The organism is Paenibacillus sp. IITD108 (assembly GCF_036541265.1).
Lineage (GTDB): Bacteria > Bacillota > Bacilli > Paenibacillales > Paenibacillaceae > Pristimantibacillus.
Genome location: NZ_JAZHCT010000042.1, coordinates 1 through 43,590, shown reverse-complemented (window position 1 = coordinate 43,590; position 43,590 = coordinate 1). Strand labels below are relative to the sequence as shown.

Here is a 43,590-nt window from a genome sequence, read left to right as displayed (position 1 = left end):
CCTCAATTAAGGACGATTGTGTTGTTCTTTCTTATTTGCTCCAATATTTTTCGATAATAGCATCCCGGCCTGAATAAACGCGAGATTCCTTATAGTATTCAGGGTCTTTGCGGTGAAAATCTTGATGATATTCCTCCGCCGGGTAAAACACAACCGCTTCTTTAATTTGAGTGACGATCGGCTGCTCGAAACGGCCGCTCTCGCCAAGCGCTTTTTTGGACGCTTCTGCAAGCATGCGCTGTTCTTCATCATGATAAAAAATAGCTGCGATGTATTGGCTAGACCGATCGTTGCCTTGGCCTGTCGCATCTGTAGGGTCGATTTGCGGCCAGTAAAGCTCAAGCAGCTTTTCGTAAGGGAAAATATCAGGATCATAAGTGATTTGTACAACTTCGTGATGACCTGTCTCGCCTGTTAGCACTTGCTCATAAGTCGGATTTTCTAGGGTACCGCCCATATAACCTGAAATAATACCATGAATGCCTGGCTGTTCCTCGAATGGCGTTACCATACACCAGAAGCAACCGCCGGCAAAAGTAGCTTTTTTTAACATTTTGTTCACCTTCCATGCAGCAAAAGAAATCATTTCGTATGCTTTATTATTTTAGACCTAATTTTCCAATAAGTCTACTGAAAACGTTGGATATGCTTTCTCCAGCTTAATTAATCTAGTATAATTATGATATAGAGGAAATTATTTCACCAAAGGAGCACGATGCGTCGATGACTCAGCATAGAAAACCGCGAGTTTTTATAGGCAGCTCAAGGGAAGCAATCGATTTTGCCAGAGCGGTCGGTACTGCTCTTGAGTACGTTGCTGAAGTAAATCCTTGGTATGCTGCAGCGTTTAATGGCAATGATTATACGATGGAAGCGTTGGAGCGTGAGCTTTCCACGAACGATTTTGCAGTTTTTTTGTTTGCAGCAGATGATGTAGCGCTTATTCGCGGCAAGCCCGTATTTATTACAAGAGATAATACAATATTTGAAATGGGCATGTTTTGGGGCAGGCTGGGCAGAAGACGCGTGTATGGAATTATTCCTCATAATTTGGCAAGCAGAGATGATCTGATTCATAAAACGACCGTCTCGGAATATCATCTTTTATCCGATTTGACAGGTTTAACGATGCTTCGCTACAATGCCAATCGAACCGATTTAAAGCATGCAGCAGCTGTGGATACCGCCTGTGGTGAAATTATGGCAGCAATCGCTAAGGAAGGCTTGTTTGTAGATCCTAACGTTCTGCTCGTCCGCAAGCAAAGTATTTTACATTTTTTTTGGGAGTATATTCGCAATTCCGGTGCAGCCAATCAAGCGCAGCAGTACGCGTCCTATGCAGAGGCTATCCGATTCTCGTTCCTGGCGCCCAGAGATTTTCGAGTATTAGGGGCTGCCATATGGAAGAGAGAGCAAGATCGGATATACCAGGCTGGCGGCAATGTTGGCCGCGAGCGTTCGTTCCACATGGATGAAAATGCGGGAAAAAAAGAAGGCGAACAAAGAATATACATGCTGGATACGTTTTTAAGCGGAGAATGGTCATTTTTTAAGCGTCGTGAGATTGCAGAGGTATGTGTATTATGCTATCCTTTGGGTAAGAAGCATGCATTATCGGTGCATATTTCTGGAAATCGGACATTGACAGATGTACAATTAGCTGAAATTGTTGAACATAATGACGAGTTGTTAAATACAATGAATTACTTGATAGGAGGGGATTCCTTATGAACAAGCGTTCGTCGATTAGAAGAATGAAGCGCAAATCCGGATTGGGCAAGCATGCTCAAAGGAAGGTCATTCCTTTGCCGACACAAGCACAAGCGGCTTTTCTAATGCAGTCCTCGGAAGCAGACGTCTATATTGGCCCATCCGTAGAAGGTGGAGACAAAGAATATGTTAAAGTTGTAAGCGGGAAAGTAATTGAACGCAGGCCATCATTCGCATAATAACAGAATTGATATTTTCCTGAAGCTGCCTTGCTTCATCTTATGATGAAGCAGACAGCTTCTTTTTTTGTGCTGAAGAAGCGTTGAGGAGAGCGATGCCTCCCACGATGAGAAGGATGCCAGCCGCCGAAAATAAAGTAAAAACTTCCTGCCATACGATAATGCCTATTATTGCTGTCAGAACAGTGCCTGCTCCTGACCAAATCGCATAAGCCAAGCTTAGCGATACACGCTTCAAGCTGACGGATAAAAAATAAAAAGCGGTCAGGAAGCCCGCGCCAAATGCGATGGATGGGAGGAGATTCGTGAAGCCTTCTGATAATTTCAGCATCGTTGTGCCAAATACTTCACAAATAATGGCGAGCGTTAATGCGTAGTAGCCTTTCATACTGAAGCCCCCGATGTTAGTTATTAATCATTGTTAAGATGCTCCATTGCTTAATTTCATTAAAACTACTCCGCAAATTATTAATAGTAAACCGAGCAGCTTTTTCACATTGAATGTTTCTTTAAAAATCATAACACCGACCATAGCTGTCAATGCTGTCCCTACGCCAGACCAAATCGCATACGCAGTACCTAGAGTTAAAGATTGCAGGGCTAAGGATAAACAATAAAATGATACACCCATGCCAATTACAACGCCCGCTGAAGGCAGCAGCTTCTTAAAGCCGTTGGAAACTTTCAGCATCGTGCTGCCGAAAACTTCGCTTATAATCGCTGTTGCCAGAAGTAGAAATGGATTCAAGTAAATTTCTCCTTATTTTGTCAACTGAATTGCTTTTTCTAGTATTTGATTTCGTAATGCTTCATCAATCTTTCCCAGTCCGAATACTTCTGAAAACCAAAGTCCGTCAGCAATTAAGCGAACCATTGTCGCTTGTACAGGATCGATCCCATCCTGAACGAAATATTGCTGCCACTGCGCATAATGGGTTTGCATTTCCAAAAGCAGCTCCGGATTCGCGAACATAGCCACGATTAGAGCTTCGCTAATGCCATTATCCTTATTAATATCCTCGACAGTTTGCTGAATATAGGCGCGGCTCCATTTTCCCCTATCATGTGAGCTGCTGTTAATTCTTTCTTGAAGACTATGGACAAAATCACCCGTCATATATTTAACCATACCTTCTAGCAGTAGTTCTTTGTTAGGGAAGTGGTAGAGCAGCCCTCCTTTGCTTATACCAGCCTTTTTGGCGACGGCCTCTAGTGTTAAACGCTCAACGCCTTGTTTCTTCACGATGCTTGCTGCGGAAAGGAGCACCCGATTGTATTTGGAATTACGATTCATATGCTTCACCTCAGATTTACTATACCGTCTGGACGGTTCAGTGTCAATTTTGAAAGGAGGTTTTTAAAAATCAATCAACTTAACAGCAGGGTTGACAAATGATATTTCAGTTGCTATATTCTTATACGTAATGATTACGATTAAGTAAAAAGCTAGGAGGAAACATATGTCTTTGAATAAAATTCCTGTAACAGTGCTTAGCGGTTATTTAGGAGCTGGAAAAACAACGGTGCTTAACCATGTGCTGAACAATCGCAAGGGCATGAAGGTAGCTGTCATTGTAAATGATCTCAGCGAAGTTAATATCGATGCTGATCTGGTTAAAAATGGGGGAGGGCTTTCACGAACCAATGAGCAGCTTGTGGAAATGTCCAATGGCTGCATCTGCTGCACGCTTCGGGAGGATTTGCTGCGGGAGGTAGAACGGCTTGTGCAGCAAAATCGTTTTGATTACATATTGATCGAATCGACAGGGGTGGGGGAGCCAATACCGGTTGCTCATACCTTTACGTATGTGGATGAGCAGCAGGGAATAGATTTGTCTCGTTACTGCAAGCTGGACTGCATGGTGACGGTCGTTGATGCTTACCGCTTCTGGCATGACTTTTCCTCTGGCGAATCACTGCTGGAGCGCAATCAAGGCGTAGCTCAAAACGACTCGCGGGATGTCGTTGATCTGCTGATCGATCAAATTGAATTTTGCGATGTTCTTATTCTGAACAAATGCGATATGATCAAGCCTGAAGAGCTAGCTGAACTGGAAAGCTTACTAAAGAAGCTGCAGCCGCGCGCCAAGCTTATCCGCACGAATTATGGCCAAATTGACCCTTCTGAAATATTGGATACTGGATTATTTAATTTTGATGAGGCAAGTGTATCGGCTGGCTGGATCAAAGAGCTGGAGCTGGAAGAGCATACGCCGGAAACAGAGGAATACGGCATTACTTCCTTCGTCTATGAGAGAGTTCGGCCATTCCATCCTGCCAGATTGAAGCAGTGGATGTCCTATTGGCCATCCGAAATAGTCAGGGCAAAGGGAATAATGTGGCTGGCCAGCCGCAATCATATGGCGCAAAGCATCAGTCAGGCAGGGCCTTCCGTACAATTTGGCCCAATGGGATACTGGGTAGCTGCGCTGACTAAAGCAGAGCAAAATGAAATGCTAATGCAGGATTCAGAGCTGCGAAAACAGTGGGATCCGGTGTATGGCGATCGCATTAATAAAGTCGTTTTTATCGGCATTGATATGGACAGGGAAGCTATTGTTACAAGCCTTGACCTATGCTTGCTGACGGATGATGAGATGGAGCAAAGCTGGAGCAGGCTCGATGGCGATTTTCCAAATGTGAGCGAGGAAGAGCTTCAGCATCAATAATTGCACAACGAAGGGCCTTTATGAAAATAATTCATAGAGGCCCTAGTATTAATAAGCCGTTATGCTTGAATCATATTCATCCGCATACCCGTCATTGGGATATACGTAAGGCGTGCTTGGCGTTTCGATGTATTCAACCTTGCTGACATCCAGGTCCATAATTTCATATTCGCGGTAAGCAGTTGTCGTTAATACGCCAGTTATACGCACCCAAGTATCCTCTGCCAAATGATTGCCGTGGCTATAGGTTGCTAGAATGCCATAGGGTTCCGTATCTGCAGAGCAGCACATCATAGCTAATCTGGCAACAACAAATTGGTTTTGTGTCATATCGTCCTCGCGATAAACAAAGCCGCTTATAACGATTTCTTTACCGAGAAAATTTTCTTTGTACAGATCAAGTGTCGTTAGCGTTTCAATGAAACCTGCTTCTTGCACATAGACCGTATCCTGCTCATATAGTTTTTTTCCAAGGGTGGCATGCATTTCTGTGTATTCATCGAAAGGGAACAGCGTGTCCAAACTGTCTTTTGCTGCAGTTGGCACTTCAGCAGGGGCAGGGGCATTGCTGGAAGATACCGTGCTTGGTGGTGCTGATGATTCAGCTGTTACTGCAGCCGAAGCAGTGCTGTTAGCCGTAACATTATTGCTAGTGGCAAGATTGACCCCTTTAAGAGAAGTAATATTGCTCCCGAGCAGTGTATCCGAGGTGAAAAGTCCGAGCAATAATGGCAGCAGAAACATGCTGTAAATGATGATATTTTTCGCTTTAGATTTTGAAGGCTGATGGCTGCACCCACAATCAGGTTTCTGTTTATGAGTAACATTGTGCAAGGCGATATAGACGAATACAACCGCTAGTATAAACATAGCCAGAGCAGATAGCTTAACTAATAATTCCGTACGGGGCGCTATATAGTAATTAAGGCGTTCATCCTTGACGAGCTTGACGATCAGATAGGAGAAACCGCCCATCAGCAGAGCACGCAGAACATAATGAAAGGTGTGCATAATATAATTGCAAATCTCCTTTCAAATTAATTAATACAATTAAATATTAATATTGATAATTAAAACTGTTTTATTTACTAATTGCTTGGAAAGTATCAATAACCTAATAATAAAGCGCCAGCAAATACGGTTATAAATATAAGAACAGAGAGAAGCAGCACAAAACGTTTTTTAAATACAGACATAAGCATTAAAGTACTCTTGAAATCCAGCATAGGTCCAAAGACAAGAAAAGCGAGCAAGGAGCTGCTGGAAAAGATCGATGCAAATGATGAAGCGACGAAAGCATCTGACGTTGAGCAAATAGAAAGAATGTATGCAAAGCCCATCATAAAGAAAATAGAGCTGAATTCAGCTTGTCCAATATCAACTAAATTCGTTCTCGGCAGAAAAGTTTGAATGGCTGCTGTAAGAATGGAGCCCAGCATAACATATTTACCCATATCAAAAAACTCATTGCCGGCATGATCGACCATAGTAAGGAGCTTATTTGGCTTGTTTGTATGTATGGTATGCGGGTTCGCATGGATTTCTGCATGCTCCTTCTCCAAGCCGCAGCTGTGGCTATGCTGGCGCTCGTCTGCTGCTGATTGCTTATTTTCTAATGGGTTTCCTTTTATAAAAAAGTATATAATTAACCCTATTAACAATCCGGCTGCAAGCGCTAATCCCATTCGGGAGTAAATTAAATCAGGGCGAGAGCGAAAAGCAGTATAGGTTGCTGCAATTACGACTGGATTAACAATTGGACCAACAACTATAAATACAATTCCGATATATAAGGGCATGCCTTTGGCAAGTAGACGCCTAACGATCGGGATTAATCCGCATTCGCAAACCGGGAACAAAAATCCTAGCACTAAGGCAAACGGTACCCCAAGCAGCGGGTTGCGTGGAATACATTTTCGTATAAACCTTTCAGACACAAACTGCTGCATGAGTGAGGAGACGATGACACCCAACAGAAGAAAGGGGAGAGTCTCTAACAAAATGCCTAGCAAAATTGTCTTGAACATCGTAAATGAAGACAACTCCCAGAGCTTTCCTTGCACTAAAAATCTCACAGACTCAGGAAAAAAAGCGAACCAAACGATTAGACCGCACAGGAATATATAAAAAAGATGAATGTGTTGACGGTTAGAGGCAATGCGCAATATCTTTCCTCCTTTCCCTAAAAATAGATAAACGTAATCATTACGCATAAATAATATCGCGATAAAGGAAATGTGTCAAATTAACTTTTTTAATAGAATTGACTAAAAAAACTTGACTTTTCTAAAGCAAGTTTAGTAAGCTGAGTCAAAGTCATTCATATAGAGCATTGATCAAAGACATGATATCGTGTACGAATTGCCCAGAGAGAGGAGCGTTTGCTGAAAGCTTCTTCAATTACGGCGCGAATATTACCCCTTTGTAGCTGTGGCGTTGAACCTGTCTGATGGCAGCATTATGCGGCACCGTTTTATCCCCGTTACTGGATACTAATAAGGACCTTGCTGCAGTTATTACCTGCATCAGGTCGAATTAGGGTGGAACCACGAGCTGAACGCACTCGTCCCTTCGAGGAGAGCTGCGTTTTTTTGCATTCATATAAACTTAATCTTGAAGATTGGAGGAGAGCATGTTATGGAAATTATGCTGCAGGATGGAATAAAACGGAGGTATGAACTTGGAACAACTGTTGGGCAAATTGCTGAATCAATTAGCGCAGGACTTAAGAAAAATGCGATTGCAGGCAAGCTTGACGGTAAACTTGTAGACATGAACTATCAGATTGAGCATGATGCTCAGCTGGACATTATTACACTCGACAGCAAGGATGGTCTAGATATATATCGCCACAGCACAGCCCATTTGATGGCTCAAGCTATAAAAAGACTGTATAGCGGCAGCAAAATACAGCTTGGTATCGGCCCTGTCATTGAAGATGGCTTTTATTATGATATTAATATTGACAAAACATTCTCTACAGACGATTTGGCGGAAATTGAGAGAGAGATGGCCCGCATCGTCCAAGAGAACCTGCCGATAACTCGACAGATTGTCAGCCGCTCGGAAGCGATTAATCTGTTTGAGGGGTTAGACGATTCACTTAAGCTGGAATTAATTCGCGATCTGCCTCAGGAAGCAGAAATTTCCCTGTATCGTCAAGGTGAATTTGTTGACCTGTGCCGCGGACCTCATTTGCCGACTACTGGAAAAATTAAAGCGTTCAAGCTGATGAGCGTAGCTGGCGCTTATTGGCGCGGCGACTCCAACAATAAAATGCTGCAGCGAATTTACGGCACTGCTTTTCCAAAAAAAGCGCAGCTGGATGAGCATTTGCATATGCTTGAGGAAGCGAAGAAACGTGATCATCGCAAGCTTGGCAAGGAGCTGGAGCTGTTTATGTTTTCTGAGGAGGCGCCTGGCATGCCGTTTTTCCTGCCTAAAGGAATGACGATTCGCAATGAGCTGGAAAGCTTCGCTAGAGAACTGCAGCGGGAACGGGAATATGAAGAGGTTCGGACACCGTTGATGATGAATAATCGCATTTGGGAGCAATCGGGGCACTGGGATCACTATAAAGATAATATGTATTTTACTAATGTTGATGATACGAAGTTCGCACTCAAGCCAATGAATTGCCCCGGACATATGTTGATTTACAAAAACAGCCTGCACTCGTATCGCGAGCTGCCCATTCGGATTGCTGAATTCGGCCAAGTGCATCGCCATGAATTTTCTGGAGCATTGAACGGCATGATGCGGGTTCGTACGTTTTGTCAGGATGATGCTCATTTATTCGTGCTTCCTGAGCAAATCGAGGAGGAAATCAGCCGTGTCATTGCATTGATTGATCATGTATATGAGGTGCTTGGCTTTAGCTATCGCATTGAATTGTCAACTCGGCCGGAAAATTCGATGGGCTCGGAGGAATTGTGGAATCAAGCGGAGCAATCGCTTAAAAACGTATTGGATAAGCTGGGTGCAGATTATGTAATTAATGAAGGCGACGGCGCTTTTTACGGACCAAAAATAGACTTTCACATTTTGGATGCGTTAAAGCGCAGCTGGCAGTGCGGTACGATACAGCTTGATTTTCAAATGCCAGAAAAATTCGATTTAAGCTATATCGGCGAGGATAGTTTAAAACATCGTCCAGTAGTCATTCACCGTGCGCTTTATGGATCCATAGAAAGATTTATCGGAATATTGACTGAGCATTTTGCAGGAGCATTTCCGCTTTGGCTGGCCCCGGTTCACGTAAAGCTGCTGACTGTTTCTGACCATTATTTGGATGATGCTCTTCAAGTGAAGCAGCTGCTTGATAAGGAAGGAATTCGTATTGAGTTAGATGTGCGCGATGAGAAGCTCGGCTATAAAATTCGCGAAGCGCAGCTGCAGAAGGTCCCTTATATGCTCGTTTTGGGGGAAGCAGAAAGAAATAATAATACAGTATCCGTCAGAAAACGCGGCGAAGGAGATTTGGGGCAAAGAAAGCCGGAAGAGCTTGCAGCACAAATCGCAGCGGAGATTAAGAGCAGGAAGCGGTAGATAACGCATATCACGCATCCAACGATTAAATTGTAAATTAAATAAAATCTACAAAGGAGCTGACCCGACTGGGCCGGCTCCTGTCTATTAAAATATAGGAAAGTATAAGTTTTCACTTTATACATGTTCCTATATTTCATCGGTAAACGCGCCTGTCCTAAGGATGGCGGAGCCGTTTATCGTTGTTGCTTCATATACTATACATCGTGCTTCTGCTTGCAAGAACTTTGCTGACCAAAACCATTGCAATGGACAGGCCGAGAAAATACAGCGGCATCGTAAGCAAGGAACCGTTATGCAAATAGCTCATGCCACTCGTAATCAGACTAACGAGTAAATAGTAACCCAAACCGAACACCGCTCCCGCAGTACCAACCACATCCTTATATTGTACAAGTGCCAGGCTTAGGCAATTCGGAATTGCCATACCGACGCCGAGCAGCAAAATAAAGAGGCAAAAAATGATGCCGACCAGTGAGAACACATTGGACAGCGGGTTAATGAAGGTAAGAAGCACTAATAACAAAGCTCCGGCTGCAGCCGTAAGGCAACCACGAGCAATAATATTTTCAGCGGTCAGCCGGCTTAAAAGCTGCTTGGACAGCATGGCGCCCAATATGGATGACAAGGCCACAAATATGCCAAGCAATCCAAACCAACCAGGTTCGAGCCCGAAAAATTCAATGAAAATAAAAGGAGCTTCAGCATAATAGCTAAAAAGAATCCCGTTCGTTGCGCCAATCAAGAAACCGAATGCCCAGATGCGGCCATCTTTAAGCATTCTCCTAGCTACTGCAAAGGAGCTGGTATTTTTAATAGAGGCTGCTTTTCGCGTTTCCGGCAAAGAAGTCCATGTATAGGCGAATATAGCAACGCTTATCACAATTAAGGTCATAAAGACAGCGCGAAAGCCAAGCCATTGATCTATCCATCCGCCCAGCAATGGTCCGACGGCGGGAGTAAAGGCGAGTGCGGCGGAAATTTGGGCGAACATGACATGGCGCCGATCGTCCGGGATACTCTCCCGTAATATAGTCTGTGTTACAACAGAGCCTGTACTTGCTCCGAACGCTTGAATAAAACGGCTAACTAGCAGCCATTCAACAGATGGAGACAAATAACAGCCAAGGCTGCCGATCCCATAGACAGCAATCCCCCAAAGAAGGGAAGGTCTGCGGCCAATTAAATCGGATAATCTGCCCCAGCAAAATACACCGATAGCAAAGCCGAGAAAATAGATGCTTAACGTTAATTGAATATGATTGCTGCTTGCTTGAAGCTGCTCCGTAATATCAGGCAGTGACGGTGTGTAGATCGTTTCGCTTATCTGCGGAAATCCTACTAATACGATAAATAACAATAATGACGGTGCTGAGATTTTTCTTAACATTTTTACTTCCCCCTATACTTGCAAAATCTCAATCAAATCATGTTGTTTGTTGAGATTACGGGATGGGGGGCTTGCACTTGCACAATCGGGAAAATGGTAACATATCAAACAACCTTTTCATTTATAGGGGGGATAATATCTTTATGCAGTATAACAGGATCGCATTATTGCTACAAGCAAGTTTTATCACGCTTTCATCAAGCCCCTGTTAAATTAATAATGAAAACATTGATTATACATCATTTAAGTATGTGCTTTTATAACAGAAGCTTACTTACACAGCCTTGAAAGGGATACAATTTAAGTTTTATAATAACTTAAGGTAAGTAAATAGTTGCAAAAGCAATTATTAGAGCATATAACGTTGCAATCTTAACACATTTCGAGGCGACAGGATAAGATTTTTCACTTTATGAAAGAGGATGATAAAAAATGGAACAGCAAACCGTTAAGTTAACGGCGTTATCAAGCAAAGGCGGGTGCGGCTGCAAAATCGGCCCGGCTGATTTGGGGCAAGTTGTACGCAGTCTCCCGCCAGCTAAGCCAAACCCGAATTTATTAGTAGGATTGGATACTAGTGATGATGCCGGCGTTTATAAACTAAATGATGAGCTCGCCATCGTACAAACGGTTGATTTTTTCACGCCCATCGTTGATGACCCTTACTCCTTTGGACAGATTGCGGCAGCTAATGCGATTAGTGATATTTATGCAATGGGTGGAACACCACTTACGGCTCTTAATATCGTTGCATTTCCAATTACTACATTAGACAAGCAAATATTGGCGGAAATCATGCGCGGAGCTGCGGATAAGGCTGCAGAAGCCGGTGTTACTATTGTCGGCGGCCATTCCATTGATGATAAGGAGCCAAAATTCGGCATGGCTGTTACTGGCGTTGTGCATCCGGAACAAGTAAGAACGAACACAGGAGCAAAGCTGGGAGATAAGCTTATTTTAACGAAACCGATCGGTGTCGGCATTATGACGACTTCTCTTAAAAACAATCAATTGTCGGAACAAGAAATCGATCGGGTTACGAAAGTCATGTCTGCATTGAACAGACAGGCAGCTGAAATAATGAGCAAGTATACGGTGCATGCTTGCACAGATGTTACTGGTTTCGGTCTGTTGGGACATTTGCTGGAGATGGCCAAGGGCAGCAAAGCCGAATTTTCGGTTCATAGAGATCGTGTGCCTGTTTTGCCGCGTACAAGAGAGCTGGCAGAGCTTGGCTTTGTACCTGGAGGAACGAAAAACAATTATAACCACATTAAGGCAGACGTCGTATTTCCAGAAGAACTTGACCAGCTTGATCAGTGGATTTTATGCGATGCCGTTACTTCAGGAGGATTGCTGATTGCTGTCGCTGCTGATGAAGCGGAGCAATTGCTGGAGCAATTCGTACATGCAGGTATAGAGGCGGCCTTAATTGGCGAAGTAATAGGAGAAGGACAAGGCCGGATTTACGTTTCTTAATGCTGATTGAAAGTGTGGCGCTGCTAATATGTTTCAAGATATAACGCTAGAAAAGTGGAGGTTGCATAAGCAAGCTCACACGGTAACAACGATTGATGTGCGTTCCCCATCCGAATTCAAACTGGCGACAATACCAGGCAGTATCAATATTCCTTTATTTGATGATGAGGAGCGGGCGGAGGTTGGAACAATCTATAAGCAGGTCAGTGTAGAAGCTGCCAAACAGCGCGGCTTGGAAATTGTATCTGCTAAATTGCCAGCTTTTATAAAACGGTTTTCCGAAATTCCGGGCGAGAAAACGGTGTTTTGTTGGCGAGGCGGGATGCGAAGCAAAACGTCTGCAACTGTCGTTTCATTAATGGGGATTAAGGCTTCTCGTTTAATTGGCGGCTACAGGTCATATCGCCAGTGGGTAGTTGAGCAGCTTGAGACGATGAACTATAATCCGAAAGCGGTCGTGCTGCAGGGCAATACAGGCTGCGGAAAAACGGACATATTGCGCCGGTTGAAGGAAAAAGGCCATGCAGTAATTGATTTGGAGGGAATGGCAGGCCATCGCGGCTCTATATTTGGAGGAATCGGGCTTGAACCGAATAATCAGAAAATGTTTGAAGGCCTGCTCGTAGAAGAGCTGCTTGCGACCCAAAAAGCCGCTTTCTTTGCCGTTGAAGCGGAAAGCAAACGAGTCGGTAAAGCCGTCATTCCTGATTTTTTGATGAGCAAGAAAGAGACCGGTATTGCCATTATGATTGAACTGCCCCTGCAAGCGCGTGTCGAGCAAATATTAAAGGACTATGAGCCTTGGAAAAACAATGAAGCCTGCCAGCAGGCTTTCCAGCGAATCAAGTCCAGAATTCATACGCCTATTGCACATGAAATCCAATCCTGCCTGGAAGCCGAAAAATACGCAGCTGCAGTTGAGATGATGCTCGTTTATTACTACGATCCCAAATATTCCTTCTCGCAAGGTCAATATGAGCTGGAAAAAAACTATTTGGTTAAAGTTCAGACTGTAGATGAAGCATTTGATCAGGTGGAAGAAATTTTACTGCATGCATAATCCAATATTTCCTGATAGACAGAATGCCAGTTTTTATAAAACTGGCTTATTTCTGCCGGCTCGATAAAAATTCTTTCGCCCGCTTCATATTCAGCCAGATAAGGACGGAGCGTTGTAACATTCATCCGATAGAACACTTGATAGCCAACTTTCGGGTATGGGCTTTGCTCCGTCCAATTCGGATTGTCGTTGTGATCAACACATATAGCACCTAACAACTGGCAATCTCCTTCTACATAGGCCTCCTCCAGCGCTTCACGCCTCATGCATTGCGCAGGCGTTTCACCCAATTCTATATGTCCGCCTGGAAAATCCCAGCCGCGAGCATGCAGATTTACTAATAACAGCTTTTCTTCGTAAAAGCAAAATCCATGCACGCTTGTAATAAGCTGTGCTGGCGGAAGATTTATGGTTTGCTCCCAAGTCAAGGCTACGCGTGATTGCCCCCAATTTACAATAATCGTAGACATTTCCAGACCTCCATTACTATCACTCGCATGTTGTACAAGGTTATTCACTACTTAAAAAGTGTAATCGTTCAGAAAGGATTGCGCAATGGATTTCATTAGTCAGCTATTCTAAAGTCCAACAGCTGACTGGACCAGGGTCCAGCTAGCATTTAGACTGAAGACCATTCTATGCTCTGGCAAAATTACGGTATAGTTATCGCATACTATGAGATTTGCAGGGGGTTAACAGCAGTGAGTGATGAAGCCGTATTGCAGCTTCGCGGCGTAACCAAAAAAATTGGCAGCCGCGTTATTGTGGACAATCTGTCATTTGATGTTCCGAAAGGCGAGGTGTTCGGTTTTCTAGGGCCAAACGGTGCGGGGAAAACAACGACGATTCGCATGATTGTGGGACTAATCGGAATGACTAAAGGCGAAATATTAGTTAAAGGCATTTCGGTAAGCAAGCATTTCGAGCTTGCGATGACGCATATTGGCGCTATCGTTGAGAATCCGGAAATGTATAAATTTTTGAGCGGCTATCAAAACCTGGTCATGTTTGGCAGAAGACATGCGGGAGTGACAAAGGAAAGAATTAATGAGGTTGTTAAGCTTGTAGGTTTGGAAAATCGCATCCACGAGAAGGTAAAGCGCTACTCGCTCGGCATGCGTCAGCGGCTTGGCGTAGCGCAGGCTTTGCTGCATAAGCCATCCGTGCTTATTTTTGACGAGCCGACTAACGGCTTGGATCCTGCCGGCATTCGCGAGCTGCGAGATTATTTGCGCCAATTGGCAAGAGAGGAAGGGATCGCGGTTATCGTCTCCTCACATCTGCTGTCGGAGATGGAGCTGATGTGCGATCGGATAGCGATTATTCAGACAGGCAAGCTTATAGATGTGCGTACAATAAGCGAGATGAAAAACGCAGCCAGCAGCAATAAAATTAGAGTAGAGGTAACAGACCCAGAGCAAGCGCTGGAGCAATTAGCTGCTGTATTGCCAGATCTAAGCGTGATTGCACAAGCTGACGGACTTCATATTACAGCTGGCAAGGAGCGTATTCCGGAAATTATTCGAACACTTGTACATGGACAAATCGACATATACGGCATTTGGACGGATAATTATTCACTTGAAGATCAATTTTTGGAGCTAACAAGGGGTGAACAAATTGTCTAGTGCAGCTATGTTGATTAAAAATGAAAATATGAAAATATACCGCAGACCCCGTACTTGGGCAATGATAGGGCTGCTGATTATAGCATTAATGCTTGTGGCAGGGATTATGAAGTGGGACCAATCGTCGCAGTCCGATCAGTCGAATTGGCGCGAGGAGATTACACAGGGCAACGAATCAATGCGTCAAGCGCTCACAGAAAATGAAGGAGCATTTGATGAGCAAACAGCCATAAACTTAGAGAATCGCATTAAAGTAAATGAGTATTATTTGGATAATAATATAAATCCATACGCATATACATTATGGTCTTATATGGACACATCTTCCGCTTTAATTATTTTAGTCACGATCCTTACGGTTATAGTCGCAGCAGATATGGTTGCAGCAGAATTTTCATGGGGAACGATTAAGCTATTGCTTGTTGGGCCTGCATCACGAGCGAAGGTTTTGCTCTGTAAATATATATCAACTTTTATGTTTGCCATCTTGCTGCTCGTTTTATGCTTCGCTGTCTCATTTGCCATAGGAGCTTCTTTGGAAGGGCTCGATAGCTTGTCCCAGCCTAAGATTTCAATCGGCGCTGACGGCCAGATTGAAGAAAGCTCCATGGTATTAAACGTACTGCAAAAATACGGCTACAGCGTCATTGAGCTTATCATGTATGTCACTTTCGCATTTATGATATCCGCTTCCTTCCGCAGCTCTTCAATGGCTATAGGCTTTTCTTTATTAGGCATATTGATGGGAAATACACTAGTATCGGTGCTTGCCAAGTACGAGTGGGTCAAATATTTGCTATTTGCCAATATCGATCTTAGCAGATATGCAAACGGTCATCCGCTAAGGCCGGAAATGACGTTATCCTTCTCCATTATTATGCTTGCAGTCTACTACATCGTATTCCAGCTGATCGCGTGGTTTATGTTTACCAAAAGAGATGTAGCGGGATAAACAATAAAAAGGGCAATTCTGTCAGTCAAATGGAATGACTGCGGAATTGCCCTTTGCGTTACGTTTAGATTATTGCTGCAAACGCTGAATACGATCATCGAGAGCAGGATGGGATGAGAAGAGGGAAAGCATTTTTGGACGATTGCTAATTTTTAAAGTAGCAAGCGAAGTTTGGCTGTTATCAATAAGCTCATGCTTTCTCTTCAAGGATTGCAGCGCGTGAATCATTTTGTCACGGCCCGCATAGGCTGCGCCGCCCGCATCCGCATGGTACTCGCGATATCGGGAAAATGCCATGACGACAATGGTGCCAAGTATAGAGAAAATAATCTGAAACACAATGATACATACAAAATGTACGATACCGCTAAGCTCATCGCGTTTGACAAGGCTGGATACGATATAAGCTGCAATACGAGATAAAAAGACGACGAATGTATTGACGACACCTTGCAGCAGCGTCATGGTTACCATGTCGCCGTTTGCGATGTGGGCAATTTCATGGGCGATTACGCCGTCAACCGCATCGTTGTCCAATTGATCAAGCAGCCCTGTAGACAAAGCTACGAGTGAGCGTTTCTTGGAAGGGCCTGTTGCAAAAGCATTTACTTCTGGGGATTGATAAATACCAACCTCCGGCATATGAGTAAGCCCGGCAGCACGCGCATAATAATGTACCCGTTCAACGATGTCGCGCTCTTGAGAAGACAGAGGCTTACTAGGATCAAGAACGGAAACGCGCATCGCCATTTTAGCCATCCATCTGGACATGGCAAGGGAAATAAATGACCCGGTAAAACCGACAACAGCACTAAATACGAGCAAGGATGCAAAATTAATGCCATCCTCCGTAATGTAATTGCCTATGCCAAAAACAGCAAAAATAATAGAAATCGTTGTAATGACTAAAATATTAGTTAGCAGAAACAACATAATACGTCTAAACAGCTTCATCAACCTTCTTTCTCTAATAAAATGTAATTACTAATATGTATTTCTATTGCACCTAAAACTATGCTTGTTACATAGTAACATTCTGCGATCAAACAGGAAATAGATTTTGGTCAAGTTTTTGAGTGAAAAGCATATTATTTTTAGTAGAGACAAGAAGGAAATCGAGTTTGAATAGCGAATTCCGATAAATAGCAGCCGCAATATCCATTTACTATTTTTTTGCACAAGAAATCAGATCATGGTGAAAGGTGTGAAGAGAATGGCTTTTGTAATAACGGAAGCTTGTATTGGAGAAAAAGCAACAGATTGCGTTGATGTATGTCCCGTCGATTGTATAGCGGAAGGTGAAGACCAGTATTTTATTAATGCAGATGTATGTATTGACTGCGGTGCATGTGAAACGGCTTGTCCCGTCGGTGCGATTTACTATGAGGATGATTTGACTGAGGATCGCAAGCATTTCATAGAAAAGGCGGCAAGCTTCTATAGCTGACATTAGCTGACATTTTATAGCTTACAAATGTGTAGCTTACAAATGTATAGCATCCAATTAATTAACCCATTAGGCTGCGCCAAGCAGCCTGATGGGCTATTTTTTGCGTTGCTGTTGTTGGGTGCCTGCTGTCAAGGCAGAATGGACAAGTGTTCGTGGAGCCTAATATTTTGCGAATTGTGCCAAACTAATGGTTAAAATTAGCCTACAAAGGCGGACGCTGCCGCTTCTCCAGTCCCAAACCTGCTCTCCGATCCCTTTTCTTTTGCTTACCAAATGTGCACAATGAATGGAGATGGTCACACATTCCGTTATTTGCCTAAAAACGGCCATTTTTTTAATTACGAGGACACACATTCCGCTATTTGGCTCTATACGGGACTTTTTCTTTGATTTTTTGACCAATAGCGGAACGTGTGTCACTTTACCTCCTCAAAACTGCAATTTTGGGCCAAATAGCGGAACGACTGACCATCTATTGAAGTTGTAGATTTCTTGTAGACAGGGCAACAAGCAATATATGCTGGTTGATACCTGCCTCTGTACCCATGTGGAACGCGTCAAGAGCTTTCCAATGTAAGTTTCCTAAACAAATTGAAGAAATGCAGCTAGTATTGGCATATTAAAGTATATTTCATAAGCCCGAGACAGCCAGCGAAGCATGGAGATATAAAACGAATGAAACGATTGAAATTAAATGATATAGTAGGGAGTAGATAAAATAATTCTTTGCTTTTTAAATAAGAGAGAGGACAGGATAGGTGAAGCCAATTGATTAAAGCTCTTATTTTTGATTTCGACGGAACCATAGTGGATACGGAGACACCTTGGTATTACGCTTATCGTGATTTGTATAGCAGCTATAATGTTGATTTGCCGCTCGAGGTTTGGGGGCAATGCGTTGGAACAGGCTTTGAAGCCTTTAATCCTCATATAAATCTTGAGGAGCAAACGAAACGGTCATTTGATCATAAACAGTTGGAAGCTTTTACAGCTGAAAAGCATAATGAGTATATGGTGAAGCAAACGCTGCGGCCAGGCATTGAGAATTATTTGGCTGCAGCCAAGCAATCGGGCTTGCGTTTAGCAATCGCATCCAGCTCACACAGACATTGGATTGAAAAATATTTAACGGCATTTAATATTGGGCATTATTTCGAATTTATTGCATCTGCTGACGATGTAGAGAAGGTAAAGCCTAACCCAGAGTTATATCTAAAAGCGCTAGAATGGCTGCAGATTAAGCCGGCTGAAGCGATTGCCTTTGAGGATTCCAGGCATGGATTGTTTGCGGCGAAGTGTGCTGGCATCAAGACAGTAGTTACGCCTAATGAAGTGACCAGTTATATGACATTTGAAAACTATGACTTGCTGTTGTCATCCCTGGCTGATATCAGTTTGGATGAACTGGTAAAGCAATTGTCGGCTGATTAAATTACTAGAAATTTTGAAACCTGTGCACAGCGCTCAAAAGCGCTTCATTGCACGGGTTTTTGTTTTTTCTATTTCCACGTAACTTATTGCTTTTAATTCATTAAATCCTTGGAAACTTTTTGTAGTACATAACGTCTAACTATGCAATGATTATATCTTTTAAAGGAGAGAGGATGAACAAAACGCATGCATAGATCTATAAAGAAAAAGGCTGTGCAGCGGGCTTGCGCCTTAGTAGCTGCAGCGGCGCTGGCAATAGGAGCAGTGGATTTGACAAGTCCTGCAGCTACTTATGCCGCAAGTATAAACGATTTTAAAATAAATAATGCTGATCAAGCTATTGAACGTGCCGAGGAGCTGCTGCTGCTGCCAGAAGGCGCAAAGGTGACGGCTAAATTTAATGGTGCTTACTGGGAGCTTACCTTCAAGACCGTTGAGAAGGACTTTTATGGCAATGCCCGCCATACCGGTGAACTGGCTATATCTGCTGTTGATGGAGAGCTGACGAGTTTCAGAGTGAAATACAGTTTATACAAATATACGGGAGATTTGATGCAGCCTCCTTATGATGAAAGCAAACAGAAAATTTCTTTTGAAGAAGCAACCGCCATTGCAGATCAGTTTGCAAGCAAGCAAAGCTGGCAGCTTAAGGATGATTGGATTCACGACCGTTATCCGGTATCGGAATACAATACTCGAGATCAAGAGAAAACAGTCCATTGGGTGCATTATGACCGACTTCATAACGGTTATCGTGATGACAGTAATCATATGGCTATATTAGTAGATCGTGTTACAGGCGAAATTGCCTCCTACGAAGTGTATTGGACAAATAATGTTTATGCGGTCAATGATGCGCTTGAAGGTGAGAGCGAATTTATTACTGCACCGGCAGCGGCGAAAATTATTATTAATGAAATTAAACCGTATTTGCATTGGGCAGAGGAGAATGGACCTGCCAGCAAACGTCTGGCTTATTCCCTTCACTATAGGTATGTACTGGACTCAAAAGGGAAGTTCCCAAGTCTTTATTATGCTGATCCGCCAAAGTTTGCAGATAAAGCTGTGCCTAGATATCCGATTGAACTGGCACAAAAACGTTTATTGTCCTTATATGATTTGAATCGCGAGTATGTACCCGGAAAGAATGGTGTACTTATTCTTCACTATACGCTTCGAATCAAGCCCGGTGTGCCGTTGTTCTACAATGGGGTTCATCCATCAATTGATGCCAATACAGGAGAATGGATTGATTTCTTAAGTAATCCAATTCGCGAAAATCTGCCAAAAGTTGGAGACTGGCTCATTGATGAAGTTGCTCCAGCTGATAAAGTCGGATATAAGGCTGCTATTGTATGGAATAATGAGCTGCAAAAGCTGCAGAACGAGCCGATAATTGAAAATCAGTATACTTTAGTGCCATTCCGCGAGCTGTTGACAAAGCTGGAGGCCAAAATCAACTGGGATCCCGTAAATCGAGTAGTAACGGCAAGTAAAGACAAGACTACCATTCAATTAAAGATAGATTCCCAAAATGTCTATATTAACGGAAAAAAGCAAACGTTAAATACGCCTGCTCGCCTTGCTGGCGGAAGAACGTATATCCCGGCACGGCTTGTACTTGAAACGTTCGGAGCCAAGGTTAAATGGGATGGAGATTCCCGCTTCGTTATCGTAAAGACGGATCTATCACTTCCTGAGCTGTCTAAAGAGGAAATTAAGCAAATGCGATTCACGGCTCACCTTCAAGCACAAGAAAAAACAACAAAATAACAGGAGAAAGCAATGATCTTAGAGCATGCAGCTCGCTATAGGATGATTGCTTTTTTCGTGGTCAGCTTTGATTTTTTTTTGGTTACTGCTTATAAAAAAACGAAGCCCTGCCATCTCCGTTATAGCTTTTAGTTATATCTAACCATAGCATAATCCAGTTACACTATAGCATTCTTTTCGTGGTATCTTACATGTAACAAGTAGTGAAGGAGCTCATGATATGGTTAAAAATAGCGTTTTGGGATATCCTCGCATAGGTGCGCATAGGGAATGGAAAAAAGCACTGGAGGCGTTTTGGTCAGGCAAGCTGGAGGAAAAAGATTTCCAGCAGCAATTGCAGGAGCTGCGCTTGGAGCATTTGCGCAAGCTTCAGGAGAAGGGAATCGAGCTTATTCCTGTTAATGATTTCAGCTACTATGATCAAGTTTTAGATACGGCGACCATGTTTGGAATAGTGCCAAAACGATTTGCATATGACGGTGGAAACGTTCCGCTGTCTGTCTATTATGGTATTGCCCGCGGGACTAAGGATGCAGCCGCTAGTGAAATGACCAAATGGTTTAATACGAATTATCATTATATTGTGCCTGAATTGGATGGGGCAGAGCCCTTCCTCACTGAAAATAAACCGCTGCTCGCTTATCGCGAGGCCAAGGAAAAGCTAGGGATTGCGGGCAAGCCGGTTATTATTGGTCCTTTAACATTCCTTAAGCTGTCCAAAGGTTATGCTGCTGCCGAATTTGACGCGTGGCTCGAGCGCTTGCTTCCGCTGTACATTCAAGTATTGCAGGAGCTTGAAAAAGAAGGCGTTCAATGGGTGCAAATCGATGAACCAGTTATTTCTACAAAGCTTAGCGCTGAGGATGTGAAGCGGCTGTCAAACATCTATGGACAGTTAGCAGCTGCGGCGCCGAATCTGAATGTTATATTGCAAACGTATTTCGAAGCGGCGGATCAATATGAAGAGATTGTCAAGCTTCCAGTAAAAGCGATAGGGCTAGATTTTGTTCATGGTTTTGCCGGTAATTTGGCATCCATCAAAAAATTTGGTTTTCCAAAGGATAAAGTACTAGGGGCAGGATTAATCGACGGACGCGGCATTTGGAAAGCTTCCATTAAAGAAAAGTTAGAGCTGCTAAAAGCTATTCAATCGCATGTCACGGAAGATCAGCTCATTGTTCAATCTTCCTGCAGTCTGCTGCATGTTCCGGTTTCCGTACAATTTGAAACGAAGCTCGATAAGGAGCTTAAGGATGCGCTGGCATTCGCTGATGAAAAGCTGGATGAAATTGTATGGCTGACAAAAGCGGCAAATGGCGAGGGGCATGCAATAAGTGCAGAGCTAGGGGAAAATGAACGCGCATGCGAAGCCTTCAAGCATTCCAGCAAACGCAAGCGTCAGGATATTCAAGATGCTGTCGCTTTAATAGCTCAGACGAAGCTGGAGCGCCAGCTGCCTTTCGCCAAGCGTCTCGCAGCTCAACAGGCAAAGTGGCAGCTGCCGATATTCCCGACAACGACAATTGGCAGCTTTCCTCAGACGGCAGAAGTCAGAAAAGCGCGGCAATTGTGGCGCAAGGGGGATTGGACGAAAGAGCAGTACGCAGCCTTTATTCAAGATGAAATCAATGATTGGATTAAGCTGCAGGAGGAAATCGGCCTTGATGTACTCGTACATGGCGAATTCGAACGTACAGATATGGTTGAGTACTTTGGCGAAAAGCTGGCCGGCTTTGCCTTTACTCAAAACGGCTGGGTGCAATCATACGGCTCCCGTTGCGTAAAGCCGCCTGTTATTTATGGCGATGTAGCTTTTGTAAACGAGATGACTGTAGAAGAAACAAAATATGCGCAATCATTGACAAAACGGCCTGTAAAAGGCATGCTGACGGGACCGATTACGATAATGAACTGGTCATTCGTCCGCGAGGATATTTCTCGCGAGCGGATTGCTTATCAGCTGGCTTATGCACTCAGACAAGAAGTAGAAGCGCTTGAAAAAGCAGGAATCGGCATGATCCAAGTGGATGAGCCTGCCGTCCGCGAAGGCTTGCCGCTGAAGGAAGAAGATCAGGCCAACTATTTGGACTGGGCTGTCAAGGCATTCCGCATGACGACTTGCACTGTACAAAATACGACTCAAATCCATACGCATATGTGCTATTGCGAATTCCATGATATGATTGGCTCCATTGATGCGATGGATGCAGATGTTATTTCCATAGAAACGTCCCGCAGTCACGGAGAGCTTATTCACAGCTTCGAGCTGAACACGTACGGCAAAGGAATCGGACTTGGCGTATATGATATTCATAGTCCTAGAATTCCTGCTGTTGAGGAAATGACAAGCATGATCGATCGCGCGCTCCAGGTGCTTGATGCAAGACTATTCTGGATTAATCCGGATTGCGGCCTTAAGACGCGCGGCAAGGAAGAAACAGTTGAAGCGCTGCGCAATATGGTGGCGGCGACAAGCATAGCACGTTCCAGTCATAGCGCAACTGTGTAAGCCAAAGGCGAGGAGCGACTAAGCAGACAGGCTGCTAAGCAAACATGCGGCCTGTCTTTCCTTAGTTTCCAAATGCGTTTATAATGGAATTATCAAATAGAGGATGTGCAGCAAATGTTAAAAGAAAAAATACTTAGAAGAGAGCCAGGCATACTAACATATGGGATGACTCCGCCTAAGCATACTCATACGCCAGAAAAAATAGCCGAAATATCGCAGAAGCAGTGTGAAAGATTGCACGGGCTTCAAATTGACGGTTTGATTTTATACGATGTGCAGGAGGAAAGCGACCGCATCGATGAGGATCGCCCCTTTCCATACCTGCCGACTATTGAACCTACGAAATACAGCAATGATTATTTAAGCGAGCTGCAAATGCCTAAAATTATTTATCGCTGCGTAGGTAAAAACACAGAAGAGCAATTTACGAATTGGCTGCAGGCTGAGCAAGAGCAGGACCGTTTCTCTGTTTTTGTAGGAGCTTCCTCGAGCAAGGAAATCGTCAATATAAGCTTGGCTGATGCGTATAAACTTAGCAGTCAGATCAGTAATAATTTGACTTTTGGCGGCGTTGTTATTCCAGAGCGCCATATGAAAAAAAATGACGAGCATTTGCGTATTATTAGCAAAATTAATAGCGGCTGCCGCTTTTTTATATCGCAGGCTACTTATAATGTAGAAGCGTCAAAAAACTTCTTGTCCGATTATTATTATTATTGCAAGGATAACAATAAGGAGCTTGTGCCTATTTTATTCAATCTTGCGCCTTGCGGTTCTGCCAAAACATTAGAATTTATGAAATGGCTCGGCATCAGCATTCCTAAATGGCTTGATAATGATCTTAAATACTCTGTTGATGTACTTGAAAAGTCTGTCAAGGAATCTCGCAAAATTTTTGAAGAGCTGTTTGATTTTGGCCTCGAAAAAGGGATTCCGATCGGATGCAGCATAGAGAGCTTGTCGACAAGAAAGGTCGAGATAGAAGCCTCCATTCAATTGGTGCATGATATTCGATCGATAATGGAAAGCAGGCTCGGGGCTGCTGTGTGAGGCAGGGCTTGAACCTCCTATAACTATATAAGGATAAACAGCTTCGCTCCTTTTTGGCAGACGCGTTTACCGAAGAAAAATAAGAACAAGTGTAAGGGCAGCCTTACACTTGTTCTTATATTTGTACAAAAGCCGACCTCTCTTTTATCGTGCGCGAAAGGTGTAATATGATTTCCAGCATATAGCAATAATCCCGCGAATAAGATGGTACAAACAGGGTTGTCTGCTTTGTTATGTATGGTGTGCAGGCTAGGGAGGTTATTTTAATATGAATCATGAAATTTCTGCAATTATCGGGATAGGCACAGCTGTGCCTGATTATCGTCTCGAACAAGATGAAACTGCTCATCGGCTGTCACAAGCGCTGCATGCATATCCGGATTCAGCAAGATGGGCGAAGCGATTGTTTAAGCAGTGCGGCGTAAAAACACGGTATACCTGCGAGCCTAATTTACTAGAGCCTTCAGACAGCTGCCGTTATTTCTCGCTGGCCGCAAACCATCTGGTGCCGACAACGAAAGAGCGAATGGCGATGTACAAGCAGCAATCCGTACCTATCGCTTTTCGCGCTGCACAAAAAGCCTTAAAAGACAGTCAAATTCAATCCTCTGAAATTACTCACCTTATTACCGTCAGCTGTACAGGCCAATTTCTTCCCGGCTTGGACACCTTGCTTGTGAAGGAGCTTGGACTTAGAGAGACGGTAAACCGCATTCCCCTTAATTTTCTTGGATGTGCTGCAGGCCTCAAAGCAATCTGCTTATCCAAGGAGCTCATTCAACATGACCGCCATGCCAAAGTGCTGATCGTAACAGTAGAGCTGTGCACGCTGCATATTCAGCCGTCTACGGCACGCGAGGCATTATTTGGCGCTTCGTTTTTTGGAGACGGAGCATCTGCTTGCGTTGTTGCATCAAGTATGGCCGGCAGCCGCCCGGCTTCCTTTGAACTAGGTACAAGCCATTCTGTTCTATTGCCGGGTTGTGCCGAAGAAATGGTCTGGGAAGTTGGCAATTATGGCTTTGATCTGTATCTTTCTACAAAAATCCCTAAGCTTATTCGTGAGTTTATACCGGAACAGATTGAGCGGCTGCAAGGCAGCGACGCTTTGCCATCGCTATGGGCTATTCATCCTGGCGGCAAAGGAATCATCGACGTGCTGGAAGAGGTGTATAGTCTGGACAAGGAGCAAACGGGCCCCAGCCGCACCATCCTAGAACGATACGGAAATATGTCCTCTGCTACGATTCTGTTTGTGCTCGATGAGATGAGAAAGCAGCTGATTAATAACTTAGCAGACAAGACAAGCGGTATTGCCCTAGCATTTGGCCCCGGACTTACTTGTGAAATGATTCAGATAAGCTATATTCCAGCTGCAGCTTCTGCTATGGCAGAGCTGAAAGATGAAACCTATGCTTAGGCCGCTTAAATACAGAGCTATCGAAGACGAATTGATGGACGATAGCTCAATGGGCGGAGGAGAGCTGCGTGAAGCTTTGCGGCAATTGCGATGGCTGAACCGCCTCTTTGGAGCAGCAGCGCCTTGCTTGTACGGCGTGCGCCGCTTATGGAGAGCGGCAGGGAGGCCAAAGCGGTTGGCTGTGCTCGATATCGGATGCGGCTCTGGAGATGTGAACAGGCAGCTCCTGCGCTGGGCTGACAAAAACGGCATCGATATGCGCATTACATTAGCTGATATTACCGAGGAAGCGTGTGCAGAGGCAAGGCAGCTTTTTAACAATGAGCCGCGCGTTCAAGTTATACGCTGTAATTTGTTTGAGCTGCCCGCAGCTGGCGCAGATATTGTAACAGGATCGCAATTTATTCATCATTTTGCAGACGCGGCATTGCCGCGGGTCGCTCAAAGCATGCTGAAGGCTGCCAGGCTCGGTGTTGTAATTAATGATATCCATCGTCATCCGTTGGCGTGGCTTGCAGTCTGGCTGGCTACGCGCGTCATGTCTGGGAACAGGTACATATTGAACGATGGACCTTTGTCTGTCGCCAAAGGCTTTCGCAACTATGATTGGAAGCGGCTTCGAGGCGCGCTGGGCGGACCGGAGCTATATTATTCATGGCGTCCGCTATTTCGTTATGCTGTAATCATTACGGACAGCGGATCAAAAAACAGCAATCGGAGTGGATAGCGATGTCGGGCCAATATTATGATGCTGTCATTATAGGCGCAGGCGTAGCTGGCAGCACGCTTGCAAAAAGCTTGTCGGAGCGTGGCTGGAGCACGGTGCTGCTTGAAGGCAAAACCTTTCCGAGACATAAGGTTTGCGGAGAATTTCTGTCTCCGGAATCAATAGGAATGCTTCACAAGCTTGGTTTGTCAGAGGCAATTATGACACTTGAGCCTAGTCTTATTAAGCATGCCAATCTAATACTTCCTAACGGTGAACAGTTGGCTGTCCCGCTGCCTGGAGCAGCGCTTGGCATTAGCCGCTTCATGCTGGATGCTGCGCTTATTGAAGCTGCACAATGCTCTGGCGTGCATGTGATGACCGGAGCTAAGGTCAGATCAATAAACTGCGCTGCCGATAGCTACCGTATCGAAGCTGTGCAAAATAAGCATACCATCGCTTTCGAAGCCAAAATTGCAATTTCAGCATGGGGAGCGATTGGCGGTGCAGGCGTTGCTTTTACGTCAGCTGAGCCTGAGCGGCATTCCAATTACATAGGGGCAGAAAAGGCAGCTCATTTCAGAAATAGGCTGAAGCGCGAGGCAAAGCATGCTTATGTCGGAATTAAGGCTCATTATGATGGGGCTGCCATACAATCAGCAGTAGAGCTTTATTTTTTTCCTGGAGGCTATCTGGGCATTTCCCCTATTGAAGAGGGCAAGGTTAATGTCGCTGCGCTTATTAGCCAGCGAGCATTTTCCCAAAAACCAAAATCAGTAGCTGAATGGCTCGAAGCTGCTTGCAAAAGCAACAGCGCACTGCAAAAAAGACTCGCAGGCGCCAAATTAATTGAAGGCTCAGAAGCTGCAGTAGCGCCGGTTGATCTGAGGCGCAAGCCGCAGGCCTGGGGCACTCTTCCTGCGGTAGGCGATGCGGCTGTTATGATTCCGCCGTTATGCGGCGATGGCATGTCAATGGCTTTGCGCTCTGCCGAGCTTTGTGCGCCGCTTGCAGACCAGTATTTGAAGGGCGAGCTGACGATGCGGCAGTGGCGATTAAAATACACACAAGCGGTCAAGCGGCAATTTAATGGTCCAAGAAGATGGGGAAAAATGCTGCAATGGCTGCTCGGGGAGCCGAGAATGACAAAGCTGCTTCTTCCGATTGTCCGAGTGATGCCTTTCATCGCATATCGTTTAGTGCGAAAGACAAGATTAAAGCCTTAAACAGAACGAATAGTAAAGCAAGATTGTATTGTTTGCAGGAAGGAGCATCGTCATGGTTGTTCAGTGGCTTCTTTCCAGCCTTATGCAGCATCGCAGATCGATTATGCTCTTCTGGCTGCTTGTTTTGCTGCTGCTCGGCTTTTTTTCTGTCCGTTTGCCGCTTGTACTGCAGGATCATGGGCTCATGCCGAGCGGTGCATACGCAATCGTACAGGATAGGCTCGCAAGTGATTTTCATATGCCTGACGATCCTGTAATGATCGTCTTTGAAAATAAGTCGTCTGTTAAGCAGTTTCGAGCTTATATTGATCAGACACTTCAAAATGTGCAGCAGCTGAAAAGCGTTAAAACGATCCAATCACCGCTGCTGTATGCAGGTATGATGAATAAAAATTATGCATATGCACTGCTGTCCTTTCATGAGAAAGGCTCTCAGATTGCGCCGATTATTGATCAGCTGAACAGTCTGCTGCCGCAAAGCCAGTACGCTTCCGCCAAGCTGACTGGAAAGCCCGTCGTTCAAGCTGATGTTAACAAGGCAAGCTTGCGTGATTTGACCCATGCCGAACGGATTGGCATACCAATAGCTTTTATTATATTATGGATAGCTTTTGGAGGTTTGGTTTCTGCGCTAATCCCTATCGTGATAGGTGTTATTACAGTTGCCAGCACGATGGGGATCATGTATTTCGTAGGACAAAAAATAGAACTGTCGAATTTTGTGCTTAATGTTATCCCTATGGTTGGACTAGCTTTAAGCATTGATTTTGCACTGTTCATTGTAAACAGGTTTCGTGAGGAATTGCAACTAAAGCCAGTGCAGCAAGCGCTGCATGCTACCATTGCCTCTGCAGGCAGAGCGGTTCTTTATTCTGCGCTTTGCTTTTTTCTCGGTCTGGCCGGCATTATGTTTATTCCGCTGCCGTTGTTTCACTCCGTCGCTCTTGGCGCTATAATCGTTTTGACGATAGCGGTCATGCTCGTTTTTACGCTGATTCCAATTATTTTGTTAAGTCTATGGCGGATTATTAAATCAGAAAGAACACCTGTTCAAGCACGCCGCAGCATATGGCTTGCACTTTCCCGCCTTGCGATAAAAAGACCGGTTGTTACTGGCGCTATAGCCATCCTTTTGCTTGTCCTCTGTTTTATTCCTTTGTTTAGTATGAAGCTGTCCATACCGGATGCATCCTCATTACCGCAAAGCTATCCTTCCCGAATCGCCTTTGATAGCTATGAAGCTCACTTCACCTCCGTTAGTACGACCGATGTTGCGATTATTGCGGAAGCATCTGCCAACCCCTTTAATAAAGATGACTTGTATCATGCTTATATGCTAGTGAAAAAATTGCAGGCTGATTCCAATGTACAAGTTGTGAAGTCTATATTTACAAATACAGAGCTATACCGCTATTACCAAAGTGGTAATAGGATGCTTATGCTAGTAACGCTGCAAAGTGAGAAATCGGCTGAAGCAACAAGAGATTGGCTCAGAAAATGGGAGATAGAAGGCAGGGCTTCCGCAGACTTGCCTTTTTTGATAGGCGGAGAAGCAAAATATGAGCAAGAAGTTTTTGACGCTATTTTTACGAATCTGAACAAAGTATTTTTGTTTATTTTGACTACCACCTATGTTCTGCTGCTTGTAGCCTTTCGCTCCTTGCTCATTCCACTTAAAACAATCATGATGAATTTGATGAGCCTGGGTGCAGCGTTTGGCATATTAACTTGGCTGTTTCAAAAAGGCATTATCGGGGCCGAGCCTGAAAATATTGCGATTATGATACCTGTATTTGTTTTTGGACTGGTGTTCGGCATCAGTATGGATTACGGGGTATTTTTGCTATCCCGCATTTTCGAGGAATATAAAATTACATCAGATAATAAGCATGCGGTCATTACTGGTTTAGCCTCAATCAGCAGGCTCATAAGCGCGGCCGCAGGCATTATGATCGCAGTCACTGTACCATTTGCTTTTGGTGAGGTAGTCGGCGTAAAGCAGCTTGGCATCGGCATTGCGGTCGCCATTCTAATCGATGCTACCGTAATCAGAATGGTGCTCGTTCCGGTTCTGATGGTGCTGCTTGGCAAATGGAATTGGTGGTTGCCAGGCGCAAAATAGGAAATCTAAAAGGAATCGCAGCGAGTTCATAAGAAGCAGTGATGAGGACAGGTTTATGGTAAAATGGAAATATTAACGAGGGAATCGAGGCTTGGAAAAAGGAAAGGCGGGTATCGCGATGGAAGCATTTCGAGCGTATGTATTGGAACAGCATGACGACGGCTCCATAACGATGGAGCAAAAGAAGCTGCATGAAAATGAACTGCCTCAAGGAGAGGTCACGATTCAAGTTGCCTATTCAAGCGTGAATTTCAAGGATGGAATGATTGCCATATGGCAACAAATTGCAAAGAGCTATCCGCTTATTCCGGGCATCGATTTGGCTGGCACTGTTATTCAATCTGCAGATCCGAAGTATAAGGCCGGTGACGAGGTTGTTGTGACTGGCTATGGTCTTGGCGTAAGCTGGCATGGCGGGTACAGCGAGCTCGCTTGTGTTCCTGCAAATTGGGTTGTGCCGCTGCCAAGCGGGCTTTCTTTGCGGGAAGCGATGCTGCTTGGCACAGCCGGTTTTACAGCTGGGCTGTCTGTTATTCGACTGGAGGACAACGGGTTAAAACCTGATGCCGGACCTGTTGTCGTGACTGGCGCGACGGGCGGTGTGGGAAGTGTCGCCGTAGATATGTTAGCAGGCAAAGGCTACGAGGTAATTGCCAGCACAGGCAAGCGGGAAGAGCATGCGTATTTGCTGGAGCTTGGCGCAACTTCAGTAATTGATAGGGAGCAGTTGAGCGCACTTGAGCCAAGAGCGCTTCATTCTACACGTTTTGCTGCAGCTGTAGATACGGTAGGCGGAAGCACGCTGCAAAATGTTCTTAGCTCATTGCAATATGGCGGTTCAGCGGCAACTTGCGGTTTAACGGGCGGTTCGGATGTGAGCACGACTGTATACCCATTTATTTTGCGTGGTATCAATTGGCTAGGCATCGATTCTGTCCAATGTCCGATGGAGCTTCGGTTGCGGGTATGGCAGCGGCTTGCTTCTGATTTGAAGCCGAAGCATCTCAATCGTATGGCTCACGAGGTTACGTTTGAGCAGCTGCCAACCGCTCTGCAGCAAATCGTAGAAGGCAAGCTGCGCGGACGTACAATTGTGAGACTGTAAAGTGATGAATGATATTTAGGAGGCTGCTATGATTACACTAGAGAAGAAGCAAGTGCTGGCTGAACGCCTGAGCAGACAACGTTTTATTAATCCTATCGAAAGCTTCCATTATGAGCAGGAGTATATGCAATTGTTCAAGCTGCTGCAGCCTGTTTCTCCAGTGCATAATACTCGGCCGGGCGACCCGCCCAAGCTTGTGCACCGCGCATCCTTCCCAGACGAACAGCTGACAGGCGAGCTGCGGGAAAACAACCGGCTAATTAAAGGCAGGTTTTGCGGCGGAAGAATCGGCTATGTGCTGGAGGAGGATTTGCCTGTCTATGCCGCTGCATTCCGTAAGCCGTTAACTAAATCTGGCGCTGTTCATGAGGATGTATGGCAGGTGATCAAGCATTCCGGAGGAATTTCCAAAGATCAGCTTAAGCAGGAGCTTCAGCAATACAGCGCCTCCGAAATAACGAAAGCGCTTCAAGCTTTGCATGAAGCCTTTCTTATCTATGAGCATCAGCCGGATACCGACTGGGATACTGGCTGGTTTGATTTTGAGACAGAATGGTTCAAGGTCGAGACAGGAGAGGATCAGTTTGCACGCGCGGCGTCCAAAGTAATTGCCACCTTTATACGGTCAATGGCTTTTGCTACGGCTGCCAATATAAAGAGCTGGTCCCAATTGCCGCTGAAAACGATCCAAAAGGCAGTGCAGACTTTGTTGGCGGAGCAGGTTATTGTTGAAGCAGAAGCTGCAGAGCTGGGCAAAGGCTTTATCTGTAGCGATGATATCCATCAATTTGCTGCCGCTGAAGTTCCTTCTGCTGTATTCATGCTGGACAGGTCCGATATAATCGTAAGAGCCCATATGGATGAGCTGTTGAAGCAATACAAGGGGCTTGAAGTGCTGCAGTATTTGCTTATTGACGGGGAATTTAAAGGAGCAGTACTGGGGCATTGGCGCATAGGACCTTATCCGATTGATAATATAGTAGTGGAGCTGCCGCAGGATCAAATAGAAGCAAGAAGAAATGAAATTATTGAAGCAGTCACCAAAATTTATGAGCCTGAGCGTCATCCGATCCATAAATACAGCGGAATAGAGCAGGTATTTCAATAATGCTGTTGAAATGGTATAGTGCAGGCAATGATGAGATTAATGCGAGAAGGGGAGAGGCTATTGGCTATTTCATTTCACGCTCATAAGGAGCTTTCTGCTTTTCACGATCCGATGCAGGAAGGCAAGCTTATTAGCAGGGAAACAGAAATCAGGCTTGATCCATTAACGGGAGAAAGCTCTCGTATTCTATTTGATCCGGGCGCGCCATTTATGCCGTCTGATTATAGTGAAGTCGGCATCAGCACGAGCGGCAGCAAATGTCCATTTTGTTCTGAAAATGTATGGAAGGCAACACCTGCTTATCCAGAACAATTAGTAAATGACGGCAAGCTGACCAATGGAGAGGCAATCCTGTTTCCTAATTTGTTTCCTTATGCCAAACATAATGGTGTCGTAAGGATGACGGAACAGCACTATGTTCCTCTTGAACAGTTTTCAGAGCAAGTTATTTACGATAGTCTGAGAACCGCTCATACATATTTGCAAAAGGTTATTGACGCGGACCACCAAGCCGATCATTTGTCAATTAATTGGAATTACTTGCCTCCATCTGGCGGAAGCATCCTGCATCCGCATTTACACGTTCTAGCATCTGAAAAGCCTACAAATTATGATCAGAAAGCCATTATGCATAGTGAGCGCTATTATAATCAGTTCGGAACATCTTTCTATGCAGATTTGCTAGACACGGAAAAACAGCTGCAGCAAAGATGGATAGGACGCAAAGGATCGATGAACTGGCTCCATGCTTATGCGCCAAAAAGCCATTATGATTTTATAGGCCTGTTTGAACATATGCCTGCTATCGCGCAATTACAGGAGCAGGATTGGCGAGATCTGGCATCCAGCATACTGAGCTTCTTTTCACTTTTCAAAAAGATCGGTGTAGCCAGCTTTAATATGATGATCATTCTTCCAAAGAAAGCCAATGCTGCCTATCCAGCACATATTAGAATTGTACCAAGACTTACATTGGGCGCTTTGGGGACAAGTGATATGAATGTATTTACCTTTCTGCACGGTGAATATTTATCGTTGAAAACACCGGAGCGTACTGCTAAAGAGGCGGCTGCCTTTTTTTAGGATCTGCAGGCGTGAAATATTGAAAACAGCAATTTTGTGGGAAGGCTGCAGCAATCTGGCTGCAGTCTTGCATTAAATCCTAGTATTCTAATGTGAATTGTATTGATGTGTCGAAAGCTGTTCGCTATAATATACTAGAAAAAAGAGTATGTTTATTGGTGCAATCTACATAGATTTGTTAAGCAGAAGCATACAAAAAGGAGGATGCCGCATTGCAATTGGATGGACTTATCGATTTGGCGCAAAAGTTAAAGGAGCAGGCAGTTGCTTGGCGCAGGGACTTTCATCAGCATCCCGAAATTGGATTTGAGGAGCATCGCACGTCGCGAATTGTAGCCGAACACTTGACTAAGCTTGGCTTGGAAGTGAGGACCCAGGTAGGAAAAACAGGCGTTGTAGCTATTTTAAGAGGTGAGAAGCCTGGACCTACAATCGGTTTGAGAGCGGATATGGATGCACTGCCTATCCAAGATCAGAAAACTGTATCATACCGATCTGCCATAGCCGGGAAAGCACATTTATGCGGACATGATGCGCATACAAGCATGCTAATGGGCGCAGCGCAATTATTGTCAAGCTTGGAAAAACCAAAGCAGGGCAATATAAAATTCGTGTTTCAACCGGCAGAGGAAGGGCTGGCAGGCGCAAAAGCTATGATTGAGGACGGCTTGCTGGAAAATCCCAAGGTGGATGCGATGGCAGGCTTGCACGTATTTCCCAGCTTGCCAACGAAGTCGATTTCAGTTGCGAAAGGCGTAGCATTTGCTTCCGTAGACAGCATTCGTATCAAAATTATCGGCAAGGGCGGTCATGCAGCACGTCCGCATGAAGGAATCGATGCTATCGCAGTTGCAGCTCAAGTGATTAATGCTCTTCAGCATATCGCCAGCCGTTTGGTCGATCCTTTGGAGCCGGTTGTCGTGTCGATCGGCAAAATTGAAGGCGGATTTATGGACGCCGCAATCGCACCGGATGTCAATATGGCAGGCACTGTCAGAACGTTAAGTCCGGCTGTGCGTGAAAAAATGCCGCAGCTGATTGAATCTATTATTCGCGGCGTTACACAGTCATACGGAGCTGATTATGAATTCAGCTATTCGATCGGTTATCCTGTCGTCGTAAATGATGAAAGAATGGTCGATTTTGTCACTCAAACAAGCGAGCGCTTATTCGGCGAAAAAAGGTGGGTATATGCTAAACCTTCAACTGGCGGTGAAGACTTTGCCTATTATTCCGAACGCGTTCCCAGTGTTTTCTTTCGTTTGGGGGTTTGCGACAATCAACCGTATTCGAGTTATCCGCTGCATCATCCCATGTTCGATTTGGATGAGCAGGCGCTCCCATATGGCATAGCGATGCTGGCTGCGATCGCAATCGCTTTTTTAGAGGAATCGTCTATCGGGCAGGTGAACAAATGATGATTAGAAAAGGTATTATAACGGCAGAGGATCTATATGCATACGCTTGGATTAGCGATCCGTCTGTAAACTCTCAAAGCGGTACGATAGCTTACATCTTTAAAACTGCGGATAAAGAAAACAATAGTTACAGATCGAATGTCCGTCTTGTTGAACTTGATGGCTGTAATGACCGTTCATTTACTGAAGGAGATAAAGATGAGCTTCCAATATGGTCGCCATGCGGTAAAAAGCTTGCCTTTTTGCGACCTGGTGCAGAAGGAAAGCAGATTTGGATCAAGCCCTGGCAAGGAGGAGATGCGGTTCAGTTAACGAGTGCCAAGTATGGGGTAGAAACATTTGTTTGGTCACCGGATGGATTGCGTATTGCTTACACTGCTCGTACGCAAGCGGAAGCAGAGAAAATTTCCGGAATAGGAAAATCGAACGAACAAACCATTACAGGGCAATCCTTCTCGCGAACAAGCCCGAGAGCAGAGGGTTCCGGGTGGTGGGATGGCCGATACACACATCTTTTTGTAATAGAAGCTGAGGGTACCCATACGCAACAGCTGACTTATGGCGATATAGTTGCTTCTCAGCCTTTCTGGTCACCAGATGGGGAAGAGCTGGCTTATTTGGCCAAAATCGTAGATGATCCTGTTCTTGATCCTGATCTGCTTATCTTCTGCGATATTTATAAAATTAATATATCTGATGGAAAGATTGTTAAATTAACAGATTCCAGCTTGTTTATTAGTCAAGCGAGCTACTCGCCTAAAGGTGATACAATAGATTTCATCGCCAATGACAGGGCTTATGGCAGTGCTACACATAATAACTTGTATACTATCGAAACAAGCGGCGGATTACCGGCTATTATAAATAGCCAACTTGATATGCAAATTGGGAACGTCGTGCTGAGCGATATGAAATCATTTGGAACCTCGCCTGCACCGTTGTATGGCAGCGTAAGCGATGAATCGCCAATGTATGTGATTGGCTCGCTGCACGGCAATGCTCATGTCTACCGTTTTTCAAGAAAAGGCAGCTATGAGGCGGTAACAAGCGGCGATAGGGATGTGTATCAGCTTGCCATATCGGCGGATGGACGTTATATAATTGCCGCCTCATCCGATGCGGCTAGTCCTGGAGAGCTGTATCGAATAGATACTTTTACAAAGAAAGAGTTGCGCTTAACGGCGTGGAATGATCAAATAATGAGAGAGAAGGAAGTTAGCACGCCACAATCTTTTTGGTTTACGACCGCTGACGAATGGGAGCTGCAGGGCTGGCTTATGAAGCCTTCCCTAATGGAAAGCGGTGATAAATACCCTATGCTGCTTCATATTCATGGGGGTCCTCATGCTTTATACGGGAATTCGTACAGCCACGAGTTTCAAGCTTTAGCAGCTAAAGGATATGGCATTCTATTTATTAATCCGCGCGGCAGCTTTGGATATGGCCAGCATTTTGCACAAGCGTGCCGGGGCGACTTTGGCGGTCGGGATTATGAGGATTTATTAGATGCCGTTGATTACGTATTAAGCCATTATAATTTTATTGATGAAAACAGGCTCGGTGTATGCGGAGGAAGCTATGGCGGCTTTTTGACGAGCTGGATCGTCGGGCAAAATGACCGTTTTCGCGCAGCGGTTACTGAGCGTTCCATCTCGAATTGGCTTTCATTTTTCGGTACTAGCGATATAGGGATTTCATATACTGAAGGGGAGATAGAAGGTAATCCCTGGGAGGATGCTGAAAAGCTATGGGCCCGATCGCCGCTTGCATATGTGAAAAATATACAGACACCTTTGCTTATTTTGCATGGGGAGCAGGATCTGCGCTGCCCTATTGGCCAGGCAGAAGAGCTGTATACCGCTCTGAAGCGGCTTGGAAAGGAGACTGAATTTGTACGTTTCCCCAAATCCAATCATGCGCTGCCACGAAACGGAATACCATCATTGCGCTTGGAGCGCCTTAAGAGGACCAGTGATTGGTTTGACCGTTATTTATGATCAAAATACAAAGGCTGCCAGCAATATTGGCAGCCTTTGCGCTCTATGAGCATCTAATTGGTTGTGAGCACTTTGTCTATAATGCCGTATTCCAGCGCTTCCTCAGCGGTCATGAAGAAATCGCGATCCATATCTCTTTCGATTATTTCGACTGGCTGCCCTGTGCGTTCAGACGTAATGCGAACAATTTTCTCCCGTAATTTTAAAATACGCCTTGCACTGATTGCAATATCGCTTGCTTGGCCTTGAACGCCGCCATGCGGCTGATGAATCATAATTTCACTATTGGGCAGAGCGGTGCGATAGCCTTTGGCGCCAGCCAGCAGCAGCATGGAACCGAAAGATGCGGCAAAGCCTGTGCATATGGTATGGATTTTAGGCTTTATAAACTGCATCGTATCATAGATGCCGAAGCCTGCGCTCACAGAACCGCCAGGGCTATTAATGTACATATGAATATCTTTATCCGGATCCTCTGCCGTCAAAAATAGCAATTGTGCGATAATACTATTCGCGAGCGTATCCGTTATTTCCGAACCGACAAACACGATGCGATCCTTCAGCAGTCTCGAATAAATGTCGTAAGAACGCTCACCGCGACTGGACTGTTCAACAACATAAGGTACGTAATTGTTCACTGTTTTTTCCTCCTCAAAAGTATGGAATGACAAGTAAACGAATGAGCTATGTAAAAGGATACGGATTTCACCTAAAAATAGTTTTTTTATTTTTTCAAAGCAGCGTAACGTTTGGCATGTATGAATCGTTTACATATAAGATAGAACTAAAAGTGGTTAAGGAGTGATTTCGGAAAATGAAACAACCCATTCAACTATCGGAGCAGGGAAATATAGATATAGAGAAGTTGAATGCTTCTCTCGGCAGATACTGTCTGTCGCTTACAAATTGCGATTGGGAATCCGACGACCTCAAACAGGCCACATGGATAAAATTTCTCGAGTCGATTAACCTTCAGCAGCATAACAATATTGAAGCGCTTTTGCTGCGCACAGCAAAAAACACCTGGATTGATCATGTCCGCCGAAAGAAGGTTTTTGATCGTATTTTGAATCGCTATCAAGAGCAATGCAGCGAGCAAACAGATTCAAGCTTTAGCCGTTTTAATTTAGAGATCGCCTTTCAGCTTCTTATCAAGCACTTGACCCCATTGCAGCGAGCAGTCACTCTGATGAGGGGCGTGCTTGGCTACTCCTCAGCCGAGACAGCAAAAAAGCTTAACACAACAGAAGGTGCAGTTAAAACTGCTTATCATAGAGCGCGTAAAAATCTTAAAGGGCTGCAGTATGAGAGCAATCTGGAACAGTTCATAATAGAGGATTCGGATGCTGCCGGACTAAAGAAGCTTGCTGAAGCCTATTTGAATGGCGAAGTAGAAGCAGTGCTGAGACTGATTCAAATGGATCACCCGGCTCAGGTTACGGCAATTGGGGAATATGGGAAATCGTTTCAACCGCAAATGGGACATTTACCATCGATGTACTCAAATTATTCTTTCCAGGCGCGTATGTCAGCTTGAATCTATGCTTATATTGTCACGCTAAAGGCGTGGCAATTTTTTTTGCAAAAAATATACTTGCCTGTCCATTTATTTTCTGATAATATTACCTGACGAACGTTCGTTAAAAAGTGGGGTGTTACTGCTGAAAAGTGATGAAATCAAAGAAGCTGCGCTTAAGTATTTTACTATTCATGGATACGAAGGCGCGTCGCTTTCTCAAATAGCAGATGAAGTGGGGATGAAGAAGCAATCTATTTATGCCCATTTTAAAGGAAAGGACGATCTGTTTCTTCAAGTGCTGCGCGATGTGAAGGAGAGTGAATGGTCCGCCATCGTGGCATACTTCAATAAGAAGGATTCACAGCAGCCTGAGAAGGATCTATATGGCTTTTTATTGTTCATAATCGATCTTTTTCAAAAAGATGAACAAATGAAATTTTGGCTAAGAATGACGTTTTTCCCACCGGCTCATCTCGCCGAACAGATCGAATACGACGTTATCGATATTGAAAGTAAGGTGCAGGCTATTCTGAAAAGCAAGTTTCAGGAGTGGATTGATGCCGATACAATTCTGAAAGATGAAGCAATGACGCCAACCTATGCTTTTTTAGGCATAATGGATTCGATAATGATGGAGCTTGTTTATGGCAATGATGAGCAAAGGCTGCGCACCAAATTAGAATCCTCATGGCGCGTATTTTGGAGAGGGATTACACATCGTTGATGCTACAAAAGAGGAGTTTCACTATGCAAAAATCAATAAAAGAGCAAAAGCTCGTATTAGTTATTTTACTTAGCAATATATTTATCGTATTTCTTGGCGTCGGTCTTATTATTCCAGTTATGCCATCGTTTATAAATATCATGCATTTGAATGGTCAAACGATGGGTTATTTAATGGCAGCCTTTGCTATTGCACAGCTTATTATGTCTCCGCTCGCAGGACGCTGGGTGGATCAGTACGGGCGCAAAAAAATGATTATTATCGGCCTTTTTCTTTTCGGTTTGTCAGAGTTAATCTTTGGTATAGGCGAGCATGTGCCTGTTCTATACTTGTCCAGAGTATTGGGCGGCATTAGTGCCGCGTTTGTTATGCCAGGCGTTACTGCCTATATTGCGGATGTCACTTCCATTGAAGAACGGCCAAAAGCGATGGGCTATATGTCAGCTGCGATTAGCACCGGATTTATTATTGGGCCGGGCATTGGCGGTTTTGTAGCTGAATTAGGCGTACGCGCCCCCTTTTATTTTGCTGCTGCTATTGCATTTGTCGCATGTATATCATCCATTTTCTTTTTGAAGGAGCCTTTATCAAAGGAACAGCTTGCAGAAATATCACGACATGCCAAGCAATCGACTTTCTTTAAAGATTTAAAAAAATCAGTCAAGCCGCTATATTTTGTAGCATTTGTAATTGTTTTTATTCTTTCTTTCGGTTTGTCTGCTTACGAGACCGTATTTAGCTTGTTCACCGACCATAAATTTGGTTTTACGCCTAAAGATATCGCCTCGATTATTACGATCAGCTCAATCTTCGGCGCTATCGTTCAAGTATTTTTATTCAGTAAAATGGTTGATGTCATTGGAGAAAAGAAGCTGATTCAGCTTTGTTTGATTGTAGGAGCGGGACTGGCTGTCGTATCCACGATGATTTCAGGCTTCTTGCTCGTCCTAATCGTTACGTCCTTTATTTTTTTGGCTTTCGATTTGCTCCGTCCAGCGTTAACGACGTTTTTATCCAAAGCAGCAGGGAAGGAGCAGGGCTTCGTCGCTGGGATGAACTCTACCTACACAAGCCTGGGTACGGTTGTCGGACCTGCGTTAAGCGGAATATTATTCGATATTAATGTTAATTATCCTTATATATTTTCCGCTGTTGTCATGTTTGTCGGACTTGTCATTACTGTAATGTGGAAAGCGAATAAAATGACTGAATCGTTACGGCAATAAGAATATATAAACGCAATCATTCTTTACAGAATGGCTGCGTTTTTTTATGCTTGGGTTATTTATCCTTATACAATGCAAAGTGTTATTCTTTACCAAAGGGCATATACGTCCATGTTTGCAGCCTTATTACTGTCAGACAATTCACAGGGTGAATAATTACCGGCAAAGAAACCACAATAATCAGCATGTGAATACAAAAAAGGTGGGTCGTCCATGAAGAGTCAAAAAGGGGCTCTTTTTGCTCTAGCTTCTATTCCGCTAATTATGACGCTTGGCAACTCCATGCTCATACCTATTTTGCCCCAAATTTCTAAAGAGCTCCATGTAAGCGCGTTTCAAGTCAGTATGATCATTACGGTATATGGTTTAATTGCGATCGTGATGATCCCAATTGCAGGCTATTTATCAGATCGGTTTGGACGCAAAATAATTATTCTTCCCAGTTTGCTTATAACAGCAGCTGGAGGCGGGATATGCGTAGCGGCTGCATGGTTTATGGAAGGGATCAGCGCTTATTATGTTATATTGGCGGGCAGATTACTGCAGGGAGTAGGGGCAGCGGGAGCTTTTCCTATCGTTATACCATTTATTGGCGACCTGTTTAAAGATGAAAAAGAAGCAAGCAAAGGACTCGGCATCATAGAAACCGCCAATACATTTGGCAAGGTGGTCAGTCCGATACTGGGCGCGTATTTAGGTCTGTTGCTATGGTACGCCCCTTTTATTGCGATTCCAATCTTGTGTGTCATTTCATTTGGGTTAGTCATATTTCTTGTTAAAAAACCGAAGAAGCAGGAACAGAGCTCTAAAAAGGAGTTAAAAGTTTTTTTATCAGAAATCAAGGATATATTAAAGGAAAAAGGGCGCTGGCTTTATGCAATATTTACAATTGGCGGTATCTGTATGTTCGTCATTTTTGGGGTATTGTTTTATTTATCAGAAATTTTAGAGTCGAAATATAATTTGCACGGTGCAGTAAAAGGGTATGTGTTAGCTATTCCGCTAGCTCTTCTTTGTCTAGCCTCTTATGGCAGCGGAAAAATAATTGGGCAAAATAAAACGAGGATGAAATGGCTAGGTTTTAGCGGAATGGTGCTGCTTGGAGCAGCGATGCTTATAACGGGCTTCTCAAGCGAAATTTATTTCATGATTGGTTTTTTAAGTTTAAGCGGGATTGGGGTAGGGATGGTACTGCCTTGTATGGACGCGCTCATTACTAATGGCATTGAAAAGGACAGCCGAGGCACCATTACTTCATTGTACAGCAGCATGCGCTTCATTGGCGTAACGCTTGGCCCATCCGTCGTCTCCTTATTAATGATGGGCGGTCATTGGCTTTTGTTCGGCACGATGGCCAGCCTGGGAGCTATAGGAGGATTGCTTACCTTTTTTGCAGTTACGCCTGAAAAAGAAGAAGAAAAAGGGAATACGAATAAAACGAACAAAACGAACAAGACGAATAAAGCTGATCTGTTCAAACCATTAGTGAGACAAAAGGCAAGATGATGCGGAACAATATTTTTCACAATAATTGTGAATGCAAAAGTTCGCATAAACCAAACCTCATTAAACCATATTAGGAATATCAGTACAATTATAAATAAAAGGAGCTGTCACAATGCAACAGCAACAAGCAACAACAAAAAATGGAAATTCTCAAGTAGCAGCAAATATGAATCATGGGGGGCATGAGCTATTTGATGTGCACGAAGTGCTAAGCTGTGCAATCGGCGCGTTGGATCAATTTATGATGTACAGGCAGTATGCTCAAGATCCGGAATTGATACGAATTTTGGACAAGCAATATCAATTCATGGAGTCACAATATAATATTACTGTAGAATGTTTTAAAACTGGCCAGGCACCAAGTGAAAAAACGTCCACTTATTTAATTGATAATGTTCTAGAGCCTGTATATGGCATGCAGCCAAGCCAGCCATGTAAACCTGTGCAGACACTTTCTGAAATAAAAGACCAAAACATTTGCGACTATATGCAAGGTCATATTAAATCGCATGCTTCGCTTTTGACAAAATCGGCTTTGGAGACGACTAACCCAGTCGTAAGACGTGTATTGGCTTCTCAGGTACAAAACTTTATTGAAATGTCTTACGAATTGTTTATGTATCAAAATCAAAGAGGATACTATCAGGTTCCTCAATTAAACCAAGCGGATATGCAGCAAATATTGCAAGCTTACGCACCTGCAAGCGGTGCACAAATGCCAGCGCCTAATTCAGGCGCCATTCATTAAGGGAAAGTAAAGATAAGCGGCTCTAAACGGGCCGCTTATCTTTTGGTAAGCTTAGTATCCCGTAGTACGTTAGCTAACCCCTCACGGTTGACAATAATTACCTTCTTATACTGCAGCTCAATCAAGCCTTCCTCTTTAAATCGCTTAAGAACTCTCGTAACCGTTACACGATTAAGACCTAAACAAACAGCCAGCTCTTCATGAGAATATGGGATGCAGGCCGATGTAATATTGCGATCAGCATCTGGATTTTCTGTTTCGTCCAGCAGGAAGCTGGCAACTCGCTCAAACCGATTGTATAAGGTTACTCTTTTCAATTGATTAGCCAGTCTGGAGCAAGTAAAAGAAAGCAGTTGAAACATAATCATCGTCAGCTCTTTGGATTGATGGATATAAGGATATAAATGCTCTAGTGTACAACAGCTTAACTCAACATCATTGACTGCGCTGACAGAGGTCGGCATAACGGAATGACCAAGAAAGGAAGATTCACCAACGAAGCGGCCTTTTTCAACTATTTCCAGTGTCAATTCTTCTCCGCTGCTCGATATGTAATACACTCTGACCCTGCCTTTTTTTATCAGGTAAAAGAGATTGGCATGCTCGCCTTGCATATAAATAGGCTCTCCGGCAGAAAATGTGACGGTTTTCCCAGCCTGATCAAAATAGGTAAAAAGATTGTCAGGCACTTTAACGGACAGCAATTGTATGTAATCCTCCTTTGCGCCGATTTATTAATGACATTAACATTAAGATTGTAGCCTAGGCTACTTACATTGTCCAGCTTCCAGCTTACTATTAGAAAAGTAGAAGAGTGTATATTACTTTAAACAGTAGAGGATGCAGTGGCAGTGATAAGTGGAGAACAGTCTGATAAAAAAACAGGTTATCTATTTGCCATGCTTGGGGGGATTTGTTGGGCTTTAGCAGGGGTTTGCGGTCAATATTTATTTCAAAGCAAAGCTGTTACAGCAGAGTGGCTTGTTCCTGTACGTTTAGTAAGTGCTGGGGTAATTATTTTGCTAGTTGCCTGCTTCAGAAAAGGAAAAGCAGCTATCTTTTCAATTTGGCAGGACCGGAACAATATTGTTCCTATTTTTATTTTTGCACTCGTGGGCACTGCTTTATGTCAATATTCTTTTTTTGCGTCTATTTCGGTATCCAATGCAGCAACCGCTACCTTTATTAGCTACATAAGCCCTATTTTTATAATGATTTATGTTGTTTTTCGGACGAAGAGAATACCGGCCTGCCTTGAGCTTTTATCGATTTTACTCGTTATTATCGGGATTTTTATAATCGCAACGCATGGGAACATAGATAATCTTGTCATTTCTGCGCAAGCGTTAATATGGGGAATAATTAGCGCTGCATCCTTTGCTGTTTATAGCATTCAGCCGCAGCGGCTCATGAGGAAGCATGATACGCTGATAGTGACAGGCTGGGGGATGCTGATCGCCGGGGCAGCTTTATTTGTTTTGTTCAAGCCGTGGATCTACGAAGTGAATTATGATTTGTCAGTGTTTCTGTCATTAAGTGTGCTCGTGCTGTTCGGAACGATTTTGTCGTATGTATTTTATTTGGAAGGAATAAAAAGAGTCGGTGCAACTGCAGGAAGTTTACTTTCATCAATTGAGCCTATTGTGGCAACCTTGCTTTCTGCGCTGTGGCTGGGACAACATTTTGCGGCCTTTGATTTTATTGGCTTTGCTTTTATTCTTATTATTCCGATTCTTCTTTCAAGAGAGAGTCTTACAAAAGCTGATCGAGCAAGTCGATGATTAAGGCAGAGGA

39 protein-coding genes are annotated in these 43,590 nt (G+C 44.1%); 28 read left to right on the top strand and 11 right to left on the bottom strand.

Translation table 11 applies throughout. The features are described from left to right. Positions 1-31: 31 nt before the first annotated feature. Entirely contained in the window at positions 32-553 is a 522-nt protein-coding gene (gene msrA / locus V1L65_RS25220) for a peptide-methionine (S)-S-oxide reductase MsrA (RefSeq protein ID WP_331702040.1), read from the bottom strand. 170 nt (positions 554-723) lie between these two features. Between msrA and V1L65_RS25215 the strand changes: the two genes are divergently transcribed. After that, positions 724-1,731, top strand: a complete 1,008-nt coding sequence (locus tag V1L65_RS25215; RefSeq protein WP_331702039.1) for a TIR domain-containing protein — start codon at positions 724-726, stop codon at positions 1,729-1,731. Continuing rightward, the gene (locus tag V1L65_RS25210) at positions 1,728-1,949 is read left to right on the top strand and encodes a hypothetical protein (RefSeq protein ID WP_331702038.1); all 222 of its coding nucleotides are present in this window, start codon (positions 1,728-1,730) and stop codon (positions 1,947-1,949) included. Before V1L65_RS25215 ends, V1L65_RS25210 begins: the two co-directional genes overlap by 4 nt. Before the next feature lie 40 nt (positions 1,950-1,989). On the opposite strand, the gene V1L65_RS25205 is transcribed toward V1L65_RS25210, so the two are convergent. From V1L65_RS25205 to V1L65_RS25195, 3 genes are read right to left on the bottom strand one after another with little or no spacing between them, the layout of a single operon-like run. Continuing rightward, a complete protein-coding gene (locus V1L65_RS25205; RefSeq protein ID WP_331702037.1) occupies positions 1,990-2,337 on the bottom strand; it encodes a DMT family transporter in 348 nt (115 codons plus the stop codon). 33 nt (positions 2,338-2,370) lie between these two features. Beyond that, positions 2,371-2,697 (bottom strand): DMT family transporter, encoded by a 327-nt coding sequence (locus V1L65_RS25200; protein WP_331702035.1) that lies wholly within the window; start codon positions 2,695-2,697, stop codon positions 2,371-2,373. Between the two features lie 12 nt (positions 2,698-2,709). Then, positions 2,710-3,243 carry a TetR/AcrR family transcriptional regulator gene (locus V1L65_RS25195; protein ID WP_331702034.1) on the bottom strand — a complete coding sequence of 178 codons (534 nt, stop codon included), beginning with the start codon at positions 3,241-3,243 and terminating at the stop codon, positions 2,710-2,712. Positions 3,244-3,409: 166 nt separating this feature from the next. Between V1L65_RS25195 and V1L65_RS25190 the strand changes: the two genes are divergently transcribed. Continuing rightward, positions 3,410-4,618: a GTP-binding protein gene (locus V1L65_RS25190; RefSeq protein ID WP_331702033.1), complete on the top strand. Its 1,209-nt coding sequence runs from the start codon at positions 3,410-3,412 to the stop codon at positions 4,616-4,618. Positions 4,619-4,666: 48 nt separating this feature from the next. Here the strand turns inward: V1L65_RS25190 and V1L65_RS25185 are convergent, their stop codons facing one another. Both V1L65_RS25185 and V1L65_RS25180 read right to left on the bottom strand, forming a co-directional pair. Next, positions 4,667-5,629 carry a TIGR03943 family putative permease subunit gene (locus V1L65_RS25185; protein ID WP_331702032.1) on the bottom strand — a complete coding sequence of 321 codons (963 nt, stop codon included), beginning with the start codon at positions 5,627-5,629 and terminating at the stop codon, positions 4,667-4,669. A 95-nt stretch (positions 5,630-5,724) separates the two neighbouring features. After that, on the bottom strand, positions 5,725-6,645 hold the full coding sequence (locus V1L65_RS25180) for a permease (protein WP_331702031.1): 921 nt from the start codon (positions 6,643-6,645) through the stop codon (positions 5,725-5,727). A gap of 610 nt (positions 6,646-7,255) precedes the next feature. Here V1L65_RS25180 and thrS point away from each other — a divergent pair. After that, complete coding sequence (gene thrS / locus V1L65_RS25175; protein ID WP_331702044.1) at positions 7,256-9,166, top strand: threonine--tRNA ligase; 1,911 nt, start codon at positions 7,256-7,258, stop codon at positions 9,164-9,166. A 190-nt stretch (positions 9,167-9,356) separates the two neighbouring features. Here thrS and V1L65_RS25170 read toward each other — a convergent pair whose 3' ends face one another. Next, the gene (locus V1L65_RS25170; protein ID WP_331702030.1) at positions 9,357-10,556 is read right to left on the bottom strand and encodes a multidrug effflux MFS transporter; all 1,200 of its coding nucleotides are present in this window, start codon (positions 10,554-10,556) and stop codon (positions 9,357-9,359) included. A 432-nt stretch (positions 10,557-10,988) separates the two neighbouring features. On the opposite strand from V1L65_RS25170, the gene selD reads away from it, so the two are divergent. Together selD and mnmH are read left to right on the top strand one after the other, a co-directional pair. Next, complete coding sequence (selD, locus tag V1L65_RS25165; RefSeq protein WP_331702029.1) at positions 10,989-12,035, top strand: selenide, water dikinase SelD; 1,047 nt, start codon at positions 10,989-10,991, stop codon at positions 12,033-12,035. A 28-nt stretch (positions 12,036-12,063) separates the two neighbouring features. Next, positions 12,064-13,095 (top strand): tRNA 2-selenouridine(34) synthase MnmH, encoded by a 1,032-nt coding sequence (gene mnmH / locus V1L65_RS25160; RefSeq protein ID WP_331702028.1) that lies wholly within the window; start codon positions 12,064-12,066, stop codon positions 13,093-13,095. Here mnmH and V1L65_RS25155 read toward each other — a convergent pair. Next, positions 13,065-13,565 (bottom strand): NUDIX hydrolase, encoded by a 501-nt coding sequence (locus V1L65_RS25155; protein WP_331702027.1) that lies wholly within the window; start codon positions 13,563-13,565, stop codon positions 13,065-13,067. The genes mnmH and V1L65_RS25155 overlap by 31 nt on opposite strands. Before the next feature lie 231 nt (positions 13,566-13,796). Here V1L65_RS25155 and V1L65_RS25150 point away from each other — a divergent pair, with 231 nt between their 5' ends. Continuing rightward, a complete protein-coding gene (locus V1L65_RS25150; RefSeq protein ID WP_331702026.1) occupies positions 13,797-14,723 on the top strand; it encodes an ABC transporter ATP-binding protein in 927 nt (308 codons plus the stop codon). Then, entirely contained in the window at positions 14,707-15,675 is a 969-nt protein-coding gene (locus V1L65_RS25145) for an ABC transporter permease (RefSeq protein ID WP_331702025.1), read from the top strand. Before V1L65_RS25150 ends, V1L65_RS25145 begins: the two co-directional genes overlap by 17 nt. Before the next feature lie 69 nt (positions 15,676-15,744). On the opposite strand, the gene htpX is transcribed toward V1L65_RS25145, so the two are convergent. Then, on the bottom strand, positions 15,745-16,623 hold the full coding sequence (gene htpX / locus V1L65_RS25140; RefSeq protein ID WP_331702043.1) for a protease HtpX: 879 nt from the start codon (positions 16,621-16,623) through the stop codon (positions 15,745-15,747). Between the two features lie 265 nt (positions 16,624-16,888). Between htpX and V1L65_RS25135 the strand changes: the two genes are divergently transcribed. From V1L65_RS25135 to V1L65_RS25070, 14 genes are all read left to right on the top strand, one after another. Then, positions 16,889-17,122, top strand: coding sequence for a DUF362 domain-containing protein (locus V1L65_RS25135; RefSeq protein WP_331702024.1), 234 nt, complete (start codon positions 16,889-16,891; stop codon positions 17,120-17,122). 771 nt (positions 17,123-17,893) lie between these two features. Further along, entirely contained in the window at positions 17,894-18,556 is a 663-nt protein-coding gene (locus tag V1L65_RS25130; protein WP_331702023.1) for an HAD family hydrolase, read from the top strand. 186 nt (positions 18,557-18,742) lie between these two features. Beyond that, positions 18,743-20,329 carry a copper amine oxidase N-terminal domain-containing protein gene (locus V1L65_RS25125; protein ID WP_331702022.1) on the top strand — a complete coding sequence of 529 codons (1,587 nt, stop codon included), beginning with the start codon at positions 18,743-18,745 and terminating at the stop codon, positions 20,327-20,329. 220 nt (positions 20,330-20,549) lie between these two features. After that, complete coding sequence (gene metE / locus V1L65_RS25120; protein ID WP_331702021.1) at positions 20,550-22,838, top strand: 5-methyltetrahydropteroyltriglutamate--homocysteine S-methyltransferase; 2,289 nt, start codon at positions 20,550-20,552, stop codon at positions 22,836-22,838. A 114-nt stretch (positions 22,839-22,952) separates the two neighbouring features. Then, positions 22,953-23,888: a methylenetetrahydrofolate reductase gene (locus V1L65_RS25115; RefSeq protein WP_331702020.1), complete on the top strand. Its 936-nt coding sequence runs from the start codon at positions 22,953-22,955 to the stop codon at positions 23,886-23,888. Positions 23,889-24,156: 268 nt separating this feature from the next. Then, the gene (locus tag V1L65_RS25110; protein WP_331702019.1) at positions 24,157-25,308 is read left to right on the top strand and encodes a type III polyketide synthase; all 1,152 of its coding nucleotides are present in this window, start codon (positions 24,157-24,159) and stop codon (positions 25,306-25,308) included. After that, the gene (locus V1L65_RS25105; protein WP_331702041.1) at positions 25,301-26,035 is read left to right on the top strand and encodes a methyltransferase domain-containing protein; all 735 of its coding nucleotides are present in this window, start codon (positions 25,301-25,303) and stop codon (positions 26,033-26,035) included. Before V1L65_RS25110 ends, V1L65_RS25105 begins: the two co-directional genes overlap by 8 nt. Continuing rightward, complete coding sequence (locus V1L65_RS25100; protein WP_331702018.1) at positions 25,963-27,240, top strand: NAD(P)/FAD-dependent oxidoreductase; 1,278 nt, start codon at positions 25,963-25,965, stop codon at positions 27,238-27,240. The genes V1L65_RS25105 and V1L65_RS25100 overlap by 73 nt, the downstream gene beginning before the upstream one ends. 52 nt (positions 27,241-27,292) lie before the next feature. Then, a complete protein-coding gene (locus V1L65_RS25095) occupies positions 27,293-29,362 on the top strand; it encodes an MMPL family transporter (RefSeq protein WP_331702017.1) in 2,070 nt (689 codons plus the stop codon). Between the two features lie 118 nt (positions 29,363-29,480). Next, positions 29,481-30,467: an acrylyl-CoA reductase family protein gene (locus V1L65_RS25090; protein WP_331702016.1), complete on the top strand. Its 987-nt coding sequence runs from the start codon at positions 29,481-29,483 to the stop codon at positions 30,465-30,467. A 28-nt stretch (positions 30,468-30,495) separates the two neighbouring features. Beyond that, entirely contained in the window at positions 30,496-31,575 is a 1,080-nt protein-coding gene (locus tag V1L65_RS25085; protein ID WP_331702015.1) for a DNA glycosylase AlkZ-like family protein, read from the top strand. A 27-nt stretch (positions 31,576-31,602) separates the two neighbouring features. Further along, positions 31,603-32,658 carry a hypothetical protein gene (locus V1L65_RS25080; RefSeq protein WP_331702014.1) on the top strand — a complete coding sequence of 352 codons (1,056 nt, stop codon included), beginning with the start codon at positions 31,603-31,605 and terminating at the stop codon, positions 32,656-32,658. Between the two features lie 212 nt (positions 32,659-32,870). Beyond that, entirely contained in the window at positions 32,871-34,076 is a 1,206-nt protein-coding gene (locus V1L65_RS25075; protein WP_331702013.1) for a M20 metallopeptidase family protein, read from the top strand. Then, a complete protein-coding gene (locus V1L65_RS25070; RefSeq protein WP_331702012.1) occupies positions 34,073-36,073 on the top strand; it encodes a S9 family peptidase in 2,001 nt (666 codons plus the stop codon). The genes V1L65_RS25075 and V1L65_RS25070 overlap by 4 nt, the downstream gene beginning before the upstream one ends. A 53-nt stretch (positions 36,074-36,126) precedes the next feature. On the opposite strand, the gene clpP is transcribed toward V1L65_RS25070, so the two are convergent. Next, positions 36,127-36,711 carry an ATP-dependent Clp endopeptidase proteolytic subunit ClpP gene (gene clpP / locus V1L65_RS25065; RefSeq protein ID WP_331702011.1) on the bottom strand — a complete coding sequence of 195 codons (585 nt, stop codon included), beginning with the start codon at positions 36,709-36,711 and terminating at the stop codon, positions 36,127-36,129. Between the two features lie 176 nt (positions 36,712-36,887). Between clpP and V1L65_RS25060 the strand changes: the two genes are divergently transcribed. The 5 genes from V1L65_RS25060 to V1L65_RS25040 all read left to right on the top strand — a co-directional run bounded on the left by V1L65_RS25060 (position 36,888) and on the right by V1L65_RS25040 (position 41,796). Further along, positions 36,888-37,610, top strand: a complete 723-nt coding sequence (locus V1L65_RS25060; protein WP_331702010.1) for an RNA polymerase sigma factor — start codon at positions 36,888-36,890, stop codon at positions 37,608-37,610. A 115-nt stretch (positions 37,611-37,725) separates the two neighbouring features. Then, positions 37,726-38,316 (top strand): TetR/AcrR family transcriptional regulator, encoded by a 591-nt coding sequence (locus V1L65_RS25055; protein ID WP_331702009.1) that lies wholly within the window; start codon positions 37,726-37,728, stop codon positions 38,314-38,316. Positions 38,317-38,339: 23 nt separating this feature from the next. Further along, positions 38,340-39,542, top strand: coding sequence for an MFS transporter (locus V1L65_RS25050; protein ID WP_331702008.1), 1,203 nt, complete (start codon positions 38,340-38,342; stop codon positions 39,540-39,542). A gap of 213 nt (positions 39,543-39,755) precedes the next feature. Next, complete coding sequence (locus V1L65_RS25045; protein ID WP_331702007.1) at positions 39,756-41,048, top strand: MFS transporter; 1,293 nt, start codon at positions 39,756-39,758, stop codon at positions 41,046-41,048. A 112-nt stretch (positions 41,049-41,160) separates the two neighbouring features. Further along, the gene (locus V1L65_RS25040; RefSeq protein WP_331702006.1) at positions 41,161-41,796 is read left to right on the top strand and encodes a spore coat protein; all 636 of its coding nucleotides are present in this window, start codon (positions 41,161-41,163) and stop codon (positions 41,794-41,796) included. A gap of 35 nt (positions 41,797-41,831) precedes the next feature. Here V1L65_RS25040 and V1L65_RS25035 read toward each other — a convergent pair whose 3' ends face one another. Beyond that, positions 41,832-42,500 (bottom strand): Crp/Fnr family transcriptional regulator, encoded by a 669-nt coding sequence (locus V1L65_RS25035; protein ID WP_331702005.1) that lies wholly within the window; start codon positions 42,498-42,500, stop codon positions 41,832-41,834. 147 nt (positions 42,501-42,647) lie between these two features. On the opposite strand from V1L65_RS25035, the gene V1L65_RS25030 reads away from it, so the two are divergent. Further along, the gene (locus V1L65_RS25030) at positions 42,648-43,577 is read left to right on the top strand and encodes a DMT family transporter (RefSeq protein WP_331702004.1); all 930 of its coding nucleotides are present in this window, start codon (positions 42,648-42,650) and stop codon (positions 43,575-43,577) included. The last annotated feature ends 13 nt before the right edge of the window (positions 43,578-43,590 follow it).

What these genes read in the sequence shown, in the direction of transcription:
- msrA (WP_331702040.1), bottom strand. Translation starts at nt 553, where the DNA reads ATGTTAAAAAAAGCTACTTTTGCCGGCGGTTGCTTCTGGTGTATGGTA.
- V1L65_RS25215 (WP_331702039.1), top strand. Translation starts at nt 724, where the DNA reads ATGACTCAGCATAGAAAACCGCGAGTTTTTATAGGCAGCTCAAGGGAA.
- V1L65_RS25210 (WP_331702038.1), top strand. Translation starts at nt 1,728, where the DNA reads ATGAACAAGCGTTCGTCGATTAGAAGAATGAAGCGCAAATCCGGATTG.
- V1L65_RS25205 (WP_331702037.1), bottom strand. Translation starts at nt 2,337, where the DNA reads ATGAAAGGCTACTACGCATTAACGCTCGCCATTATTTGTGAAGTATTT.
- V1L65_RS25195 (WP_331702034.1), bottom strand. Translation starts at nt 3,243, where the DNA reads ATGAATCGTAATTCCAAATACAATCGGGTGCTCCTTTCCGCAGCAAGC.
- V1L65_RS25190 (WP_331702033.1), top strand. Translation starts at nt 3,410, where the DNA reads ATGTCTTTGAATAAAATTCCTGTAACAGTGCTTAGCGGTTATTTAGGA.
- V1L65_RS25185 (WP_331702032.1), bottom strand. Translation starts at nt 5,629, where the DNA reads ATGCACACCTTTCATTATGTTCTGCGTGCTCTGCTGATGGGCGGTTTC.
- V1L65_RS25180 (WP_331702031.1), bottom strand. Translation starts at nt 6,645, where the DNA reads ATGTTCAAGACAATTTTGCTAGGCATTTTGTTAGAGACTCTCCCCTTT.
- thrS (WP_331702044.1), top strand. Translation starts at nt 7,256, where the DNA reads ATGGAAATTATGCTGCAGGATGGAATAAAACGGAGGTATGAACTTGGA.
- V1L65_RS25170 (WP_331702030.1), bottom strand. Translation starts at nt 10,556, where the DNA reads ATGTTAAGAAAAATCTCAGCACCGTCATTATTGTTATTTATCGTATTA.
- selD (WP_331702029.1), top strand. Translation starts at nt 10,989, where the DNA reads ATGGAACAGCAAACCGTTAAGTTAACGGCGTTATCAAGCAAAGGCGGG.
- mnmH (WP_331702028.1), top strand. Translation starts at nt 12,064, where the DNA reads ATGTTTCAAGATATAACGCTAGAAAAGTGGAGGTTGCATAAGCAAGCT.
- V1L65_RS25155 (WP_331702027.1), bottom strand. Translation starts at nt 13,565, where the DNA reads ATGTCTACGATTATTGTAAATTGGGGGCAATCACGCGTAGCCTTGACT.
- V1L65_RS25135 (WP_331702024.1), top strand. Translation starts at nt 16,889, where the DNA reads ATGGCTTTTGTAATAACGGAAGCTTGTATTGGAGAAAAAGCAACAGAT.
- V1L65_RS25125 (WP_331702022.1), top strand. Translation starts at nt 18,743, where the DNA reads ATGCATAGATCTATAAAGAAAAAGGCTGTGCAGCGGGCTTGCGCCTTA.
- metE (WP_331702021.1), top strand. Translation starts at nt 20,550, where the DNA reads ATGGTTAAAAATAGCGTTTTGGGATATCCTCGCATAGGTGCGCATAGG.
- V1L65_RS25115 (WP_331702020.1), top strand. Translation starts at nt 22,953, where the DNA reads ATGTTAAAAGAAAAAATACTTAGAAGAGAGCCAGGCATACTAACATAT.
- V1L65_RS25110 (WP_331702019.1), top strand. Translation starts at nt 24,157, where the DNA reads ATGAATCATGAAATTTCTGCAATTATCGGGATAGGCACAGCTGTGCCT.
- V1L65_RS25105 (WP_331702041.1), top strand. Translation starts at nt 25,301, where the DNA reads ATGCTTAGGCCGCTTAAATACAGAGCTATCGAAGACGAATTGATGGAC.
- V1L65_RS25100 (WP_331702018.1), top strand. Translation starts at nt 25,963, where the DNA reads ATGGCGTCCGCTATTTCGTTATGCTGTAATCATTACGGACAGCGGATC.
- V1L65_RS25095 (WP_331702017.1), top strand. Translation starts at nt 27,293, where the DNA reads ATGGTTGTTCAGTGGCTTCTTTCCAGCCTTATGCAGCATCGCAGATCG.
- V1L65_RS25090 (WP_331702016.1), top strand. Translation starts at nt 29,481, where the DNA reads ATGGAAGCATTTCGAGCGTATGTATTGGAACAGCATGACGACGGCTCC.
- V1L65_RS25085 (WP_331702015.1), top strand. Translation starts at nt 30,496, where the DNA reads ATGATTACACTAGAGAAGAAGCAAGTGCTGGCTGAACGCCTGAGCAGA.
- V1L65_RS25080 (WP_331702014.1), top strand. Translation starts at nt 31,603, where the DNA reads ATGATGAGATTAATGCGAGAAGGGGAGAGGCTATTGGCTATTTCATTT.
- V1L65_RS25070 (WP_331702012.1), top strand. Translation starts at nt 34,073, where the DNA reads ATGATGATTAGAAAAGGTATTATAACGGCAGAGGATCTATATGCATAC.
- V1L65_RS25060 (WP_331702010.1), top strand. Translation starts at nt 36,888, where the DNA reads ATGAAACAACCCATTCAACTATCGGAGCAGGGAAATATAGATATAGAG.
- V1L65_RS25050 (WP_331702008.1), top strand. Translation starts at nt 38,340, where the DNA reads ATGCAAAAATCAATAAAAGAGCAAAAGCTCGTATTAGTTATTTTACTT.
- V1L65_RS25045 (WP_331702007.1), top strand. Translation starts at nt 39,756, where the DNA reads ATGAAGAGTCAAAAAGGGGCTCTTTTTGCTCTAGCTTCTATTCCGCTA.
- V1L65_RS25040 (WP_331702006.1), top strand. Translation starts at nt 41,161, where the DNA reads ATGCAACAGCAACAAGCAACAACAAAAAATGGAAATTCTCAAGTAGCA.